Here is a 53,529-nt window from a genome sequence, read left to right as displayed (position 1 = left end):
CCAGATGATGTCGAACTGGTCCGAGCCCGAGGTGAGCGAGGCGGTCATCTTCTCGACATACACGCCATACGAATTCGGGATCTTGACGATCTTGACGCCGTTCTTGGCGCCCCATCGATCCATCATGTCGAGCGACGCGTTCTGCAGCGGATTGGGCTGGTAGCCCACCCGCAGTTCCTTCTGCTGTGCCTGCACGCCGCCGGCGAGCAGGAGCGCCCCGAGCCAGGCGGTGCCGACCACGGCCCATCGTTTCAGTTTGATCATGTCTGTCTCCATAGATAACGGGAACCCACTTGCACTTGCACTTGCTTCAACGCTGCCTTCAGCGAAGACCTTCAAATCCTCAATCCGCGGACGACGTACTTCTGCCCGAACAGGGTCAGCAGGAACGCCGGGACGAGCGCCAGTACCGCGGTCGCGCTCATCAGGTTCCATTCCAGCCCCATCTCGGAGACGAACTGGGCCATCACCACGGTGATCACCGGCGTGTTCTGGCCGGTCAGAATCAGGGCGAACAGGAACTCGTTCCACGTGAACAGCCAGCACAGCACCGCGAGCGCCGAGATGGCCGGCACCGCCGAGGGCAGCGCGACGCGGAAGAAGGCGCCCCAGCGCGTGCAGCCGTCGATCAGCGCGGCGTGCTCCATCGAGGCGTCGATGCCATCGAAGAAGCCCTTCATCAGCCACGAGAAGAAGCAGATGTGGACGGCGATGTGCGGCAGCAGCAGCCCGATGTAGGTGTCGTAGACGCCCCAGCTCTGCGTGACGAAATACAGCGGCAGCACCCAGGTGATGTAGGGCACGCAGCGCAGCACGTAGATGGTGCCGAACCAGGTGCTCGAGATCGGCCCCCGGAAGCGCGACAGCATGTAGCCGCTGGTCACGGTGACCAGGATCGAGAACACCGTGGCCAGCGTCGCGATCAGGCCGCTGTTGACGAACGCCTGCACCAGGCGTTCGTCGCGCAGCACGTGCAGGTAGCTGTCGAGCGTGAACTCCAGCCCCTTGTGCACGTAGTAGACGCCCGACTGCGGCCGCAGGGACGTGAGCACCAGCCAGAACACCGGGAAGGCGAACAGCACGCAGACGGCCGCCAGTGCCATCGCGAAGAACGCGCGCCGGGCGCGGGGGCCGAGGCCGCCGGAGCGGCGATGCTGCACGCCGGTCATCGCGACGCCCTCGCGACGCGGTCCAGGAGGCGGTACAGCCCCAGCCCCACCACGGTGATGATCAGGCCCCCGGTGATGGCCGCTGCCGAGCCCTTGCCGAAGTCCAGGAAGACGAACGCCTGCTCGTACGCGTAGAGGCTGAACAGCTGCGTCTGGCGGGACGGACCGCCGCCGGTCAGCGCCCACACGATGTCGAAGGTGCGGAACGCGTCGATGGACCGGATCACGATGCACACGATGATCACCGGCGCCAGCATCGGCACCGTGAGATGCCGGAACACGCGCCAGCTCGAGGCGCCGTCGATGGCCGCCGCCTCGAACGGCGCCTTCGGCAGGCTTTGCAGGCCGGCCAGCAGCAGCAGGGCGAACCACGGCGTCCAGAGCCAGACGTCGGTCAGCACGATGATCGCGAAGGCGCTCCAGCGCTGCGTCAGCCACGGCTGGCCTTGCGCGCCAAGCGCTTCCATCACGACGTTCACGATGCCGAACTGGTCGTTGAACATCCAGCGCACCATGATGGCGGCGATGACCGGCGCGACCATCAGCGGCAGCAGCAGGAGCGACTGCACCAGGTGCTGCCCGCGGAACGGCCGGTTCAGGGCCAGCGCCAGGGCCAGCCCGGCGGCCAGGGACAGGCTGACGCTGGCGAACATGAAGAAGAACGTGTTGGGCAGCACGACCTGCAGGAACGCCGGATCGGTCAGGACGTTCAGGTACTGCGCCAGGCCGACCCAGGTCTTCTTCGGGTTGTTGAGCGCCCAGTCGCGAAAGCTGGCGTTCGCGCCGATCACGATGGGCAGCACCTGGAACAGCAGCAGCAGGCTCGCCGCCGGCGCGACGAGCAGCAGCATGAACCGCTGCCGCTCGCCGAGCCAGGGGCGCCGGCTGCGCGGCGGCTTCATTTCCAGTACCTGTGTGTGTTCCATCCCGGGTGCCCTCAATGCATCAGCAGGCCGCCGGTGACGTTGATGGACTGGCCGGTCATGTAATCGGCATCCTCCGATGCGAGGAAGGCCACCACGCGCGAAATGTCCTGCGGCAGGCCGACTCTCCCGAGCGGGATGCCGGATTCGCGTTGCCTGGCGGTGAGGCGCCCCAGCCGGACGGCCTCCCGGTCCGCCTGCTCGCGCATGCCGGTGTTCACGATGGTGCCGGGGCACACGGCGTTGACATTGACGCCGTGTGCCGCCATTTCCATCGCCATCGACTGGGTCAGGCCGATCACGGCGAACTTGCTCGCGCAGTACGGCCCGTAACTGTGCTTGCCGACCTTGCCGAACCAGGAGGAGATGTTGATGATCTTGCCGGACTTGCGCTCCATCATGTGCGGCGCCACGGCCTTGCAACCGTGGAACACGCCGTCGACATTGACTCGGAACACGTTGCGGAAATCCTCCAGGCTGGTGTCCGCGATCGTCCCCATGGGGCTGATGCCGGCGTTGTTCACCATGATGTCGATCGACCCGAGCACCTGCACGCAGCTGTCCACCGCGATCTTGACCTGGACGTAGTCGCCGACGTCCCCCCGGATGACGACGCAGCGCCGGCCGGCAGCGCGCACCAGGTGTGCCGTCTCCTCGGCTTCGGCCTGGTTGATGTCGAACAGCATCAGGTCGGCGCCCTCCTGCGCCAGGCGGGTGGCGATGGCACGGCCGATGCCGATCGCGGCGCCGGTCACGAACGCCGTCCGGCCGTCGAGCCGGTTCGGCGGCCGATCCGCACCGCCGTTCATCGCAGCAGCCCCGAGGCGAGAAGCGCCGCCCGGATGCGCTGCTTCTCGTGATCGCCGAGCGGCATCAGCGGCGGCCTGACGACGCTGCGCGGCAGCTTGCCGAGCATGACGAGCGCCTCCTTCATCCGGTTGTGCATGTCGACCCAGGGCGCGCTGTAGAACACCGAGGCCAGCGGGTAGATGCGGTCGTTCACCGCGCGCGCACGCGCAAGGTCGTCCTGCTGGAACGCATCGAGCAGTTCGGCATGCAGCCCGGCGATGACGCTGCCGGCGCCGGAGAGCAGCCCCTTGCAGCCCAGCGCGAGCGAGCAGTACAGCCAGGCGCTGTGGGTGGACAGCACGTTGACGGGGCGCGCGCGGCCCTGGAGCGTGCGGATGTGGTGTTCGTGCAACTGCGGGTCGGCGCACCAGTCCTTGATCGCCACGATCGAGGGCACCTGGTCGCACAGCTTCGACAGCAGCTCCAGGCGATAGCCCTCGCCGCGGGCCAGCGGGTACTGGAACAGGACGATCGGCAGCGGCGAGGCGTCCGCGATCTGCTTGAAGTGGCCGATGACCATCTCGTCGCGCTGGCCCAGCACGAACAGCGCCGGCGGAAAGACCAGCAGCGCCGAAGCGCCTTCCCGCTCCGACATCCGGGCGATGCGCCTGGCCTCGAGCGTGCTCTCGGTGTAGACGCCCGCCACCAGCGGCGTCGTCCCGCCGACCGCCTCGGCGGAAAGGGCCATCACGCGCGCCTGCTCGTCGAAGGTGCAGGAGGCGACTTCGGAGGCATGGCCGTTGACCGTGATGGCGGTGACGCCGGGGGTCGACGCCAGGTCCCGCAGGTGTGCACGGAACGCGGCCTCGTCGATCGCGAAATCAGCCGTGAACGGAAGCAGGGCGGCCGGGATGGTGCCGGTGGGTCTGAAAGGGATGGCCATGAACTTTCTCTTGCGTGAACAGGTTCAGGTGACGGCGCCCGCTACAGCCGCGCGAGCTGCAGGCCGCCGTCGACCTGGAAGGCGTGGCCGGTGGTGAACGGCAGCGCGCCTTGCGCCAGCGCCGCGACGGTGCGGCCGATGTCGGCGGGAGCGCCCCACCGCTGGATCGGTGTCAGCCCCTCCCGGATGCGCTCGCTGTAGGCCGCGTGGGCCGGGGCGATCATGTCGGTGTCGATGAGGCCGGGCTGGATCTCGTGGCAGGCGATCCCATGGCGCGCGAGCCGCAGGGCGAACAGCTTGTTCATCATCGAGAGGCCGGTCTTGGCGATGCAGTACTCGGCTTTTTCCACCGACGCCATCGCGGCGTTGGCCGAGGAGATCGTCACGATGCAGCGCCCTTCGCGATGGTCGGCGTCCTCGATCATCCGGGCGGCCACCGCCTGGGTCAGGAAGAAGGTGCCGCGCAGGTTCACGTGCATGAGGCGATCGAAGCTCTCCGGCGTCACGCGCATGAGGTCCTCGCGGCGGCTGACCTGGATGCCGGCGTTGTTGACGAGGCAGTCGATGCGGCCCAGCTCGCGGGTGGCCGCGTCGCAGATCGCCCGGTGGGTCGACGGTTCGGCGATGTCGCCGATGACGGCGACGGCCGTGGCGCCGCGCTCGTGCAGGCTCCGGCTCGTCTCTTCGAATGCGGCGTCGCGCTCCAGATCGTTCAGCACCAGGTCGAAGCCGGCGTCCGCCAGGCAGCCGGCAATGGCGCGCCCGATGCCGCGCCGCGCGCCGGTGACGATGGCGACTTTCCGCTTGTCGGTGGAACTGTTCATGTCCGCTGTGCCGCCGGTTTCGGGGGTTGTTGCGCGAGCTGCAACCCCATGCGGGCCGCTGCGAAGATGCGCGCATCCATGGTCTTGAGCCGGTCGGACACGCGCGGGCGGAAGCCCATCTGCCGCAGCACGTCGCGCTCCAGGTCGAGCCCGGGAGCCAGCTCGGTGAGCACCAGGCCGCCGTCTTCGAGCTGGAAAACGGCCCGCTCGGTGACGTAGGTCACGGGGACACCCCACAGCCTGGCATAGTCGCCGCTGAAGGAGATCTGCTCCAGCTGCGGGACGAACTTGGCCGACTTGCCTTCCTGTTCGATCCGGATGCCGTCCGCGGTGAACTGCAGTTGCTGGCGGCCGGCGCGCAGCGTGCCGACGAACACGACACGCCGGGCGCCCTGCGAGATGTTGACGAAGCCGCCGATGCCGGCGATGCGCCCACCGAACTTGCTGACGTTCACGTTGCCGCGCGGGTCGACTTCGGCGAACGACAGGATCGCCACGTCGAGGCCGCCGCCGTTGTACCAGTCGAACTGGTAGCCGGCGTCGACCATTGCCATCTGGTTGCGCGCCATGCCGAAGTCGCTGCCGGTCGCGGGGACGCCGCCGATGTGGCCCTGCTCCACGGTGAAGGTGACCTGGTCGCTCAGGTGCTCCTCGGCCAGCACGGCGGCTGCACCGTCGGGCATGCCGTAGCCCAGGTTGACGATGTCGCCGCGGCGCAGCTCGGCGGCGGCGCGGCGCGCGATCACCTTGCGCTCGCTCAGGGGCAAGGGCGCCATGTCCGTCTCCGACACGCGCTGGGCGCCCGTCAGGCTGGCGTCCTCGGCGGTGGCCACCGACAGGCGCTGCTCGGGGTAGGCCACCACGGCATCGACCAGCACCCCCGGCACCTTGACGACGCGCGGGTCGAGGCTGCCGGACCTCACCACCTGCCTGACCTGCGCAATGACGATGCCGCCGCTGTTCCTGGCGGCCTGCGCGGCGGAGAGCGTCTCCGCATAGAGGCCTTCGCCCTCCATCGTGACGTTCCCCATCTCGTCGGCGGTGGTGCCGCGCACGATGGCCACGTCGATCCTGAACGCCGGATAGAAAAGGTACTCGCGCCCGTCGATCGGCATCAGCCTGACCATTTCATCCCTGGACCTGGCATTCAAGCGTCCGCCGTCGAGGCGCGGGTCGACGAAGGTTCCCAGCCCGATGTGCGTGATCACGCCGGGCGCGTGGCCGGCAATGGCCCGGAACAGGTGCGACAACACGCCTTGCGGCAGGCAGTACGCCTCGATCTCCCCGGCCAGCGCCATGCGCTGCATGCGCGGCGCCCAGTTCCAGTGCCCGCCGATGGCCTTGCTGACCATGCCGGAGTGCGCGAAGCGGTCGATGCCGCCGCCCTGTCCATCGCCGACCCCGCTGGGGTGGACCACGGTCAGCCCGGCGGGGTGCTGCTCGCGGGAAAAGCGGGCTTCGAGGGCGGCCAGCACCAGGCCGGGCTCGTTGACGCCGCCGCCGGAGCCGTCGACCAGGACCGTGGCACCGTCGGGCACGAGCGCCGCCGCCGCCTCGGCGGACATCACCTTGCTGGTTTCGCCGGACTTCATGCCGCCACCCATTTCAGGAGGTGCTCGCCCACGCACACCAGTGCGTCCCTCTGGTTGGTCACCCGGATCTCCGAACGCGCGCGCCGTCGTTCGGCATCGACTTCGCGGACGACGTAGCGCAGCTTCAGGCGGTCCCCGATGAAGACGGGCTCGAGGAAGCGGATGCGGTCGTAGCCCAGCGACACCGGGGTCTCGGTCGCACGCACCTGCGGAATGCCTTCGACCAGCGCGGTTGAGCAGGCCGACATGTAGGCCACGACCAGCGCGCCATGGGCGATGCGACCCTGGTACGCCGACGTCGACATCACCTCCTCGTCGACATGGTTGGGCGAATGGTCCCCGCTGAGGTCGGCGAAGGCCATCACCGCGTGCTCGGTGACGTCCCGTTCGAGCTCGACGGCATCGCTGACCTGGACATAAAAGGGCGCCATTGACCTGCCTCTCCGCGGAAAAACTGACTTATGCGTAAGTCAGTGTATGAGAGTGATCAGGGCGAGGGATCGGTGTTTACCCGCAGTGGATCGGATGCGAAGGCGGCGAAGGGGCCGGCCGGGCGCGACCGTGAAGCGGCGGGACGGTCCTCAGCCGGGACGGGAAGCGGACTTCGGCCTTCCGGCGGTTCTCGGCGTGGGCATGTCCCGTCCGGACCGGCCCGGCGCCGTCGCTGCGGCGCGGTACTCGCCCTGCCCGTAGGCGGCGAGCGCGGTCCGCAGGAAGGCGCGATAGATCCGCTCGAGATTGCCGAAACTGGCCGCGTCCTGCGTGATCGGGCCGGCGCTGTTGATGAAGCCGACCAGCTGCAGGACGAGGTCTTCCACCGGCGTGGATGCGGACAGTTCGCCGCGCCCCACCGCGTTGGCGATGCCGATCGTCACCGCGCCGTTCAACTCGGCGGCGAAACGGCGCACCGAGGCGTTGGCCCGGGGGCTCAGCGCATCGCTGTCGGCGCGCATCCGGGCGATCAGGCTCCACGACAGGCCGTAGTCGCCGTCGACGTTGAAGAGGTCGTAGCGGCGGCGATTGAAAGCGATCGTGCCGTCCACCTTGTCGGCCAGCGAGGTGTCCGGGTTCGTCCAGATCGCCCGGAAGCCGTCGAGCGTCGCGGTCACGTACTCGTCCGTGACCTCTTCGACCAGGGCATTCTTGTTGCCGAAGTGGTAGTGGATGTTGGCACGCGTCGTCGACAGCCCCTCGGCGATGTGGCCGAAGCTCACCCCCCGGTAGCCATGCTTGATCAGCAGCATCGCGGCCAGCGACTTGATGCGCTGGCGCATGCCTGGCTCGACCCGGTGGCCCTCCGTGCTGCCGGCAGGGGAAGGCCTCAGGAGTGTGGAAACCATCGTGTGCTCCGCGCCGACGCGCGGCTATTGACTGACTTATAGGTAAGCGCAAGTGTAACTGCAATCGGCTACGGCAAGGCATGGCTCGCCCGGTGCGCCCGGCGCGCCAAGCCCTGCGATTCAGCGCGTTGAACGTCGCGATCCCGGCAGCGCTGGGTCCTTCGTAGCCAGCTCCTCCGGGATGGCCACGAGCGCCGTGCTGCCGGCCAGCATCGTCTCCGCGTATCCGCCGAACGAGAACGCATCCTCCATGGCGAAGTCAAGAACACAGATGTGGTGCTGGGACAAGGCGGCCCCTGGCAGGGCCTGCTGCTGGCGCTTGTCCCGGCAACTGCACCGGTCGCCAGGCACACCGGGTGTGTCGCCAGGAGGTTGCGCGCAGCACCGCCTCGGCGCACGGGAGAGTCGTACCGGAAACCGGGTCGAAATGTCCTGAGTCCGCGGCGCGCTGGCGGCCTGCCCGGCTCATCAGTCGAGCCACGGCTGGGCGTCGGCCCGGCAAAGCGATGCGAGTGGGCTCGACTGCTTCGAAGGACCGGAGCGACCTACCAGACGCCTGACGTCCGGCATTCGATCAGGTCCATCAGGTGGACAAAGGCAGCATTGCACTCGGCACGCGCGGCTTTCACGTCGCTGAACACCTGGTGCGGAAAGGGCGTGCCATCGCGCGTGTGTTTGCCCACCTCGGACACCAGCAACCGTTCGCGAGCGCGCAGCACGTCTGCCAGGCGCTCCCAGTTGCGCTGGGCCGCAGCAATTTCGGGATCCAGGGACTGGTGCTGGGCGTCGTCGTGCACGTCGGGCCTTTCCTCCGGCGCATAGCGTGCCGATGGACCATTGTGCACGTTGCCTTGTGGAAGAGCCCTGGAAAAGAAACTTGGCGATGCAGCACCAGGCACCAGTCCCGCGCGCGGCGAGCGGGCCTGCACCCGGGCGGTTCCGGTCATGGCTCAAGCCGACTTCGCTACCATCGGCCGCAGGAGGTCCCGCATGAAACCCACGCTTCGCCCCGGCATCCGCCACCAGCATGTCTTCAGGGTACCGGTATCGAAGACGGTGCCGGCCTTGTACCCGGAGTCCGACGATTTCGCGGCCATGCCCGAAGTCTTTGCAACAGGGTTCCTGGTGGGCTTCCTCGAGTGGGCCTGCATACTGGCCATCAAGCCGCACCTGGATGGGCCGCAGGAGCTGACGTTGGGCACGCACATCGATGTGAGCCACGAGGCCGCCACGCCGCCCGGGCTCGAAGTGACGGCCACCGTCGAGCTGCTGGCGGTGGACGGCAGGAAGCTCACGTTCGCGGTGGAAGCCCACGACGGCTTGGACGTCATCGCACGGGGGCGCCACGAGCGCTTCGTCGTGAATCGCGACAAGTTCGACCAGAAACTGACGGCCAAGAGGACGGCACGAATGGCGTGAGGGCAGCCGTCGACCGGAAACCGCCGTCTCGTCCGTGGACCTCGTGACCCGGGCCGGTTGCACCACGCGACGGCCCTGATCCACTTCGGCCGTCCGGCCTCCTCGCCCGCGGGCCGTCAGGTGATTTCCACGCAATCGGAACCGCAGGCGCCCGGCGCGGCAGGTGGGCTGGCGGGCGTGGGCCGGTGCAGCACTGCGCGCGTAGGCACGACGCGCAAGCCGCTGTCGGCCACGACGGCCCGCCCATCGACGATCAGGGAGTAATCCGACTCCAGGTGCGGCGGCCACACCAGGGCCACCTCGGGCTGCCGCAAGACATTGTCCCGCGTGCGGCGCCCCGCTTCGTCCACGACCAGTTCGCCACCTTGCAGCGCGGCGTTCACTGCAACCGCGTGCGGTGCGCCACGTTCGCTCGATGTCAGCACGTAGGCAAACCGGTAACGCGCCATGGCTTGCGCCAGTTTGTCCAGATCGACAGGGATGCTCATGGCGATGTCCTCGTGGGCCGGAGGTGGAGACCACAGCGTACCCGACTCCCGCACGCCCCTGCTTTCCGCGGCCCGGGTCTGTGCCGATCCCTGACGCGCAGCATGACGGGCGTCATTGGTCCACCCAGGCGCCCAGGGCCATGACGGACTCCTCGAGCGATCCCGGCACCTGCACGCCTTCGGGCGGCGCGAGGCGGCGAACCCCCGCCCCGCCGACCCACAGCTGAACTGCGTCCGGGAGGGACGACCGCAACTGCTCGATCAGTTCAGGAATGCGGCGGGCGCTGAAACTGGAAGCGAAGGACAGCGCCACCACCTCGGCGCGGTAGGCCTGCGCCGCCCGCACGATGTCCAGAACGGGCACCTGGGTGCCCAGGTTGATGCAGCGCCCACCGTGCAGGGTCAGCAGGCACTCGAGCATCAGGAGCCCCAGCCCGTGTGCCTCCTCGGGCACGGTGGTGAGCAGCACGACCGGCCCACGGCCCCGTGGCACGGTCGCAAGCGCTTGCCGCAGCAGGCGGCTGGCCACCTCGGTGAACAGGTGCTCCTCGTAGACCTCCATCGCGCCCCGGGCCCATTCGTCGCCGACGCGGGCCGCCAAGGGTGCAATTGTGTCCAGGACAAATGATGCCAACCCGGCTTCGGCAATCCGCTGCTGCAAGGCCCGCTGCAGGCCCTCCGCGTCATGGACCCGCAGGCAAGCCAGCAGTGCGCCGAGGTCATCCACCACTCGACCGTCGGGCGACTCCGCCGGCGCCGGCTGCGGCGGGCTGGCCTGAGCCGCCAGCGCTTCCAGCTGCCCAAGCGAACCCGTCAGCAGGCGGCCGGGGCGAAGGCCCTGGTCCATCAGCCGCTTGACCAGGCGCAACTGCCGGACCTGCTCGGCCGGGTACAGCCGCTCCCCGTGCGCATCACGCGTGGGCGAGGGAAAACCGTAGCGGCGCTCCCACACGCGCAGCACGTCCTTGGAGATGCCGACCTCGCGCTCGACGGCGGCGATGCTCAGTTGAGACACCATTTCTTTCATCTTTGTCCAGGACAAACTTGACGAAGATCGTCCGCACCCGTATTCTGCACACCATTCTACTTGTCCTGGACAAACACGGACGAAAGGAGCGCATCATGTTGACCGGATTCCGGCGGCTCGCCGCCATCGGCACCCTCGCCTTGCTGGCTGGCTGTGGCGGCGGCGGCAGCGGCGACGGCGAAGTCCGCAACGTGGTCGAGAAGGCCCAGGCGGATGCCCGCTTCTCGACACTGGCCGGCGCCGTCGTCGCCGCCGACCTCGCGAGCACGCTGTCGGGCGACGGCCCCTTCACGGTGTTCGCACCGACCGACGACGCGTTTGCCGCCTTGCTCGACGAACTGGGCGTCACCCGGGAGCAGCTCCTGGCCGACAAGGCCCTGCTCACGCAGGTGCTGACCTACCACGTGGTGCCCGGCCAGGTGCTGCGTGCGCAGGTGCCCTTGGGTGCGCCGATCACCACGGTGCAGGGGCAGACCTTCACCGTCGATGGCGGCCTGGCCATCACCGACCAGCGAGGCCGCGTCGCCAACATCGTGGAGACCGACGTGCTGGCCAGCAACGGCGTGATCCATGCGCTCGACCGCGTGATCCTGCCGCGGCCGTGAGATCTCCCGACTTCATTTCCCCACCCACCGACCCTCGAAAGGAGTCATCATGAAGCGAGCCATGCTCATCACCGCCTTCGCCTTCGCTGCCGCCAGCGCACAGGCCAAGGACATCGTCGACACCGCCGTCTCCGCCGGCGACTTCCAGACGCTGGCGACGGCGTTGCAGAAGGCCGGCCTGGTCGACACGCTCAAGGGCCAGGGCCCGTTCACCGTGTTCGCACCTACCGACGCCGCTTTCGCCAAGGTGCCCAAGGACCAGCTCGACGCGCTGCTGGCCGACAAGGACAGGCTCACCGCGGTGCTGACCTACCACGTGGTGCCCGGGAAGGTCATGGCCGCCGACGTCAAGGATGGCCGCGTCCGCACGGTGCAGGGCAGCGAACTGACCCTGAGCACGTCCGGCGGGGTCAAGGTCGACGATGCCAACGTCGTGGCGGCGGACATCGTGGCCGACAACGGCGTGATCCACGTGATCGACAACGTGATCCTGCCCAAGTAAGCCTGCCGCCGTTCCCGATGCCGCCCTGCGCGGATCGCAGGAGTCAGTACGGGAGATGGGCAGTGAAGCGAGGAGCGGAACGGCGAAAAAAGCCGGGTCAGCTGTCGGCGCCGGTCCGCGCCTGAAGGCGCCCCCGTGCGGCGCGCGCCAGCGCACCGCACCCCGCGCCTCAGATGCCGTCCCAGCGGCGCAGCACCAGGCTGGCGTTGGTGCCGCCGAAACCGAAGCTGTTGGACAGAGCCGTGCGGATCGGCGCGTCCACCGTGGTGCGCACCAGCGGCATGCCTTCGGCGGCCGGGTCCAGCGTTTCGATGTTGGCCGAGCCGGCGATGAAGCCCTGCCGCAGCATGAGCAGGCAATAGATCGCTTCCTGCACGCCGGTGGCCCCCAGCGAGTGGCCGGTGAGCGATTTGGTGGACGAGAACCGCGGAATCGCATCACCGAACACGGCCTGGATGGCGCGCAGTTCCGGAATGTCGCCTACCGGCGTCGAAGTGCCGTGGGTGTTGATGTAGTCGATCGGCTGGTCCAGGCCGGCGATCGCCTGGCGCATGCAGGCCATCGCGCCGTCGCCCGAGGGCGCGACCATGTCCGCACCGTCGGATGTCGCGCCGAAGCCGACGACCTCGCCCAGGATGGTGGCGCCGCGCGCCTGCGCGTGCTCCAGGCTCTCCAGGACGACGGCGCCGCCGCCGCCCGAGAGCACGAAGCCGTCGCGGTTGGCGTCGTAGGCGCGCGAGGCCTTCTCCGGCGTCGCGTTGTAGGCGCTCGACATCGCGCCCATGGCATCGAACAGCATGCCCATGCCCCAGCTGACTTCCTCGCCGCCGCCGGCGAACATCACGTCCTGCATGCCCCACGCGATCTGCTGCGCGGCCGCACCGATGCAGTGCGCCGACGTGCTGCAGGCCGAGGTGATGGAGTAGTTGATGCCCTTGATGGCGAAGTTGGTCGAGAGGCAGGCCGACACCGTGGAGCTCATGCAGCGCGTCACCTGGTAGGGCCCGACGCGGCGAATGCCCTTGCTGCGCAGGATGTCGGCCGATTCGATCTGGTTGGCCGGCGAGCCGCCGCCCGAACCCATGATGAGGCCGGTGCGCGGGTGCGACACCTGCGCGGGCGCAAGGCCCGATTGCGCAATGGCGTTTTGCAGCGACACATGCGCATACGCCGCGGCGTCACCCATGAAGCGCAGCTGCTTGCGGTCGATGAGCGCTTCCAGGTCGATCTGCGGCACCCCTGCCACCTGGCTGCGCAGGCCCATTTCGGCAAACTGGGGCATGGCACGGATGCCCGACCGGCTGTCTCGCAGCGATGCGGTCACCGCCGCCTCGTCGTTGCCGATGCACGAGACAATGCCCGTGCCCGTGATCACCACGCGTCTCATCGAGTCTCTCCTGCTGCCGCCGGGGCAGCCACGGGGGCGTCGTCCTTCTTGAACAGGCCCACGCGCAGGTCGTTCGCCACGTAGATCTCCTGGCCGTCGACCCGCAGGCGGGCATCGCCGATGGCCATGACGAGCTTGCGCCTGATGACGCGCTTGATGTCGATCTCGTAGCTGACCAGCCGGGCGTCCGGCCCCACTTCGCCAGTGAATTTGACCTCGCCTGCCCCCAGCGCGCGCCCGCGGCCGGGCAGGCGCAGCCAGGTGAGATAGAAGCCGATCAACTGCCACATCGCATCCAGCCCGAGGCAGCCCGGCATCACCGGGTCGCCCTGGAAATGGCAGGCAAAGAACCACAGGTCCGGCCGCACGTCGAGCTCGGCGCGAATCTGCCCCAGTCCGTGCGCGCCGCCGTCGCTGTCGATGTGCGTGATGCGATCGAACATCAGCATCGGTGGCAGCGGCAGGCGGCCACTGTCGGGCGAGAAGAGCCGGCCCTCGCCGGACGCGATCAATTGTTCGTATGAAAAGGAATCTGCCATGTGAATCGTGCTCAGGCGTGCGCGTCAGGCGCCTTCGTCCGGCCTGGTGGATTGTCCATTCTGAAGCGTGGCCGCTCCAGTCTCCCAGACTCTTGCGGGTGAGCTACCTGCTGGGCATCAGGGCTGGAGCTTTCAATTGCGGAACCTCAATTCTCGCCCGACTCGGACGTGGCATCCGAACCACATGCCTGCGGCCCAGTGCCGGACGACCCGCATCCCCCTGCGGCGGGCCGGGCGCGTCGCCCACCGGCCGGCTGGCGCCAACCCCTGGGCGGCACAGGGGCTTGTCACCTTCCCGGGCTCGCAACCGTCCAACGCTCAGGGAGCCGCTCGCCGGGACGGCCCGCTTCCCCGGCACTCCCAGGGCCAGGAGCCGACCATGACCTCGATGACAGTCCGCCTGCAGCGCCGCCAGGAGCTTGCCCCCGGCACGATGGCCTTCCATTTCGACAGGCCTGCCGGCTTCGGTTTCAGGCCGGGCCAGGCGATCGACCTGGTCCTGCCGGATCCGGCCGTTGCCAGCACGGACAGTGCGCGCCATGCCTTCTCGATCGTCAGCGCGCCCCACGAGGGCGAACTGGTGGTGGCCACGCGCATGCGGGACAGCGCCTTCAAGCAGGCACTGGCGCGGTTGCCCATCGGGGCCGCCGCCGGGATCGAAGGTCCGTTCGGCTCACTGACCCTGCACAACAAGCTGGCCCGGGCGGCCGTGTTCATTGCGGGCGGCATCGGGATCACGCCCTTCGTGAGCATGCTGCGGCACGCCACGGCCGGCGGCCGTCAGCAGCGGCTGGTGCTGCTGTATTCCAACCGGCGGCCCGAGGACAGCGCGTTCCTGTCCGAGTTGCAGCGGCTGGAAGGCGAGAACCGGCATTTCCGGCTGGTCGCCACCATGACGCGGATGCAGGACTCCCGCCTGCCGTGGATGGGTGAGACCGGCAGGATCGACGAAGCGCTCCTGAAGCGGGTCACCGCGCAGCTGCCCGACCCCCTCTATTACGTGGCCGGTCCGCCGGCCATGGTGGGCGCCCTGCGGGACACGCTGGAGCGCGCGGGCGTCGACGGCGACGACATCCGCAGCGAGGAGTTCCACGGCTACTGAAAGAGGCGAGCCATGAGCGGCAGCACCCGCGAGAAGACCGCCTTCGTGCTGGCCGGAGGCGGCAGCTTCGGAGCCATCCAGGTCGGCATGCTGCGCGAGCTCGTGGCGCACGGCGTGGTGCCGGACCTGGTCATCGGGGCTTCGGTCGGCGCGCTGAACGGCATTCATTTCTGCTGCGATCCCACACCCGCCGGCGTGGCGCGCCTGGAGGCGGTCTGGTGCGGGCTGCGGCGCAGCGACGTGTTCCCCCTGTCGCCGCGGCAGCTGCTCGGCCTGTTCAGGGGCGCGGCGTCGCTGGTCGACCCGAGCGGCCTGCGCGGCCTCATCGCACGCCACCTCCCGAGTCCGCTGCTGGAGGACACGGCGATCCCGATGCACGTCGCCGCAACCGACCTGCTCACGGGAGCCTCGGTGCTGCTCTCGTCCGGTCCCGCCGCCGACGCCGTTCTCGCGAGCTGTGCCATCCCGGGCGCGTTTCCGCCGGTGCGCATCGGCGGCCGATACCTGATCGACGGTGCCGTCGCCAGCAACACGCCGGTGATGGCGGCGCCGGCGCTGGGATGCACGCGCCTGGTGGTCCTGCCCACCGGATTCGCCTGTGCGCTGAGCACGCCACCCACGGGAGCACTCGCGAGCGCCTTCCATGCGCTGAACCTGCTGGTCGCCCGGCAGCTGGTACGCGACCTGGAGCAGCTGGCCGGCGAAATCGAGGTGGCGACGGTGCCGCCTCTTTGCCCCCTGGCGGTATCGCCCTACGACTTCTCGCGCGCGCACGAGCTGATCGAACGCGCCGCGCAGGGCACGCGGCGCTGGCTGGAGAGCGGCGGGCTGGCGCAGCAGCGCATTCCGGGCGCGCTGCGTCCGCACGTGGACGAGTCGCCGGTTGCCGGCGGCTGCGACGCTCCGGCGCAACCGGCCGTCCTGAACTCCTGAAATCAACCGCTGGGGGTCACCCCCGATTGCGGGTCACGCTGGCAAGGCAGGCCGTGGCGGGACGCGCAGCGCCCGCATCAGCGCCGCGGCAGCGGCGCCGGCACCGTAGGCGCCCACCCTGCCGTGAGCGGCATGGGTTCGGTCGGCGCCCAATCGGGGGGCAGCGGCATCGGCTCGGTGGGCTCATAGCCGCGCCTGTGCGCGTCGAACTGCGGCTGGCCCTCGGCCAACGGATGGCGGTGCTCGTCGTGCTTGGCGGACATCTGGGGCTCTCCTGCGATCGAGCGCAAAGATTAGGAGCCCGGTTTTGCGGATGAGTAGGGGATTGACTGAAGGGGCGCAGGGAGATACCCCATCCTCCTCGGGCCGATCAGCCAATCCTCAGCCCGTTGCCAGCCCGAACCGCTGCGCGACCACCTCGGTCGGCGCGGAGCCTTCCAGGGTGACCAGCTCGCCCGTGACCGCGTGCTTGCCCACGGCGGTCGGCACGCTGGCGAACCCGAAGCTGTCCATCAGCCGGGTGTTGCGCTGGATGGCCGCTTTCAGCTCGTCGGTGACGCCGCTGGCCGTGATGCCGCCTTGCTGCGACCGCAGCGAAGCCTCGTGCCGGTCCATCGCTTCCACCGGGTCGGCGGCGGCCAGGAGGGTCGCGCCCTGCGGCGCGCTCTTGTCGTTGAGCAGCGCCACCGGGATCCAGACGAAGCGGGCGCGCGCCCTGAGCGGCTGCACGGCTTCCCACAGCGCGGCGCAGTGCGGGCACTGCGGATCGAAGAAGACGTAGACCACCCGCGCCGCCATGGCCGATCCCAGGCTGAAGCCCCTGGCCTGCTGGTCGATGGCCTCGACCGAAACCGGAACCGACGCGGCCCGGGAGTCGCCCTGGCTGGACGATTCACGGCCGCAACCCAGCAGGGCCAGCGCCGCCAAGCTGGAGCCGGCCAGCAGCGCGCGCCGGCGCGGGACGTTGACGTTCATGCGGCGAGTATGCATCGCGCCCGAAGCTGAGTGCCGCCCCGGCACTGTCGCTCACGCACGCAGGGCACGCGCATCGACGCGTGCGGGGGCAGCCGAGCAGCACCGGGCCGGGCTTGTCGAAGCCGGCTGCGGAGCACCCACTGGCACTGGCCCCCATGGGAGCCCTCGCGGACCGGGCCCTACTTCTTCCGGCGCAGGTTCGGCAGCCGCTGGCGCTCGGGGAACGAGCCGACCGAGGGCGGCGCGAAGGACAGGGTGCTCGACTCGGGGCCGTGATACAGCTCGGGGCGGCTGCCACGCTCGGCCAGCAGCGCCCGCGTCATGCCGATCGCTCCCAGCAACAGGCCTGCAACCACCGCCACGCCGGACAGCAGCAGGGCATCGTCATGGAACGGCTGCCGCGAGGCGGCCATGGCCGCAACGGTCAGGGCTCCTGCGGCTATGCCCAGCAGGCACAAGGCCATGCCGAGGCGCACGAGCACGGAACGGGTACTTCGGGGATCCATTTGCTGCCGAGTCTAGTGCAGCGGAGGCGACCCCGCCGGAAAGAGGCCCGGGCGGCGGCGCCGACCCCGGGTTTATCCCGTGCCGCCGGGCGAAATCGGTCGCGGATACGCGACGTCGCACCGGCTCGCCATCAGCGCGCCCCGGCCGCCGGTGCGGCGGACGACCGGGCGCCGCGCCACAGCCGCCAGGCGCACACCGCGACGGCGGCGGCCAGCACGGCGAAGCCGGCGCGCTCGCTGGCGAACAGCGCCGACACCGCGCTGAACAGCAGGGGGCCCAGCACCACGCCGAAGAAAGTGATGGCCAGCGAGCCACCGGTGGCCGTGCCGGCCATGCCGGCGGGGGCGCGGCGCGCCACTTCGGCCAGGTAGACGCCGTTCCAGCCGGTGGCCGAGGCACCGAACGCCGCCAGCAGCGCCAGCACCAGGGTCCGGGGCACGCCCACCTGCAGCGCGGCCGTCGCCGCCGCGCACACGCCCATCAGCGCAGCCAGCGCGGCCAGCATGCGGCCGGTACCCAGCCAGCGATCGGCGACGTAGCCCCACAGCACCCGGCCCACCACGCCGCCGGCCTGCGCCACCGACAGGGCCGCGCCGGCGGCCACCAGGCTGTATCCCAGTTGCGTGTGCAGGTAGGTGACCAGGAACGCCGCCAGGCACATCTGCATGGCCGAGAACACGAACGAGTAGGCCGCCAGCGGCGCCAGTTGCGGATGGCCGAGCACCAGCCCGATCGGCCGCAGGAAGCTCGCCGGGCTCACCGCCCGCGTCGGGTCCCGGTCGGCATCGAGCTCGGCACGCGGCGGCTGCGCCAGCAGCGCGCACAGCACGCAGCCGGCCGCCACGCTCCACAGCGCCAGCCCGACGCCTCCGGCCAGCACCAGCGGCGGCACGATCGCCCCGGCCATCACCCCGCCCAGGGGCACGCCGGTCTGCTTGATCGAGAACACCAGCGCGGCCCTGTGGGCGGGCGTGGATTTCGCCAGCAGGTGCGAGCTGGCCGGTGTGATCGGACCGTAGCCCAGGCCCACCAGCAGCGCGCCGGCAACGATGCCGGCGAGGGAAGGCGCCAGCGCGGTGACCGCCATCCCGGCGGCGCACGCCAGCAGGCCCCATTGGCTGATGCGAAGCGCGCCGTAGCGCAGCACCAGCGGCCCCGCGACCGAACTGGCCACGGTGGCACCGATGTACACCAGGCCGATGTACGCGCCGACCAGCGAGGCCGGCACCTGCAGGCCCTGTGCCACCGCAGGCGCCATCGCCGGCACCGTGATCACGGTCATGGAGACCAGCGCCTGGATGGCCAGCGTGACCGCCAGCACGCCCCAGGGGCCGGACAGCGTCAGCCGCATCGCCATCGGTCCGGAAGCGATCGCGCCGCCACTCAGCGGGCCAGGTCGCGCATCTCGGCGATCAGGTCGGCCTTGCCTTCGAAACCGATGCCGGGCAGCGGCGGCAGCTCGACGTAGCCGTCGCGCACCGCGACGCCGTCCGGGAATCCGCCGTAGGGCTGGAACAGGTCGGGGTAGCTCTCGTTGCCACCCAGCCCCAGGCCGGCCGCGATGGCCAGCGACATCTGGTGGCCGCCGTGCGGGATGCAGCGGCTGGCCGACCAGCCGTAGTCGTCCAGCATGCGCAGCGTGCGCAGGTACTCCACCAGCCCGTAGCTGAGGGCGCAATCGAACTGCAGCCAGTCGCGGTCGCGGCGCATGCCACCGTGCCGGATCAGGTTGCGCGCGTCCTGCATGGAGAACAGGTTCTCGCCGGTGGCCATCGGCCCCGGGTAGACCTCGCCCAGCTTCGCCTGCAGCTCGTAGTCGAGCGGATCGCCGGCCTCCTCGTACCAGAACAGCGGGTACTGCGACAGCGCGCGGCCGTAGTCGATCGCCGTCGCCAGGTCGAACCGCCCGTTGGCGTCCACCGCCAGCTGCTGGCCGGGGCCCAGGATCTTCAGCACCGACTCGATGCGCCGGCAGTCCTCGGCCAGCGGCGCGCCGCCGATCTTCATCTTCACCACCGAATAGCCGCGCTCCAGGTAGCCGGCCATCTCGCGCTGCAGCCCCCCGATGTCCTTGCCGGGGTAGTAGTAGCCACCGGCGGCATAGACGAACACGCGCGGGTTCGGGGTGCCGGTGCCATAGCGCTCGGCCAGCAGCTGGAACAGCGGCTGGCCGGCGATCTTGGCCACCGCATCCCAGATCGCCATGTCGATGGTGCCCACCGCCACCGAGCGCTCGCCGTGCCCGCCCGGCTTCTCGTTGAGCATCATCCGGGCCCAGCACTTGTGCGGGTCGAGGTTGTCGCCGCGCTCGTCCAGCAGCGTGGCGGGGTCGGCCTCCAGCAGGCGCGGCGCGAAGCGCTCGCGGATCAGGCCGCCCTGGCCGTAGCGGCCGTTGGAGTTGAAGCCGTAGCCAATCACCGGCCGGCCGTCGCGCAGGACGTCGGTGACCACGGCCACCAGGCTCAGGGTCATCTTCGAGAAATCGATGAAGGCGTTGCGGATGTCGGACCGGATCGGCCGCGTGGATTCGAGGATGTCGACGATCTTCATGGCAACCCCGAGTGTGGCGCAAACCGCGCGGGCCCCGCCGCGGAGAAATGCGTAGCCAGGTGCTCCACGAAGGCACGTACGCGCGCCGACTGCTGGTGCCGCTCGGGCCAGACCGCATGGATGTCGGCCGGCGGCGACTGCCAGCCCTCCAGCACCTGGCGCAGCCTTCCGCTGCGCAGGTAGCGGGCCACGTCCCACTCGGCGCGCAACACGATCCCGTGCCCGGCCAGCGCCCAGTTCACCGCGATCTCGCCATCGTTGGTGCTCAGCGGGCCGCGCACCTTGACCGTCTCCTGCCGCTTGCCGGCGCGCAGCCGCCAGACGCCGTAGGCTTCGTCGCCCTGGCGGATGCCGATGATGCTGTGCTGCGCCAGCTCCGCGGGCTGGCGCGGCACGCCGCGGCGCGCCAGGTAGCCCGGCGAGGCGCACAGCAGGCGCCGGTTGGGCGCCAGCCGGCGGGCGAGCACCCGCGCATCGGGCGGTTCGCCGAAGCGCACGCACACGTCGAAGGCGTCCTCGGCCAGCGGCGGCGGATTCACCGACAACTGCAGCTGCGCCTCGACGCCGGGGTAGCGCTGCGCGAAGCTGGCGATCAGCGGCGCCACGTGGCTGCGGCCGAAGCCGAGGGTGGCGTTCACCCGCAGCAGCCCCTTGGGCTCGGCCCGCATGCCGCGCACCTCGCCTTCGGCGGCTTCGATCTCGGCCAGGATGCGGCGGGCGTGCTGCAGCCAGGCCTCGCCCTCGACCGTCAGCGCGATGCGGCGCGTGGTCCGGTGCAGCAGCGGCGCGCCCAGCCGCGCCTCCAGCTGCGCCAGCCGCTTGCTCACCGCCGGCGTGCTCACCTGCAGTTCGCGCGCAGCCGCCGACAGGCTGCCGCTGCGCACCAGCAGCTGGAAGAACTGCATGTCGGAAGACGTGCTGGAGGTTCCGGCCATTGTTGAATCCCCGGTTAACAATGGATTGAATTCTGCCCGGTTCGGCCCACCGCCGCCGCCCCTACATTGCGCCTCGAAGGAGCACTTTTTCAGGCATGAGCAAGACCTACAGGATCGCCTGCATCCCGGGCGACGGGATCGGCAAGGAAGTGGTGCCCGCGGGGCAGCGGGTGCTGCAGGCGCTGGCCGCCGGCCAGGATGCGTTCCGCTTCGAGTTCAGCAGCTTCGGCTGGGGCGGCGACTGGTACCGCGCGCACGGCGAGATGATGCCGGCCGACGGGCTGGACGCCCTGCGCGGCATGGACGCCATCCTGTTCGGCTCGGCCGGCGACCCCGACATCCCCGACCACGTCACGCTCTGGGGCCTGCGCCTGAAGATCTGCCAGGGCTTCGACCAGTACGCCAACGTGCGGCCCACGCGCATCCTGCCGGGCATCGACGCGCCGCTCAAGCGCTGCACCCCCGCGGACCTGGACTGGGTGATCGTGCGCGAGAACTCCGAGGGCGAGTACGCCGGCGTCGGCGGCCGCGCCCACCAGGGCCATCCGATCGAGGTGGCCACCGACGTCAGCATGATGACCCGCGCCGGCGTCGAGCGGATCATGCGCTTCGCCTTCCGGCTGGCGCAGTCACGCCCGCGCAAGCGGCTGACGGTGGTGACCAAGTCCAACGCCCAGCGCCACGCGATGGTGATGTGGGACGAGATCGCGCTGCAGGTCGGCCGCGAGTTCCCCGAGGTGACGTGGGACAAGGAGCTGGTCGACGCCTGCACCGCGCGCATGGTCAACCGGCCGGCCTCGCTGGACACGCTGGTGGCGACCAACCTGCACGCCGACATCCTGAGCGACCTGGCCGCGGCGCTGGCCGGCAGCCTGGGCATCGCGCCCACCGGCAACATCGACCCGGAGCGGCGCTACCCCAGCATGTTCGAGCCGATCCACGGTTCCGCCTTCGACATCATGGGCCAGGGCCTGGCCAACCCGGTGGGCACCTTCTGGAGCGGCGTGATGCTGCTGGAACACCTGGGCGAGCGCGAGGCCGCCGCGCGCCTGATGCGGGCCATCGAGGCCGTCACGGCCGATGCGCGCCTGCACACCCGCGACCTGGGCGGCACGGCCCGCACCGACGAGGTGACGGCCGCGGTCTGCCGCCGGCTGGCGGCCTGAGCGCGCGACCCGAGAACATTCCCACGACGACCTGAAGGAGACAAAGCCATGAACCGTCTGATTGCCGCGCTGCTGCTGGGACTGGCGGCGCCCCTCGTTTCGGCCCAGGGCCTGCCCTGCCCCGACCGCAACCTGCAGTACTGGCAGGCCTTCCCGCCGGGCGGCGAGTCGGACCTCTCGGCGCGCCACCAGCAGGCGGTGCTGAAGAAGAAGTGCCCGGCCATCGAGACCATCGTCCAGTACAAGGCCGGCGCCGGCGGCGCGCTGATGTGGACGCAGATGAACCAGTTGCCCGCCGACGGTGCCAACGTGGTGGGCGTGAACCTGCCGCACATCGTCTTCCAGCCGCTGGAAGGCCAGGTGCAGTACAAGACGCAGGACGTCACGCCGGTCTTCTGGTTCCACTACACGCCCGACATCCTGGTGGTCCACGAGAAGAGCCCGATCAGGACCTTCGAGGACTTCCTCAAGGCCGCCAAGGCCGAGCCGGGCAAGCTGAGCCTGGGCGGCTCCGGCTCCAACTCCGCCAACCACGCCGCGCACGAGCGCATGAACGCCGCCTTCGGCGTCAAGACCATCTACGTGCCGTTCAAGGGCACCGGCGACATGTCGACCTCGGTGCTGGGCGGCCAGGTGGATGGCGCGATGACCTACGTGCCCTTCGCCATCGCCAACAAGGGCCGCGTGCGCCCGCTGGCCGTGGCCATGGACAAGCGCCACCCCCTGATGCCGGACGTGCCCACATTCAAGGAGCTGGGCGTGGACTGGGTCGACGGGGCCTGGCGCGGCATCGGCGTGCCCAAGTCCACCCCGCCGGAGCAGCGCAAGCGCATCTCCGACCTCTGGCGCGCGCTGAACAGCGACCCCGAGATGAAGGAGCTGGCGGCCAGGAGCGGCTTCGAGCTGGTCAACGTGGGCGTGGAAGAGATGGGCCCCTTCATGCAGGAGAAGGTCAAGCTGTACACCGAAGGCGCGGGCCGGCTGGGACTGGGAAAGAAATAGCCGCCGGCGCGGCGCGCGCCAGGCCCGCAGCCATCGGGGCCAGGCGCGCGACCGGCGGGCAGGAGTTGCCCGCTTCATGGTATTCCCGGGGCCGGCGCGCAGACCGCGCCGCCTAACATAGGTTGGTACAAAAGCAACTGATGGGGTGACCCGCCGCATTCCGCGGCGCGCCCGCCAACCGGAGACACCACCATGAAGCACCGCACCACCTTGCGGGTCCTCGCCGGCCTGCTCACCGCCGCCTTCGCCGCCACGCCGTCGCTGGCCGAAGAGATCACGCTCAAGGCCTCGCACCAGTTCCCTGGCGGCAAGGGCGACGTGCGCGACGAGATGGTGCAGATGATCGCGCGCGAAGTGGCCAAGGCGAACGTCGGGCTGGAGATCAAGGTGTTCCCCGGCTCCAGCCTGGTCAAGGCCAAGGAGCAATGGAAGGCCATGCAGTCGGGACAGATCGACATGACGTCGTTCCCGCTCGACTACGCCTCCGGCTACCACCCGCAGTTCGGCGCCACCCTGATGCCGGGGCTGGTGAAGAGCCATGCGCACGCCCGGCGAATCAACGATTCGCCCTTCATGCAGGACATCAAGTCCATCATCGAAAAGGACGGGGTCAAGGTGCTGGCCGACGCCTGGCTGGCCGGCGCCTTCGGCGGCAAGGACAAGTGCATCCGCAAGCCCGATGACGCCGCCGGCATGAAGGTGCGTTCGGCCGGCGCCACCTTCTCGCAGATGTGGGCCGGGGCCGGCGCCTCGATCGTGTCCATCCCCTCCAACGAGGTCTACAACGCCCTGCAGCAGGGCGTGGCCCAGGGCACCGACACCTCCTCGGGCAGCTTCGTCTCGTTCCGCCTGTACGAGCAGCTCAAGTGCCTGACGGCACCGGGCGACAACGCCCTGTGGTTCATGTACGAGCCGGTGCTGATCTCCAAGCGCAGCTGGGACAAGCTCGACGACAGGCAGAAGGCCGCGCTGACCGCCGCCTCGAAGAAGGCCGAGGCCTATTTCGAAGCCGAATCCAAGAAGCTCGACGACAAGATGGTCGACACCTTCAGGAAGAACAAGGTGGAGGTGGTCACGCTCACCGACGCCGAGGCCGACGCCTGGCGCGCCGTCGCGCAGAAGACCTCGTACAAGGAATTCGCCGACAAGGTGCCGGGCGGCAAGGAGCTGATCGAGAAGGCGCTGAGTGTCAAGTAGCGCGCTGCCGCTGCGGGCCCGGCCGCTGCCGCTGCCGGCCTGGGTGGCGGCGGTCCGGTCCGTCTCGCTCGCCTTCGGTGTCTTCTCCGCCGGCCTGATCCTGCTGGCGGTCGGCATCGTCTGCCACATGGTGTTCGTGCGCGCCGTGCTCGGCGAGTCCTCGATCTGGCAGACCGAGTTCGTCACCTTCTCGCTGATCGCCGCCACCTTCCTGGGCGCCCCCTACATCCTGCTCACCCGCGGCCACGTCGCCGTCGACGTGGTGCCGCTGATGGTGGGCGTGCCGGCCCGGCGCGCCCTGCACCTGGCCGGTTCGGTGGCGGCGGTGGCGTTCTGCGCGCTGTTCCTGTATGCCGCCATCCCCTGGTGGTACGAAGCCTGGGAGAGCGGGGCCACGACCCCCAGCATCTGGCGGGCGCGGCTGTGGATCCCCTACCTGTCGGTGCCGGTCGGGCTGGCGCTGCTGTGCCTGCAGTACGCCGCCGAAGTGTTCCTCGTCCTCACCGGCCGCGAGCTGCCCTTCGGGCTGGCCGCCGAGGACCGTCTCTAGCCGTTCTTTCCTGTCGAGGAGGTATTCCATGGGCCCGATGGCGATCGGTTTGCTGGTCTTCGTCGCCACCTGCGCGCTGCTGGCCACCGGCCTGCCGATCGCCTTCGGCCTGGGCGCCGTGGCGCTGGCCTTCATGATCGCCTTCGACGGCTGGAGCAGCATCCATTTCCTGCCGGAGACCGTGTTCGCCGGGCTGGAGGACTTCACGCTGGTGTCGCTGCCCATGTTCATCATCATGGGCGCGGCGGTGGCGTCCTCGCGCGCCGGCTCCGACCTGTACGAGGCACTCGCGCGCTGGCTGCACCGGGTGCCGGGCTCGCTGGTGATCTCCAACATCGGCGCCTGCGCCCTGTTCGCCGCGCTGAGCGGCTCCTCGCCGGCGACCTGCGCCGCCATCGGCAAGATGGGCATCCCCGAGATGCGCCGCCGCGGCTACGACGCCGACCTGGCCACCGGCGCCATCGCGGCCGGCGGCACGCTGGGCATCCTGATCCCGCCCAGCATCACCATGATCCTGTATGGCATCGCCTCCGAGACCTCGATCGGCCGGCTGTTCATCGCCGGCGTCCTGCCGGGGCTGCTGCTCACCGGCCTGTTCATGGCCTGGGCCCTGTTCCTCAGCTGGAAGCGCGGCACCCGCCTGGTGGACGCCGACCGCGTGTATTCGATGCGGCAGAAGCTGGAACTGATGCCGCGGCTGCTGCCCTTCCTGGCGGTCATCGTCGGCGTGGTCTATGCCCTGTACGGGGGCATCGCCACGCCGTCGGAGGCCGCCGGCGTGGGCGCCGCGCTGTGCCTGGTGATGGTGGTGATGATCTACCGCGTCTGGCGGCCGGCCGACCTGTGGGTGATCCTGCGCGACGGCATGCGCGAGTCCGGCATGCTGATGCTGATCATCGGCACCTCCATCCTGTTCGGCTACATGATGTCCTCGCTGCAGGTCACCCAGTCGATCGCCCAGAGCATCGCCGACATGGAGGTCAACCGCTGGCTGATCTTCGCCGCCATCAACCTGCTGCTGCTGGTGGCGGGCTGCTTCCTGCCGCCGGCGGCGATCATCCTGATGACCACGCCGATCCTGATGCCGGTGATCACCGCCGCCGGCTTCGACCCGATCTGGTTCGGCGTGGTGCTGACCATCAACATGGAGCTCGGCCTGATCACCCCGCCGGTCGGGCTGAACCTGTTCGTCATCAACGGCATCACGCCGGACGTGAAGCTGCCCACCATCCTCAAGGGCGCGCTGCCCTTCATGGCCTGCATGGTGCTGGCGATCGTGATCCTCTGCGTGTTCCCCGAGCTGGCCACCTGGCTGCCGTCGAAAGTGATGGGCTAGCGGAGCCGGGGCGGCAGCCGATGCCGTCCGTGCGGCAGTCGCGCCTGCTGCGACGGCGTCACCTTTCGCTGCGTCGGCCTGTCTAACAGGCATCCCAAACGAACGAAAGCGAGTCCGCCATGAACAAGTCCCTCATCGCCGTCCTGCTGCTGGCTTCCACTGCGGCCTTCGCCAACGAGGCGGCCGACGAGCTGGCCAACCGCACGCCCTTCGACGGCGAGCGCGCGCGCGCCGATGTCCAGGCGGAGATCGTGGATGCGCGCGCCACCGGCACGCTGAACGTGGACCTGTACGTCGCCAACCGGAACAGCCAGCCGGTGCAGAGCCGTCGCAGCCGCAGCGACGTTCGGGCCGAAGCCGTCAAGGCCAGCCACAACCACGTCGTGCAGGAGTTCATCTGACGCAGGCCGGCCCCCGGGCACCGGCCTCCCCCGACAATACGGGGCCATGGACATCCTCGACGATCCGCGGCGCGACCGCGAGGCCGGCAGCCGGCGTGGCACCCGGGACACCACCCGCATCGACGACACCCGCATCGAGGCGGTGCGGCCGCTGATCACGCCCGCGCTGCTGCAGGAGAGGCTGCCGGTGTCGGACGCCACGCTGGCGCTGGTGGAGCGCAGCCGCAAGCGCATCGCCGACGTGCTGCACGGCCGCGACGACCGGCTGCTGGCGCTCGTCGGCCCCTGCTCCATCCACGACCACGCGCAGGCGATCGAGTATGCGCAGCGGCTGAAGGCGCTGGCCGATGAACTCGAAGGCGAGCTGCTGGTCGTGATGCGCGTGTACTTCGAGAAGCCGCGCACCACGGTCGGCTGGAAGGGCTACATCAACGACCCGCACCTGGACGGCAGCTTCGACATCAACGAGGGGCTGGAGCGCGCCCGCCGGCTGCTGCTGGAGATCATCGAGCTGGGCCTGCCGGCCGGCACCGAATTCCTGGACCTGCTGTCGCCGCAGTACATCGCCGAGCTGATCGCCTGGGGCGCGATCGGCGCTCGCACCACGGAAAGCCCGAGCCACCGGCAACTGGCCTCCGGCCTGTCGTGCCCGATCGGCTTCAAGAACGGCACCGACGGCGGCGTGAAGGTCGCGGCCGACGCCATCGTCGCCGCGCGCGCGCCGCACGCCTTCATGGGCATGACCAAGATGGGCGTGGCGGCCGTGTTCGAGACGCGCGGCAACGCCGACTGCCACGTCATCCTGCGCGGCGGCAAAGGCCCCAACTACTCGGCCGCCGATGTCGATGCGGCCTGCGAGGTGCTGCGCGCCGCGGGCCTGGCCGAAACGGTGATGATCGACTGCTCCCACGCCAACAGCAGCAAGCAGCACCGGCGGCAGGTCGAGGTGGCGGCCGACATCGGCCGCCGCGTCGCCGCCGGCTCGCGACGGATCAGCGGCGTGATGATCGAGAGCCACCTGGAGGAAGGCCGGCAGGACCTGAAGCCGGGCGTGCCGCTCAAGCGCGGCGTGTCCATCACCGATGCGTGCCTGGGCTGGGAGCAGACCGAGGCCGCGCTCCGGCAGCTGGCCGGCGACGTGCGCACGCGCCGCGCCAAGGCCGGCTAGCAGCCTCTGCTGCGGAGGCGGTGCCTGCCCATCCGCCCGCTGGCCTCCTGCTCATCGGGCCGCACACACAGTTTCGAAATACACGCTTTGCGAGCTCGGCGCGCGGAGCACCATGGGTGCAGGAGTCTCCCCATGAAACCGACACCTGTGCCTTCCCCGGGCAAACACGCATACGCCCAACCTGCCGCCCGCCAGGGTCGAGGGTCATCATGAACGCGACCGAGCTGCGGGCCGTGCACAAGCTCACCAAGGCCGATGTGCTGCAGTCGTCCATCGACCGCCGGCTGTTCCGCGTGACGGGCATCGAGCGGGCATCGGATGAGGCCGACGCGCGCTGCAAGGTGTTCCTGCGCTCACTCGACGAGACCGTGACCATGATGATGGTCAGGGCGGGCCGGGAGCTGATCCGGACGGTGCCCAGGGCGCAACTGCTGCCGACCGCTGGCATCGCCTTGGTCACGCAGGTCTAGTCGGATGAAGGCGGCAGCGGGGATTGGCTTCGTCCTCCTGCCAGTGCGTAATCTTGATCAGCAGCCGGGCAGCCTCTCGCGCGCATCGACGGCGTCGCGCCACGGCTCCCCGGCCTCGGCCGGGAAGTCGGCTTCCCCTGCAGGGGTGTTCGGGAGGACGAACTCGGCGTCGGCCGGCGGTACGCCGCTCAGGTCCATGGCCCGGGCTGCCGCAACCAGCGCGCCGCACCCAGGCCCGCCATGCGCCCGGTGGCCAGGCAGGCGGTGAGCAGGTAACCGCCGGTGGGTGCCTCCCAGTCCAGCATCTCGCCGGCGCAGAACACGCCGGGCCACTCGCGCAGCATCGCGTTGGCGTCCAGCGCCTCCAGGCGCACGCCGCCGGCCGTGCTGATCGCCTCTTCCACCGGCCGCGGGCGCGCCAGCGTGATCGGCAGCGCCTTGAGGGCGGCGGCGAGGTCGGCTGGATCCGCCAGTCGTTCCGCTGGCAGCACCTCGTGCAGGAGCGCCGACTTCGCACCGGAAATGCCGAGCCGGCTCTTCAGGTGGGTGGACAGGCTGCGCGGTCCGCGCGGGCGGGTGACCTCGGGCAGCACCTGCGCCGCACTGTGCTGCGGCAGCAGGTCGACCAGCCAGGTCGCCTGCCCATGGGCGGCGATCTCGTCGCGCAGCCGCGCGGAGAACGCATACACCAGGCTGCCCTCGATGCCGCTGTCCGTCAGGACGAACTCGCCCTGCACCTCCTCCTGCAGCGGCTGCGTGGGCATGCGCGCGGCCACCGGCTTGACCGGCTGGCCGGCGAAGCGCTGGCGCAGGACATCGCTCCAGCCGACCGCCCCGGGCCGCATCGGCACCACGTCGAAGCCGCAGTTGGCGGGCTGCAGCGGCGCGAGGTCCACGCCGCGGGCAGCCAGCAGCGCAACCCAGGCGCCGTCGGAGCCCAGGCGCGGCCAGCTGGCGCCGCCCAGCGCCAGCACCGTGGCGTCGGCCGCATGGGTGATCCGCCCGGCCGGCGTCGCGAAGGCCAGTGCGCCGGTCGCCTCGTCGCAGCCCGTCCAGCGATGCCGGGTGTGCAGCCGCACGCCCGCCGCACGCAGCCGGTGCAGCCAGGCGCGCAGCAGCGGCGCGGCCTTCAGGTCGGTCGGGAACACGCGTCCGGAGGTGCCGACGAAGGTGTCTATGCCCAGGCCGGCGGCCCAGCGCCGGACGGCATCGCCGCCGAAGCCGCGAAGCGCCTCGCGCAGATCGCTGCGGCGGGCGCCATAGCGCGCGAGGAAGGGCCCGGCCGCTTCGGAATGGGTCAGGTTCAGCCCGCCGCGGCCGGCCAGCAGGAACTTGCGGCCGACCGAGGGCATGGCGTCGAACAGGTCGACTGCGATGCCCTGTTCGGCCAGCATCTCGGCGGCCATCAGGCCGGCCGGGCCACCGCCGACGACAGCGGCGCGCAATGGAGGAAGGGTCACCTGCCGATTGTCCGCCCGGAGAGCGCCACGCCCGGCCGGCGGAGGCCTTCAGAACGTGATCTGCACTGACGCCGCGCTGCGCTGCGCTTCACCGTGGTAGACGGCTTCGACGTTGTTGCCGTCCGGGTCCAGCACGAACGCCGCGTAGTAGCCCGGGTGGTACCGGCGCTCGCCGGGCGCGCCGTTGTCCCGGCCGCCGTGGGCCAGCGCCGCGCGGTAGAACGCGTCCACCATCGCCCGGTCCTTCGCCTGGAAGGCCAGGTGGTGGCGACCGGTCAGAACGCCCTGCGCCTCCGGGCTGTCGGGCGTCGAGACGAACAGTTCGTCGGCCCAGAAATGGGTGTCGGCACTGCCGGCGATGGGAATGCCAAGCACCTCGAAGACCGCCGAGTAGAAGCTGCGTGCGGCCGCAAGGTCGCGCACGACCAGCTGGACATGGTCGATCAGCCGTCCCCGGTGCAGTTCCTGCGTTGCCATGGGTGCTCCTTCACGAAGTGCAGGCGGCCGGCGGCACCCGCCGGGAGAAAGATCCCTTTCTAGCAGCTTGCGCACCGGGTGTGGTGTGATGCAGGCTCGCACCGTTCCCGCCTCAGCCGCGCCGGGACGCCTCGGGGTGAACATGACACTGGCAACCCGCTTTCCCTGCGATGACGCGCCGCGCACGGCCTGCGAGCCGGACGCGCGCGCGCTCAGCCCCGCGCGCAAGCGCTGGGTGCTGGCAGCCTGCATCCTCGGATCCAGCCTGGCGTTCATCGACGGCACCGTGGTCAACGTTGCGCTGCCGGCGATCCAGCGCGAACTCGGCGCGTCGGTCTACCAGGCGCAGTGGGTGGTGGAGTCCTACGCCTTGCTGCTGGCCGCCTTGCTGCTGGTGGGCGGCGCGCTCGGCGACCGGCTCGGCCGCCGGCGCATGTTCCTGCTGGGCGTCGCGCTATTCGCCGCGGCATCGCTCGCATGCGCCCTGTCACGCACCGTGCAGCAACTGATCTCCGCCCGCGCACTGCAGGGGGTGGGCGCGGCGTTGCTGGTGCCCGGCAGCCTGGCGCTGATCAGCGCCCATTTCCCGGAGGACGAACGCGGGCGCGCGTTCGGCACCTGGGCCGGATTCAGCGGCATCACCTCGGCGGTCGGGCCGCTGCTGGGCGGCTACCTGATCGACCGGCTGTCCTGGGCCTGGGCGTTCGCGGTCAACCTGCCGCTGGCCGCCCTGGTGGTCGCCATCACCTGGTTCAAGGTCGGCGAGAGCCGGCAAGCGGGTCCTGCCGTCCGGCTCGACCTCGCCGGCGCCGTGCTCGCCACCATCGGGCTGGGCGCCCTCGTGTTCTTCTTCATCGAGGCGCCCGCCCGCGGCTGGCGTGCCCCGGAAGTGCTGGTGGCCCTGGGCCTTGCAGGGGTCGCCCTGCCCTGCTTCCTGCTGGTCGAGCGCAGGCACCCGGCCCCCATGCTGCCGCTGGCGCTGCTGCGCAACCGCCCCTTCGCGGGCGCCAACCTGATCACGCTGCTGCTCTACGCGGGGCTCGGCGGCGGCCTGTTCTTCCTGCCCTTGAACCTGATCCAGGTGCAGGGCCTGTCGGCCACCGCCGCCGGCGCCGCCTTGCTGCCCTTCATCCTCATCATGTTCCTGCTGTCGCGCTGGGCCGGCGGGCTGGTGGACCGCCACGGCGCGCGCAAGCCGCTGATCGCCGGGCCGCTGATCGCGGCCGCGGGCTTCGGCCTGCTGGCGCTGTCGGGCACCTCCTCCAGCTACTGGACCGGCTTCCTGCCCGGGATCGCGGTGCTGGGTGTGGGGATGGGGATCGCGGTCGCGCCGCTGACCACCACGGTCATGAACTCGGTGGGCACGGACGCCGCCGGGACCGCATCCGGCGTCAACAACGCCGTCTCGCGGGTCGCCGGCGTGCTGGCCATCGCAGTGTTCGGTGCCTTGATGGCGACCCTGTTCGAGCCGCGCCTGCGCGCCGCGCTCGCGACCTTGCCGCAGGAGGTCGCCGACGCCGTCTGGAGCCAGCGTGACCGGCTCGCCGCGATCGAGGTGCCGCGGCAAGCGTCGGGGGAGGCCGCCCGGCAGGCGCGCGCGGCCGTCCAGGAGGCCTTCGTCGCGGGCCATCGCTGGATCATGGTGGTGAGCGCGGCCATGGCAGTGGCCGCAACGGCCGTGGCTGCGGCGTGGCTGGACAACCGCCGCCCGGCGTCCGCAGGCCGGGACCCGCAGGCGACTCGTTAGCCCCACTCTCCCGTCAGGCGGCCGTGCCCACCCGCTGCTGCCAGTACGCCGTCAGCGGCGTGAGCGCTTTGCCCGGCCGGCGCTCGTTGAGCACGTGGTTGGCCAGCCGGCGGTTGCCGGCGCGCACGGCGGCATCCAGCAGCGTCAGGCTGATGATGTCGCGCTGCGCGTGGCTGCCGCCGAATCCGTGCGCGCGGTCGCGCACCGCCAGCAGGCCCTCGGCCGCGCTGCCCCATTCGCCGTGCGCGTAGGCCAGGAACGCGCGCGCCAGGGGCAGGCCGACATCGGACGCCATCCGCCGGTTGCTCGCGCCGGCGCTGGCGCCGCTCGCCATCGCGGCCATCAACGCCTCGCCTGCGCCGGCCAGGCCAGCCGTGTCGCCGGCCCCGATGCGGGCGATCAGCGCATGCACGTCGTTGAAGGCGTAGAAACCGGCGGCCGGCTCCTCCACTGGCCAGCAGCGGCTCAGCGCATCGAAGCGGCTGGCCACGTCCACGCCCAGAAGGCCGAGCCGCCAGAGCACGGCCGTTCCGTCGACGCGCTGCAGGGCCGTCTCGGTCGCGGACGCGAGCTGGGCGTCGTAGATGGCCAGGGCCGCCGCGGTGTCCATGGCTTCCATCCGGAACAGCGCGGCGTGGAACCAGTTGTGGAAGGCGAAGCCGTTGTCCACGGCCCAGTCCGGCTGGCGCAAGGCGAGCCAGCGGGCGCCATCATGGTGGCGCCCCTGCATCTCGAACACGTGCGTCACCGCATGCACCGCCCACGGATCGCGGCGGTTGATCTCCAGCGCGGCGCGGCCCGCATCCTCGGCTTCGTCGTACTGGCCGCTCTCCTCCAGCCCGAAGGCCTGCATGCCCAGCACGTAGCCGTACAGCGGCAGCTCGGGTGACCAGGACGGCAGCACCCGCTGGGGCCTGCGCTTGAGGTTCAACGCGTCGCCGCGGTAGAAGTCGAACAGGTGGGCGAACAGCAGTGCAGCGACGTCGCGCGGCCAGCCCACCAGGACGGCCTCCCAGGCACGGCAGGCCGCTTCCCAATCGCCGGCCGCGGCGAGCCGGGCCGCCGCGAGGTGGGCGCGCTCCCGCTCGTTGCCGCCGTCCTCCACACGCGCCAGGATCTCCTGTGCCTGCCGGGCCGGCTCGTGCTCGCCCAGCGTGAGCAGCAGCGCCGCCTTCAGTACCTGCGGATGAGCCCAGCCGGGGTCGGCCGCTGCCACCTGGTCGAGTGCGGCCAGCGGATCGCCGAAGTACGACAGCATGGATTCCAGCGCCGCCTCGAGCGCGTCGACCGCCCCCGCCGCGTCGGTGCTGCAGGCCAGCCCGCGGCCATCACTGCGGCCCAGCCGGGACGAGGTGCCGGTCTGTTCGATGAAGTAGCCCATGGTGATTCTCCTTGCGGTGGATGCTCGACGGTGGAGCCGAACCGGCGGCGCCTGCGCGGCTGCACGCAAACGTCGCTGCGGGTGAGGAGCCTGCAGTCTGGTGGGTGGTGGCCCGAATCGTTAAAGTCATTCGTGCAAGAAAGCGGACGGACATGCCACCCACGCGTCGCCCACTGATCACCGTTGCGCTGCTGGGTACGCCTTCGGCCTCGGCGGCGACGCTGTACGGCTTCTTCGACCTGCTGTCGGGCACGCGCCGCGACTGGCAGATGCTGCACGGCGGGGCCGACACCGAATCGCCCTTCCGGCCGCTGGTGGTCAGCCGCGACGGCCGGCCCTTTGCCGCCGGCAACGGCGTGCGCATCACCCCCGATGCCGCTTTCGGCGACTGCCCGCACCCCGACATCGCCTGCGTGACCGACCTGATGGTGCCGCCCGGCGAGGAGCTGGGCACCCTGTTCGAGCCGGAGGTCCAGTGGCTGCTCGGCGCGTGGCACGCCGGTGCGACGCTGTGCTCGTCCTGCTCGGGCGCCCTGCTGCTGGCCAGGACCGGCCTGCTGGATGGCGAGGAAGCGACCTCGCACTGGGCCTACTGCGACCTGCTCGCGAGGCGCTATCCGGGCACGCGCTGGAATGCCGAGCGCACCCTGGTGGTGGCGGGCAAGGACCAGCGCCTGATGATGGCCGGCAGCGGCGCCGCCTGGCACATGCTGGCCCTGGCGCTGATCGCCCGCTTCGCTTCGCCGGAAGAAGCGATGCAGGTCGCGCGCGTGAACCTGCTCGGGGGCACCGGCGAGGTCAGCGCCATCGCCTATTCGTCGCTGACGCGCGGGCGCCGGGCCGAGGATCCCATCGTCGCCCAGTGCCAGGTCTGGGCCGCCTCCAACTACCGGGTCGAGGCGCCCGTCAGCCACCTGGTGACCCTGTCGGGGCTGGCCGAGCGCACCTTCAAGCGGCGGTTCACGCAGGCCACCGGCATGAGCCCGCTCGAATACGTGCACACCTTGCGGCTGGAGGAAGCCAAGCAGCTGCTGGAATCGACCGGGCTGCCGGTGGAGGCGATCGCGCTGGAAGTGGGCTACCAGGACGCGAGCTTCTTCAACCGGCTGTTCCGCCGCAAGGTCGCGCTCACGCCCGCAGGCTACCGGCGGCGCTTCGGCACCCTGCGCAGCCAACTGCGGCAGGTGGCGGGCGGGTAGCGCCGCGGCGATACAAGCGCTCCCACGACGGGCCGCCTTTGCCATCCCGGCGAACCGTCCGATGCCATCCCGGCGAACGCCGGGAACCATCACCCGCGCGCCGGACACGCGCACGCGTGTGCGGCGCCGGGAGATGGATTGCGGCTCGAGGCCGCAATGACATCGGCCAGGGCCGCACCGACAGGCGCGCAGCAACAGAATGTTTAGGTTTTGCCCGCTGAGCCACGCTAAGATGCGCGCGCAGTTGCAGTACCCATCGATGTCCGTTGCCCTCGCAGGCCGCACCCCTGCCACCTTCGAGATCAAGAGCGCCAACCTTCCGCTGGTTGCCCTGCTGCTCAAGTCGGCCGACCTTTCCGCCCTGGCGGGCGAGTTGCGGGGCCGCTTCGGCGACATTCCCGACTTCTTCGACCACGACCCGCTGGTGATCGACCTGGCGCCGCTGCCGGGCGATGCCGCGGTGGACTTCGCTGCGCTGGTGCAACTGCTGCGCGGCTACCGCGTGCTGCCGGTGGCGGTGCGCGGCGGCAGCCCGGCGCAGCAGGCGGCCGCCCGCACGGCCGGGCTGGCGCAGGCCGAGGCGGAGCTGGCCCGGCCTGCGGCGGCGCGAGCCGGCGAGCCGCCAGCCGGCGTCGACGCCAACGCCGCAGGCGCCCGCACCGGCATCGCGCCGGCTCCTCCCGAAACCGTCGCGGAGCCTTCCCCCGCTGCGGTGGGCGCACTCGTCGTCGACAAGCCCCTGCGCTCCGGCCAGCAGGTCTATGCCCGCGGTCGCGACCTGGTGGTGATGTCGATGGTGAACCCCGGCGCCGAGGTCATCGCCGACGGCAGCATCCACGTCTACGCACCGCTGCGCGGCAAGGCCATCGCCGGCGCGCGCGGCAACACCGGGGCGCGCATCGTCACCCTGTGCCTCGAACCCGAGCTGGTCTCCATTGCCGGCGTCTACCGCACCAGCGACGTGCCCCTGCCCCCCGAGCTGCTCGGCCAGCCCACCCAGGTGCGGCTGGAGGGAGGCACCGAAGGCCGGCTGGTGATGCAGGCACTCGATTTCACTCCCTCCTCAGTCCAGGAATCCCATGGCAAGAATCATCGTCGTCACCTCCGGTAAGGGCGGGGTCGGCAAGACCACCACCAGCGCCAGCTTCGCCTCCGGCCTGGCGCTGGCCGGCCACAAGACCGCCGTCATCGACTTCGACGTCGGCCTGCGCAACCTGGACCTGATCATGGGTTGCGAGCGCCGCGTGGTCTACGACTTCGTCAACGTCGTGCAGGGCGAGGCCACGCTGAACCAGGCGCTGATCAAGGACAAGAACTGCGACAACCTGTCGGTGCTGGCGGCCTCGCAGACGCGCGACAAGGAGGCCCTGACCCGGGAGGGCGTCGAGCGCGTGCTGCGCGAACTGGCCGGCATGGGCTTCGAATACATCGTGTGCGACTCGCCGGCCGGCATCGAGACCGGTGCGCTGATGGCCATGCACTTCGCCGACGACGCGCTGGTGGTGACCAATCCCGAGGTCTCGTCGGTGCGCGACTCGGATCGCATCCTGGGCATGCTGGCGTCGAAGACCCAGCGCGCCATCGAAGGCAAGGAGCCGGTCGAGGAACACCTGCTCATCACCCGCTACAACCCCAACCGGGTCGACCAGGGCCAGATGCTGTCGCTGGAGGACATCCAGGACATCCTTCGCATCCCGCTGATCGGGGTGATTCCCGAGAGCGAGACGGTGCTGCAGGCCAGCAACCAGGGCCTGCCGGCGGTGCACCTGAAGGGCAGCGACGTGAGCGAGGCCTACCGGGACGTGGTGGACCGCTTCCTCGGCAAGGACGTGCCCATGCGCTTCGTCGATGCGCAGAAGCAGGGCTTCCTCAAGCGCCTGTTCGGAGGCCGCTGAGCCATGGCGTCGTTGCTCTCCTTCCTGCTCGGCGAAAAGAAGAAGACCGCCTCGGTCGCCAAGGAGCGGCTGCAGATCATCCTGGCCCACGAGCGCTCCGGCCGCAGCGCCCGCGAGCCCGACTACCTGCCCGCGCTGCAGCGCGACCTGGTGGCGGTGATCGGCAAGTACATCAAGATCGACCCGCAAGACATCAAGGTCCAGCTCGAGCGCCAGGACAACCTGGAGGTGCTGGAGGTGAAGATCGAGCTGCCGGACGCGCGCTAGGCAGCCGCACGCGCCGGCCGGAACGGGCTAGAGTGCCGCATGGCCGGCGACCCGTTCGACCTGCAGCGCTTCGTGGCGGCACAGGATCCCGTCTGGGAGACCGTGCTCGCCGAGCTGCGCGCCGGCCGCAAGCAGACCCACTGGATGTGGTTCGTGTTTCCCCAGCTCGCCGGCCTGGGGCGCAGCAGCATGGCCCGGCACTACGGCTTGTCCGGCCTGGACGAGGCCAGGGCTTATCGGGCCCATCCCGTCCTCGGGCCCCGACTGCGGGAGGCCTGCGCGCTGCTGCTCGATGCGCCGGAGGGCAGGCAGGCCGGCGAGATCCTCGGCGGCATCGACGCGGTGAAGCTGCGGTCCTGCCTGACGCTGTTCGCACGGGCGGCGCCCGGCGACGAGGTCTTCGGGCGCTGCCTGCAGCGCTACTTCGGTGGTCAGGCGGACCCGCTGACGATCGCCGAGCTCGGTTGAGCCGGGTCGCCCGGATGAACGGGATGCCGGTTCACGCCCGCAGCCCGCAACGCGGCGCATCCATCCTGCGCCGGCCTCATCCGGCCTTGAAATGGCAGGCGACGTAGTGGTCGTTGCCGACCGCCTCCAGCTTCGGCGCGCTTTCCGAACAGGCCGGCCGCGCCACCGGGCAGCGGGTCCGGAAGGTGCATCCGGACGGCGGGTTGGCCGGACTGGGGATGTCCCCCTTGAGCACGATCTTGGCCGCCCGGGTTCCGGGCCTGACCTTCGGCACCGCCGACAGCAAGGCCTGGGTGTAGGGGTGGGACGGGTTGCCGTAGAGCCGCTCGACCGGGCCGATCTCGACGATGCGGCCCAGGTACATCACGGCGACGCGCTGGCTGATGTGCCTGACCACCGCCAGGTCGTGGGCGACGAACAGGTAGGAGATCCCGAGGTCCTGCTGCAGGTCGCCGAGCAGGTTGATGACTTGGGCCTGGATGGAGACGTCCAGCGCCGACACCGGCTCGTCGCACACGATCAGTTTCGGATTCAGCGCCAGCGCCCGCGCAATGCCCAGCCGCTGGCGCTGGCCGCCGGAGAATTCGCCCGGGTACTTGTTCATCGCAGCCCTGTCCAGCCCCACCCGGGCAAAGAGCTCGGCCACGCGGCCGCCGGCGATCTCGGCATGCCGGCCGAAGTTGCGCAGGGGTTCCGCGACGATGTCGCCGGCTTTCATGCGCGGATTCAAGGACGCGTAGGGGTCCTGGAAGACGATCTGGAGGTCGCAGCGGTGGCGGCGGAACGAAGACGCCGACAGCGGCGCGATGTCCTGCCCTTCGAGCAGGATCTGGCCGGAGGTCGGCTCCAGCAGCCGCAGGATGGTCTTGGCCGCGGTGGATTTCCCGCAGCCCGACTCCCCGACCAGGCCCAGGGTCTCGCCGTGGCCGACCGTGAACGAGACGCCGTCCACCGCCTTGACGGGCAGCGGCTTCAGCCATCGCCCGGCGGCGTAGTGCTTGACCAGGTCACGGACCTCGAGCAGGGGTGGGCGGGCCGCTTGCCGCGGCGCGAGGTCGACCACGGTGGCGTTCATGCGAGCCTCTTTTCTGCAGCGGCGGGGACTTGCCAGCAGGCTGCCTTGTGGGACATCCGGTCGGGTCCGACCGGTTCGAGGGCCGGCACCGTCCGGCGGCACAGCTCGATGGCGGAGGGGCACCGGTCGGCGAAGCGGCAACCCCTGGCCGCGGTGCGCAGCGACGGGACCATGCCGGGGATCTCGGCCAGCCGGCCACGCGGCTGGGTCAGCGGCGAGTCGAGATGGGGAATCGCTCCGAGCAGCCCGCGCGTGTAGGGGTGCGCCGGGTTTTCGAAGAGGTCCTGCGCGGATGCCTCTTCGACCTTGCGCCCGGCGTACATGACGACGACCCGGTCGCAGCTTTCCGCCACCACGCCCAGGTCATGGGTGATCAGCACGATGGCCGTTCCGGTGTCGCGGCGCAGGCGGTCCAGCAGTTCCATGATCTGCGCCTGGATGGTCACGTCGAGCGCCGTGGTCGGCTCGTCGGCGATCAGCACGGCGGGATTGCACGCCAGCGCGAGGGCGATCATGGCGCGCTGCCGCATGCCGCCCGAAAACTGGTGGGGGTACTCCTTCACGCGCCGGTGCGGGTCCGGGATGTTCACCAGGGCCAGCAGCTCGACCGTCCTCTTCCAGGCCGCCGCCTTGCCGATGCGTTCATGCAGGATCAGCACTTCGGCAATCTGCTCGCCGATCGTGAGCACCGGATTCAGCGACGTCATCGGATCCTGGAAGATCATCGAGATCTCGTTGCCCCGGATGGCCTGCATCCTCTGCTCGGAGGCGGCCAGGAGATCTTCCCCGCGGAAGCGGATCGCGCCGGCGATGTGCGTGGCCGGCGCGCCCGGCAGCAGGCGCAGCACCGACATCGCGGTGACGCTCTTGCCGCAGCCGGACTCGCCGACCACGCCGAGCATCTCCGCCGGGTGCACCTGGTACGAAACGCCCTCGACGGCCCGCGTGACACCGTTCACGCTCGCGAACGAGATGTGCAGGTCGTCGATTTCGAGGATCGGCTGCGTCATGGTCAGAGCTTCCTGGCGATGCGCGGATCCAGCAGGTCGCGGACCCCGTCACCGATCATGTTCACGGCAAGAACCGTCATCCCGAGGAACAGGCCCGGATACAGGATGACGCCGAAGGCCAGCTGAACGACCGATCGGCCTTCCGCCATGATGTTGCCCCAGCTGGGCACTTCGGGCGGCGTTCCCGCCCCCAGGAAGCTGAGGTAGGCCTCGAAGATCATCGCCGAGGCGCAGATGAAGCTCGCCTGCACGATCAATGGCGTCAGCAGGTTCGGAATCACGTGCCGCAGCAGGATCAGGTGGAACCGCGTGCCCATCGCCTCGGCCGCCTGGATATAGGGCTGCTCGCGGATGGTCAGCACCATCGACCGGACCAGCCGCACGACCCGGGGGATTTCCGGCAGCGCGATGGCGATCACCACCGTCTGCACGCTGGCCTGGATCAACGTCATGAGGGCCACGGCCAGCAGGATGCCCGGGATGGCCATCATCCCGTCCATGATGCGCATGATGACGGCGTCGGCCACGCGGCTGAAGCCCGCGACGGTCCCGATCAGCACGCCCATCGACACGCTCGCGAGGGCCACCGCGAATCCCACGAACAGGGAGACGCGGGCGCCGAAGAGGGTGCGGGCGAAGATGTCCCGGCCGAGCGCGTCGGTGCCGAACAGGTACACGGCGGACGGCGGCTTCAGGCGCTGCGCCACGTTCATGTCGGTCGGGTCATGGCTGGCGATCCAGGGGGCCAGGATGGCCAGGCCGACCGCCAGCGCCACCAGCAGCAAGCCGGTGGCCAGGGTCGGGTTGCGCAGAGCGAACTGCAGCAGCTTCGGCCTGCTGGCGTTGCGGGCCAGCCGCGCCTCCAGCTGTTCGACTGTCGTATGCATGGGACTAGGGCTTCTGCGGATGGGGGCGGGTCAGTACCGGATTCGCGGGTCGAACAGGCCATAGAGCAGGTCTATGACAAGGTTGATCAGCACGTAGGCGATCGAGGTGACCAGCACGATGCCCTGGATCACCGGGTAGTCGCGCCGCAGGATCGAGTCCACGGTCAGCCGGCCGATGCCGGGAATCGCAAAGACGCTTTCCGTCACGATCACGCCGCCGAGCAGCATGGCGATGCCCAGTCCGACCGTCGTGATGACCGGAACGGCCGCATTCTTCAGCGCGTGGCGCAGCAGCAGCCGGGTGCGCAGCACGCCCTTGGCGCGGGCGGTGCGGATGTAGTCCTCCCCCAGGATGTCCAGCATGGTCGCGCGCGTCATGCGCGCCAGCAGCGCCATGTAGATCACGCCGCCGCTGACGACCGGCAGGATCAGGTGGCGGGCGAAGGGCCCCAGCCCCTCGGACAGGCTCTTGAAGCCCTGCACCGGAAACCAGCCGAGCTGGGTCGAAAACCCATACACCAGCGCATAGCCGATCAGGAACACGGGCAGCGAGAAGGCCACGACCGACAGCGCCGACAGGGACCGGTCGATCCAGGTGCCGCACTTCCAGGCGGCCCAGATCCCCATCGGGACGGCGAGCACGACCGCGAACAGCATGGTCAGCGCCGCCAGCCACAGGGTCGGTTCGGCGCGCTGCAGGATCAGCTCGGAAACCGGCAGGCCGGTGAACACCGAGGTCCCGAAGTCCCCGTGCAGCATCCGCCACATCCAGTGGATGAACTGGTGCGCCATCGGCTGGTCCAGCCCCAGCGACTTGCGGATCCGCTCGATGTCCTCGTCGGTCGCCGTATCGCCGCCGATGATGACGGCCGGGTCGCCCGGCGCGAGGCGCAGCAACAGGAAGACGATGACCGCCACGATGCCCAGGACCGGGATCACCGCTGCGACACGCTTGATGAGGAAAAGCATGGGATGGAAGTCCTGCAGGTCGATCGGGGCATGGCGCCCGGGCCGCCGGGCCGCGCAACCGCGGCCCGGCAGGGCGCCATGGAAGGCTCAGCTCACTTCTTCTCCACGTTCCACATCACCGGAATGCCCACGTCGAGCACCCCGCTCAGGTTCGAGCGGTAGACCATCGGCTGGAAGAACTGGCCGAAGTTGACGTACGGAACCACCTCGTACATGCGCGCCTGGATCGCATCGGTGATCTGTTTGCGTTTGGTGCCGTCGCTTTCCGCCACCCAGTCGGCCCGCAGCTTTTCCAGTTCGGCGTCGCAGGGCCAGCCCGAGGGTGCGGCGTCGCAGTTGGCCTGGGCATAGGCATTGACGGCGGGCGAGAAGACGTCGGCGCCGACCGAGTAGGTATGGAAGATGTGCCAGCCGTCCTTCTTGGAGCGGCGCGCCTGCAGGGTCCCCCAGTCCATCGCCTGCGCCTCGACGTTGACGCCGATCTTCTTGAGGTTCTGGATGGTCACCAGGGCCGCGGCCGCCTGGATCGGCGGCTCGGAGGGTGCCAGCACGACGATCTTCTCGCCCTTGTAGCCCGCCTCCTTGAGCAGCTGTTTGGCCTTCTCCAGGTCCTGTCCCTTCTGGTACGGCTGGGCCCCGGCCCTGGACTCGTTGATGCTGCCGCACATGAAGTAGGCGGTGCAGGTGGGATGGCGGTACTTGGGCCCGAACCCGGCCGCGGCCAGGTACTCGTCCTGGTTGACCAGGTAGGTCAGCGCCTGCCGGGCCTTCGGGTTGTTGAACGGGGCCTGCAGGTGGTTGGGCCGCAGCCAGCCCTGGTTGCCCAGCGGGTCCAGCGACAGCTTGACGCCCGGTTCCTTGGCCAGCGGCTCCAGGAAGTCGGCGGGCGGCAGCTCGTACACATCCATCTCCCCGCTCTTGAAGGCCGACAGGGCGGTGTTCGGGTCGGGGATCACGTTCCAGACCACGCGGTCGATCTTGACGACCTTGCCGCCGGCCAGCCCGTCCGCCGGCTCCTTGCGGGGCACGTAGTGGGGGTTCTTGACGTAGACGATCTTGTTGCCCGGCACCCATTCGTCGCGCTTGAAGACGAACGGGCCGGAACCGGTCGTGTCCTTGATCTGCTCGGCCGCCGGGGTCTTGGCGATGCGCTCGGGCATCATGAAGGGCACGTTGGACGAGGGCTTGCCCAGCATTTCGATCACCGGTCCGAACGGCTTGGCCAGCGTCAGGGTGAACGTCGAGGCATCGACCGCCTTGAGCTCGCCGATCGCAGCCCCCAGCAGGCGGCCGGACACGTCGCGGGCACTCCAGCGCCGGAGGGACTCCACGCAGTCCGCCGCAGTCACCGGCGTGCCGTCGCTCCACTTGAGCCCCGGCCGCAAGGTGAAGGTCCAGACCTTCTTGTCCGGCGACACCTTGAAGGTCTCGACCATCTGGGGCTTGATCTCGCCCTTGCTGTTCTGCGAGAACAGCGTGTCGTAGATCATGTAGCCGTGGTTGCGGGTGATGTACGAAGGGTTCTGGATCGGATCCAGGATCTTCAGGTCCCCCTGCGAAATCATGTTGACCGTCCGCGAGTCCGCGGCAGCCGAGGCGGCCGGCGACACCCCGGCCGAAATGGCGGCAGCAAGTGCCAACGCCGAAAAGCTGAAGCCTGATTTGACGAACATGCTGTTTCCTCTGAGTTTGAGTGGAAGGGTTCCCTGCCAGTGATCGCGAGAAACGTGTCAGGCGTCCTCCCCGGCCGGTGGCCAGGGAGAGCCGTCCGCGGCAAGCTTCTCGCCCTTGCGCTCCACGATCATTCCGTACGCTGCGGGCTGACGGTGCAAGTCGAAATTGAAGGTCGTGCGCTTGTAGACCGCGCAGAAGTCCAGGTCGCAGCGGGCGATCGCCACCTCGTCGCCCTTGGTCAGGCAGGCGGTCACCACCTCGCCCGAGGGCGCCACCAGGCAACTGCCGCCGATGCTGTCCACGCCCTCCTCGACGCCTGCCTTGGCGACGCCCGCCACCCAGGTGCCGTTCTGGTAGGCGCCCGCCTGCATCGACAGGCGGTTGTGGAACAGCGACAGGTCGTCGTGCGCCGGCGCCGGCGCGTTATGGACCGGCGTGTTGTAGCCGATGAGCACCAGTTCGGCCCCCTGCAGGCCCAGCACGCGGTAGGTCTCGGCCCAGCGCCGGTCGTTGCACAGCGCCATGCCGACGATGCCGCCGAAGGCCCGGGTCACGCCGAAGCGCTTGCCGGGGCGGAAGTAGCGCTTTTCCAGGTGCTGGAAACGCCGCCAGGGCTCGTGCTCGAAATGCCCGGGCACATGCACCTTGCGGTACTTGTCGATGATCCTGCCACTCTTGTCCACCAGGATCGAGGTGTTGTAGCGGACCCGCCCTCCGGCTTCCTCGGCCAGCTCCGCATAGCCCAGGTAGAAGCCCACGCCCAGCCGGGCGGCCAGCGAGAAGAGCGGCTGCGTGGCCGGGCTGGGCATCTCCGTTTCGAAGTACCGGTCGATCTCGTCCTCGTCCTCGATGAACCAGCGCGGGAAGAAGGTGGTGAGGGCCAGCTCCGGATAGACGATCAGGTCGGCGCCCAGTGCATGCGCCTCCTTCATCAGCTCGCACAGCCGCTGCACGACCTGGATGCGCGTATCGCTGCGCTGGATGGGGCCTAGCTGGCCCAGGGCTACCTTGACGATGCGGGTCACGAATTCCTCCGGCGACTCGGGGGGTTGGAAAAGGGAAAAGGGAGCGCCGTCAGGGACGGTTCGCGAGATCCGTCAGCGCCTGCAGCAGGACCTCGGCGCCGGCCACCAGGTCCTCGGGCTCGGTTCGTTCCCTGACGTTGTGCGACAGGCCGTCGATGCTGGGCACGAAGATCATTCCGGTGGGGCACATGGGGGCCAGCATCTGGGCATCGTGGCCGGCGCCGCTGGGCATGCGCCGGTGGCTCAGATTGCGGCCGGCCGCGATGGACTCGATGCGCCGGACCACCGCCGGATCGAAGGCCACCGGATCGAAGCGGGCCAGCATGCGGCGCTCGCAGCGCACGCCCTCCTCGCTGGCGATGCGCTCGGCCTGGGCCCACAACTGCGCCTCGGCCGCCTTGAGGGCCTCGCCGTCGGTGTTGCGCAGGTCGACCGTGAACACCGCCTTGTTGGGGATCACGTTCACCAGGTTCGGCGCCAGCGTCACGGCGCCCACGGTGGCGATCTGGTTGCCGCCCAGGCGGCGGGTGAGGTCGCGCGCGAAGGTGGCCACGCAGGCCGCCACGTAGCCGGCGTCGTTGCGCATGTTCATCGGCGTCGTGCCGGCGTGGTTGGACACCCCGTGCACGGTGAACTCGGTCCAGGAGATGCCCTGGACGCCTTCGACGACGCCGATGCGCACGCCCTCCCGGTGCAGCACCGGGCCCTGCTCGATGTGCAGCTCGATGAAGCTGTCGACCCGGTTGGCGCCCACCGGCGCCGGGCCCGCGTAACCGATGCGCCGCAGCTCATCCCCGACCGTCTTGCCATCGATGCCCGTGGTCGACAGGGCCGCCTCCAGTGCGAGGCCGCCCTGGTAGACCAGGCTGCCCATCATGTCCGGGGCGAAGCGTGCGCCTTCCTCGTTGGTGAAGAAGGCCACCGCGATGGGCCGCCGCGTCCTCACGCCGGCATCGCGCAGCGCGGCCACCACCTCCAGGCCGGCCAGGACGCCATAGTTGCCGTCGTACAGGCCGCCGGTGCGGACCGTGTCGATGTGCGAGCCCGTCATCACCGCCGGCCCGTCTTGCTGCCCGGCATGGGTGGCGACGACGTTGCCGATCGCGTCGATCGAGACGGACATGCCGAGCGCGCGCATGCGGGCCACCGTCCAGTCGCGGCCCGCCTTGTCGGCATCCGTCAGGGCGAGCCGGCAGACTCCGCCGCCCTCGAGCGCGCCCACCTGGCCGAGCTCGGCCAGCGACGCGAGCAGCCGGGGCCCGTTGATCGACGGCGTGGCCATCAGGCGGCGCTCCCTGCCGTCGCGACTTCGGCGCCCGAGCGGCCCACGATCCGCGTATACAGGTCGGGATCGGTATCCCGCTCGCTGCCGTAGAACAGCAGGCGGCTGCGTCCGTCGATGCCCAGCGACTGGCGCTGGGCCTCGTCCTGCGCAATGCCGATCGCCGCCGCCAGCCCCGCCACCGCCGACTCGCCGGCCACGATGGCGGGATCGCCCGGCAGCGGATCGGCCATCAGGCGCATGGTGGCGATCGCCGCGGTATCGGGCACCACCGCGAAGGCGTCGGCACCCGCCTCCAGGATCTCCCAGGCGAGCAGGGACACCTCGCCGCAGGCCAGGCCTGCCATCACGGTATCGAGGTCGCCGTGGACGGCCGTCACCTTGCCGTTGCGCGCGCTGCGCATCAGGCAGTCCGCCCGGTCCGGCTCGACCACGACGAACGTCGGCCGCTGCGCGCCCAGGCGCTCCCAGAAGTACCCGCACACGGCGGCGGCCAGGCCGCCGACGCCCCCCTGGACGAAGACGTGGGTGGGCAGCTGCTCCAGTTGCCGCACCGACTCTTCCACCATGAGCTGGTAGCCCTGCATCACGTCGCGCGGGACATCCATGTAGCCCTCGTAGGAGGTGTCGGAGATCACGTGCCAGCCGTTCTCGCGGGCATCCGCATCGGCCTGCCGCACGGAATCGTCGTAGTTGCCCGGGGTGCGGACGACGCGGGCGCCGTAACGCTCGATCGCCTGGCGCCGACCTTCGCTCACGGTGGCGTGGATGTAGATCACGCACCGGCACCCGAACAGCTGGGCGCCCCAGGCCACCGAACGGCCATGGTTTCCGTCGGTGGCGCAGGTGACCGTGATTTGCGCTGCCAGCTCGCGGCAGGGCGAGGCCAGCAGGTCGGCCGTCGTGACGCTCTTGCCGATCCGCTGCCCGACCAGCCGGCGCAGCAGCCTCGAGACCGCGTAGGCACCGCCCAGTGCCTTGAAGCTGCCCAGGCCGAAGCGCCCGCCCTCGTCCTTGTAGTCGATGGCGCCGACCCCCAGCCGGGCGGCCAGGCCCTTCAGGGCGTGGACGGGCGTGACCGAATAGCCGGGCCAGCTGCCGATCTCGCTGCTCGCGTCGGCCAGGGCGGCCGCGCCGAGGATGGACCCGCGGCGGTCTCCATAGGGCTCGTCGCGCCGGCAGGCCGGATTGACGAACAGGTCGACGGGCACGGATGGCGGTGATGAAGTCATTTCTTCCTGCAGGTTGGTTCTCTATTCGGCAAGGTCGCCCAGCAACTCGTGGATGCGCTCCATGCGCTCCATGCGTTCCCTCGCTTTCCTGGGAGCCGTCGTCACCAGCTCGGTGCCCAGGTAATTGACCAGGCTCATGGCGGCGACGTACGAGTCGAAGATCGACGTTCCCTTGGTGGCGCAGTGCAAGACCACGCTGGAGCGGGCCGCCACCTGCGACAGGGGGGAATAGGTGAGCAGGACGACTTCGGCCCCCGCTTCGCGCGCCACCTCCACGACCCGGGGAAGGAGGCGGGTTCGCCGGCGGAAATCGACGGCGAACAGCACATCGCCCCTGGCGATCTCGGACAAGGTGTCGGCGACCTTGCCCGCCGCTTCGTTGACCAGCGTCACGTCGGCGATGGCGTGCGAGAACAGGGCATGCGCATAGAACGCCGTGGCGAAGCCATTGCGGTAGCCCACGACCCAGATCTTCCGGGCCGCGCGCAGCACGGCCACGGCCCGCTGCAGCTCCTTCGGGCCGACGCGCTCGAAGGTCTCCGCGAGGTTGTTGGCGTCGGCTTCGAAGTGACTGGCCAGCCCGCGGTGATTGCCGGCTGCCTTGGTGGCGCGGTCCAGATGGAACAGCGGGGACTCGGCGGAGACCCGGGCCCTGACGTCGGCGCGGAACTTGCTGAAGTCCTCGTAGCCCAGCCGCTTGAAGAAGCGGGCCGCGGTGGCCTTCGACACCCCGGCGAGCTGCGACAACTCCGTGGCGGAGTAGGACGCCAGGTCCTTTCCCCGCTGCACGATCACATCGGCCAGCCGCCGCTCGGAAGGCGAGAGCGCTTCATAGTGATTGCGCACCAGTTGCTCTACCGACGAGCCCATGCCGTCCGCGTCGGCCGGATGCCGGTCGGTATTCATCGTTCCAGGTTCGATCGCACGCATTGAAACAATGATTTCATGCGACCGTGATATCTGGAACTGGTGTTTCTACCTAGTGACGCCCCGCCGCAGGCCGGCCTACGCTCGGCGGGGCACCAAGCCGGCCGAGAGAGAGATCGGCTTCAGGCCGCCGAAACGATCCCGGCCGCACCGGCCAGGACGAGGCTGGCCGCCCAGGCCGCGTCCAGGTTCAGCCACGTCCGCGCCAGGAATTTCAGCCCCAGGTACCGGTAGACGGCCCATGCGATGGACAGGCCGGCCAGCAGCATCGCCGCGGTGTGCACGGCCGCGACGGACAGGGCGGTGGCGACGTTGGACGCCGCCATGGCGCCCATCACCGTCGCATGGGCCGCCGCCCCGCCCCCGGCCGCGGCCGGCTGGCACAGCCCGAGCGCGAACGGCAGCAGCATGAGCCCGGCGCCGTGGGCCGTGGCCATCCAGAAGGACCACCACGCCAATTGCGTGGGCGGGATGCGCGCCAGCGCGCGGGGGTGCCGTGGCCGCACCAGGCGGTAGGCCCCGAAGAGCAGGACCAGGCCGCCCGCCGCCAGCTGGATCGGGCGGCTCCACGCCACGTAGCCTGCCAGCCAGGCGAATGGCAACAGCGCGACCGACATGGCGGCCAGGTGGCCGCCGCCCAGCGGCAGCAAAGTCGCGAAGACGGCGCCATCACGCTTCTGCGCGAGTCCGTTCGCGACGGCCAGGGGCCAGCCCATCGCCGGGTTGAGCCCGTGGTAGAGGCCGAGCGCGACGACGGCGAGCCAGAGCGCCGAGGTGCTGCTCAAGCCGAGGGGTAGCAGAAGGAATCGGTCGAGCAGTCGCCGCCCTGCAGGCGGACCTGGTGCGCGCCATAGCCGTCACCGAACGCCACGTAGAACGCCGGATCGAGTTCGAGCCCGCCCTGCGGCCCGGTCCTGCACATGACCTGCGCGCCCGGGATGCCTTCCGGGTAGAACTGGCGATCCCAGCTGCTGTACAGCGAGTTGGTGAAGAACACGCGGCGGCCGTCCCGGCTGATCTCGGTCATCTGCGGGCCGCCGCCGAAGGCACGGCCGCTGGGGTGCGGCGCGTGCGCCGCGATGCCGCCCAGGCGCACGCTGCCGGCCAAGGCCGGCTTCAGCGGGTCGGTGACGTCGTACTGCCGCAGCTCGCCCGTGCCCCAGCAGGCCACGTACAGGAAGCGGTCGTCCAGGGACAGGTCGATGTCGCTGATCAGCGGCGGCACGGCGCCGAAGCCCTTGAGCAGGTCCGGCAGCCCTGCGGGGTCGGACGGTTCCGGCGGCACGGTCGCCGTCTTGCGCGCGTGGAAGGTCCCGCCTTCGCGCCACCAGGTCCAGATCGACGCCTCCAGGTTGGTGGTGTCCACGACCACGCCGACGAAGCCGTAGTCGCGGCTGGGATCGTGCGCCGGCCGGATCTCCAGCGCCATCTGGTGGTTGGCGCCCAGGTCGATCGTCTGCACGTGCCGGCGCTCGCGCAGCGCCCAGAAGTGCAGCTGGTGGCCGTACTTGTTGCCGAGCAGGTCCTCGGGCACGAGGCCGTTCTCGAACTGCGGCGGCAAGCCCCACTCGCTCGACACCATGTAGTCGCGCGGCAGGTTCCACCAGAAATCGTAGTGCAGCTTCTGCGGCCCGCGGTCGATCTCCCAGCGGCCCAGCACCTCGAAGGTCTGGCAGTCCATCAGGAAGATGCCCGGCGGGCCGAGCGTGCCGTCGGTGCCGCCGCCGCCGAGCGTGCTGACGTAGATGCCTTCGGGGCCGCAGTGCACCGTATGCGGACGCGAGTAGCCGGTCTTGCTCAGGATCTCATCCGGCTCGATGGTCTTGACCAGCCTGGGCTGGCGCGGGTCCGGCTGGGTGTCGAACACGTACATCCGCGAGGATCGCATGCCCGGCACGAGCAGGTAGCGCCGCTGGACGAACGCGCTGCACGACATCGGCGATAGCGCCGAGCTGCATGCGTTCCACCCGAAGTGGTGCAACTCGTCGCCGCGGTGGGGCAGCTCGACCCGGTTCAGCACGGTGCCGTAGCTGGCCGATTGCTCGTCCACGTCGACGACGGCGAGCGCGTCGGGTCGCGAACGGTCGGGCGACAGCAGGGCCGTGTAGGCGATGTGTTCCGGCTCCGCCTGCATCGCGAGGCGGGGCGATGGATGGAAGGTCGGATCGGGTCGCACGCTCTCCATGGCGCATCTCCTGCGGGGATCGGGGCACCAACCGTAGTTGGCGAACGCCAGAAGTCAAGGTACGGCCGGGCTCGCGTCGGGCGCGGTGCCGCCGGGGCGCGGGCCTCCCGAGCCAGGGCTACCGCAGCAAGAGGCTGGACGAGTTCGCGCGGCCGGGCGCCACCGGATCAGCCCCGGTCAGGGCCCGAAGGCTTCCGAGACCGGCACCCTGTGCATCGGCCGCATCGAGAATGCCTGTGAGGATGGGCGAAAAGCTGGCAAAGCAGCTCACGCCGTACTCATCGATGACTCGGGCTGCCGCCGACGCATCGAATCGGGACATGAGCACACTCGTCCCACCGACCACCTGAACCCCCAATGACAAGCCGAGCCCCGCCGTGTGGAACAGCGGCAGGATGCACAAGTGCCGATCCTTCGCGGCGAGCGACCAGACGCATGCGAGTTGCAGTGCCTGATGCATCAGAGCGGCGTGAGACAACAAGCGCGATGCGCGGCCGGCCGTCGACGGCAGCGGTGGGAAAGGTGTGACCCGCTCCTACGATTGCCCAACTTCTCTGAACTTCTCAAGCAATTCGCTGGGCCGAACCATGGCCCCGCCATGACCGCAAGCGTAATCGACGAAGCGCTGGAACCTGTCGCGCATCCCAGCCGAGCTCATCGAAATGGTGTGGTACAGGGTGTGAATGAACTGCGGTTGACCGGATTCCCGCGCGCGATCGACCACCGAATCCCAGATGGCTGCAAGCGAATCGATGTCTGCGCCCTCGAAGTCGAGGTACAACAGGTTCTCGTTGCTGCTACCTTTGCCGTCAGCACCTAGCGGAATCTCCAGTACCGGGCCATTCTTGACGGCGCGACATGGATCGTCGGCCGCAGGGTAGTAGGCACTGAACGGCGCTTCCTTCCATGCGGCCTCCCAGTCCGGCCGATCGAAACCAGGTGCAGCTGAAAAATCCATGGGCAGGCCCAACTCCGCCAGCAGACCAGTCATGAATGCCGCGTAGCCATAGTGCCCGCCGCGGTAGCCAACAGGCTCGATGCCAGCCTCGCGCAAGCGCGCTATGGCGTCGGTGGTCACTTGCCGCATGTGGACGATGTCGCCATAGCGCGTCCCCTTGCCCGCAATTTCTTCGTGCGGATGCACGACGAACTCCGCGCCCTTGCGCGCGGCTGCTTGCCAGACTGACATGAACGGCTCATCGTAGAAGCCGGTTCTGCAATAGGTGCCCGTATGCAACGCATACACAAAGCGGCCGCCCGTGGTTTCGTGCATGAACTCGGCGGATCGCTGCGCCTCTTGCAGGCACAGCTCCATCGAAAGCGGCCCTGTCGGAAAACCACGCGACTCATCCAGCGGCGCGAACGATGCCCAGGTGACATCTATCAGCGGTACGAAGTAAACAAGCTTGGTACTGTGCATATCGTTGAGACCTCCAAATGGGTGTGCCTCTCGACCTTTCTCAGGGTGCAAGGCTTACATGCCCAGCCATCGTGGCAGAGCGGTCGACAAGGCCGGGACGGCGGTGATCAGGCCGAGGACCAGCAGGTGGGCCGCCACGAAGGGCAGCACCCGCCAGCTCAGCTCCGAGATCGGGACACGCGCGGTGGCGCTGACCACGAACAGAAGCCCGCCCACCGGCGGTGTCAGCATGCCAAGCGTCAGGTTGATGATCACCACCATCGCAAAATGGATCGGGTCGATGCCCAGTGCGGCGGCGGCGGGCGCCAGGATCGGCACCAGCACGACGACGCCGGGCGTCGGCTCGATGAAGATGCCGAACAGCAGCAGCAGGACATTGACCGTGATGAGGAAAGTCCAGGCGCTCATGTCCTGGCCGATGATCCAGTTCGAGAGCTGCTGCGGCACGGCCTCGATGGTCAGGATCCAGGCGAATGCGGCCGAGGCGGAGATGACGGTGAGCACGGACACGGTCAGCAGTGCCGATCGCACCAGGATGCCTGGAATCTGGCCCGCGCGCAGGGTTCGATAGACGAAGGTGCCGCAAAACCAGGCATAGAACACCGCAACGACCGACGCTTCCGTGGGCGTGAAGATGCCGGCGCGCATTCCGCCGAGGATCAGCACGATCAGCGCGAGTGCAGGCACTGCCTTGATCGTGTTGGACAGGCCGTCGCGCCAACCGGCGCGCTGACCGTCATCTCCGACCTTTCGGTCTCGCGCATGCAACCAGTGAACCGCGCACATGGCGCCCGCGATCAGGATGCCCGGGACGAAGCCGGCGACGAACAGCGCTCCGACGGATACGCGCTCATCCTGCAGCGCATACAGGACCATGATGATCGACGGCGGGATGATCGGGCCGATCACCGCGATGGAGGCCGTTAGGGCACCCGCATAGGACTTCCGGTAGCCGGTCTGCTCCATCATGCGGATCATCACGCTGCCCGGCCCTGCCGCATCGGCCAGGGCCGACCCCGATATCCCGGAGAACAGCGTCAGGCCGAAGATGTTGGTGTAGCCGAGGCCGCCGCGTAGATGCGCGACGAACTGCGAGGCAAAGCGCAGCAGAACCTCGGTCAGAGCTCCGCCGGTCATCAGTTCCGCCGCGAGGATGAAGAACGGCACCGCCATCAGCGGGAAGCTGTCCAGGCCGGTGAACATCTCCTTGATCGGCACGAGCAGGGGGAACGCGCTGCCCAGGGCTACGGCGAGGAGCGAGCCAACCAGCAGTGAAAAGGCGACCGGTACGCCGAGGGCCAGCAGGACGATGGAGGCAATGGCCAGTATGGTGGTCATGACGTGAAACTCAGAGCGCGTTCGCATCCGAAGGCGCCACGTCCTCGGAAATATCGAAGGCGCCGCTGCCCACGTAGCGTGGGCTCATCGCCAGCAGGTGCAGCAGCATCAGCGCGAAGCCAACAGGCAACGCCGCATACACGTAGGAGAACGGGATCTGCGTGACCGGCGTGGTCTGCTGCCCCGCGCGGGCCATGTAGGCCCACCCCTGGTAGACCAGCACCGCGCAGGTCGCGGCCAGCAGGGCGATGATGCCCAGGCGGATCGCCCGGGCGAGCGCCAGCGGCACGGCGCGATGCAGGTTGTCGATGGCCATGTGCAGGCCGATACGCGACGCGCTGCCCAGGCCCAGGAACACCAGCCAGATCATGAGGTGGCGCGAGACCTCCTCCGCCCAGGCGACCGAGTCGTCGGTGAAGTACCGCACGACCACGTTGGTGAACTGCAGCGCCGCCATCACCGCAAGGATCGCGCCCAGCATCCATTCGTTGGCCCGGACGAACAGCGGCCGAGGCGCCACACCGCCGGTTGCCCGGCGCGTCGCCGCCACGGGCAATGGTGGGCTTTCAACCTCTTGTGCAGTGTCGTGCATGGGATCAGTGCACGTCCTTGATCTTCTGGATGTTGTCGCGACCGAACTGGGCCTCGAAAGTCGCGTACGCGGGCTTCAGCGCCGCTTCGAACGCCGCGCGGTCGACCTTCTCGACAACCGCCACGCCCTGCTCCTTGAGGTAGGCAATGCCGTTCTTCTCATCCAGGTCGACCTGGGCACGATTGGCCGCGATGCCGGCCTTGGCGGCTTCCATGAACAGTGCTTTGTCGGCGGCAGGAAGAGCATCGAAGAACTTCTGGCCGGCAACCAGGATGCCAGGGGCGTAAGCGTGGCCCGTCAAGCTCAGGTGCTTCTGGACCTGGTAGAACTTGGACGTGAGGATCAGCGAGATCGGGTTCTCCTGCCCATCGACGGTGCCCTGCTGCAGGGCCCCATAGAGCTCAGGGAATGCCATCGGGGTCGGATTCAATCCGAAGGCGCGGAAGGCCTGGATGTGCAACGGATTCTCCTGCGTGCGGATCTTCAGGCCCTTGGCGTCCTGCGGCGATGCCACGGGCCGCTTGCTATTGGTCAGATGGCGAAAGCCGTTGTCGCCCCAGGCCAGCCCGACCAGGCCGCGCGTACGGAACTTTTCCAGGTAGGACCGGCCGATCGGGCCATCCAGCACCGCGCGCGCATGCGAGTAGTCGCGAAACAGGTAGGGAATGTCGAAGATCCGGATCTCGGGCACGAAGTTGGTCGTGGCACCGGTCGAGGTGAAGGTCATCTCGATCGTGCCCAGCTGCAGGCCTTCGAGGATCTCGCGGTCACCGCCAAGCGCGCCGGAATAGAAGGTCTGACACTTGTAACGCTGCCCGGCCTTCTCCTCCAGGCTCTTGCAAAAGCCATCGATCGCCACGCCGAACGGCGAGGCCTTGGCCGGCGACACGGCGATCTTGATCACCTTCTGCGCGAAAGCGGTGGTGGGCATGGCGCCCAGAGCCAGCAGCGGCAGCAGGCCGACCGCTATCCGCGAGCGCAAGAGCGAAACCAGCGGCGCACTGCCCTCCTTCGGAAAGGACGAGGGGACGCTCCCGGCGCGCTGGACCGCCCGGCGCGCGCGGCGGACAACCCAGCGTGCAGCCTGGATCCAGGGGGAAAAATCAGCGGACTTGAACATCATGCAGAGCTCCGTATTCCATAGTTAGGTTGGGGATCGCGTTGCCATTTTTGAGACCCG

General features: G+C 69.4%; 60 protein-coding genes (1 of these 60 cut by a window edge). 19 read left to right on the top strand and 41 right to left on the bottom strand.

All coding sequences use genetic code 11. The features are described 5' to 3' along the window. The 11 genes from V6M57_RS16600 to V6M57_RS16550 form a co-directional block, all read right to left on the bottom strand. Positions 1-264, bottom strand: partial view of an extracellular solute-binding protein gene (locus V6M57_RS16600; RefSeq protein ID WP_332816108.1) — the start only. 1,029 nt of this gene lie to the left of the window's left edge; only the first 264 of its 1,293 coding nucleotides appear in the window; the start codon lies at positions 262-264; its stop codon lies off the left edge, out of view. Positions 265-335: 71 nt separating this feature from the next. Further along, positions 336-1,169 (bottom strand): carbohydrate ABC transporter permease, encoded by an 834-nt coding sequence (locus tag V6M57_RS16595; protein ID WP_332816107.1) that lies wholly within the window; start codon positions 1,167-1,169, stop codon positions 336-338. After that, positions 1,166-2,071, bottom strand: coding sequence for a carbohydrate ABC transporter permease (locus tag V6M57_RS16590; protein ID WP_332816106.1), 906 nt, complete (start codon positions 2,069-2,071; stop codon positions 1,166-1,168). The genes V6M57_RS16595 and V6M57_RS16590 overlap by 4 nt, the downstream gene beginning before the upstream one ends. Before the next feature lie 35 nt (positions 2,072-2,106). After that, positions 2,107-2,901: an SDR family NAD(P)-dependent oxidoreductase gene (locus tag V6M57_RS16585; protein ID WP_332816105.1), complete on the bottom strand. Its 795-nt coding sequence runs from the start codon at positions 2,899-2,901 to the stop codon at positions 2,107-2,109. Then, positions 2,898-3,824 carry a dihydrodipicolinate synthase family protein gene (locus V6M57_RS16580; protein ID WP_332816104.1) on the bottom strand — a complete coding sequence of 309 codons (927 nt, stop codon included), beginning with the start codon at positions 3,822-3,824 and terminating at the stop codon, positions 2,898-2,900. The genes V6M57_RS16585 and V6M57_RS16580 overlap by 4 nt, the downstream gene beginning before the upstream one ends. A 41-nt stretch (positions 3,825-3,865) precedes the next feature. After that, positions 3,866-4,648 (bottom strand): 3-ketoacyl-ACP reductase, encoded by a 783-nt coding sequence (locus tag V6M57_RS16575; RefSeq protein WP_332816103.1) that lies wholly within the window; start codon positions 4,646-4,648, stop codon positions 3,866-3,868. After that, positions 4,645-6,240: an acyl CoA:acetate/3-ketoacid CoA transferase gene (locus V6M57_RS16570; RefSeq protein ID WP_332816102.1), complete on the bottom strand. Its 1,596-nt coding sequence runs from the start codon at positions 6,238-6,240 to the stop codon at positions 4,645-4,647. The genes V6M57_RS16575 and V6M57_RS16570 overlap by 4 nt, the downstream gene beginning before the upstream one ends. Then, the gene (locus V6M57_RS16565) at positions 6,237-6,671 is read right to left on the bottom strand and encodes a MaoC family dehydratase (protein WP_332816101.1); all 435 of its coding nucleotides are present in this window, start codon (positions 6,669-6,671) and stop codon (positions 6,237-6,239) included. Before V6M57_RS16565 ends, V6M57_RS16570 begins: the two co-directional genes overlap by 4 nt. A gap of 150 nt (positions 6,672-6,821) precedes the next feature. Beyond that, complete coding sequence (locus V6M57_RS16560) at positions 6,822-7,514, bottom strand: TetR/AcrR family transcriptional regulator (RefSeq protein ID WP_332816100.1); 693 nt, start codon at positions 7,512-7,514, stop codon at positions 6,822-6,824. Positions 7,515-7,700: 186 nt separating this feature from the next. Further along, positions 7,701-7,868: a hypothetical protein gene (locus V6M57_RS16555; RefSeq protein ID WP_332816099.1), complete on the bottom strand. Its 168-nt coding sequence runs from the start codon at positions 7,866-7,868 to the stop codon at positions 7,701-7,703. Between the two features lie 257 nt (positions 7,869-8,125). Next, positions 8,126-8,527 carry a hypothetical protein gene (locus tag V6M57_RS16550; RefSeq protein WP_332816098.1) on the bottom strand — a complete coding sequence of 134 codons (402 nt, stop codon included), beginning with the start codon at positions 8,525-8,527 and terminating at the stop codon, positions 8,126-8,128. A 43-nt stretch (positions 8,528-8,570) separates the two neighbouring features. Between V6M57_RS16550 and V6M57_RS16545 the strand changes: the two genes are divergently transcribed. Further along, positions 8,571-8,999: a thioesterase family protein gene (locus V6M57_RS16545; protein ID WP_332816097.1), complete on the top strand. Its 429-nt coding sequence runs from the start codon at positions 8,571-8,573 to the stop codon at positions 8,997-8,999. Positions 9,000-9,115: 116 nt separating this feature from the next. On the opposite strand, the gene V6M57_RS16540 is transcribed toward V6M57_RS16545, so the two are convergent. Continuing rightward, entirely contained in the window at positions 9,116-9,487 is a 372-nt protein-coding gene (locus V6M57_RS16540; protein ID WP_332816096.1) for a hypothetical protein, read from the bottom strand. Between the two features lie 112 nt (positions 9,488-9,599). Continuing rightward, the gene (locus tag V6M57_RS16535) at positions 9,600-10,505 is read right to left on the bottom strand and encodes a MerR family transcriptional regulator (protein WP_332816095.1); all 906 of its coding nucleotides are present in this window, start codon (positions 10,503-10,505) and stop codon (positions 9,600-9,602) included. Positions 10,506-10,609: 104 nt separating this feature from the next. Between V6M57_RS16535 and V6M57_RS16530 the strand changes: the two genes are divergently transcribed. Both V6M57_RS16530 and V6M57_RS16525 read left to right on the top strand, forming a co-directional pair. Further along, positions 10,610-11,119 (top strand): fasciclin domain-containing protein, encoded by a 510-nt coding sequence (locus V6M57_RS16530; protein WP_332816094.1) that lies wholly within the window; start codon positions 10,610-10,612, stop codon positions 11,117-11,119. A gap of 49 nt (positions 11,120-11,168) precedes the next feature. Continuing rightward, positions 11,169-11,621 (top strand): fasciclin domain-containing protein, encoded by a 453-nt coding sequence (locus tag V6M57_RS16525; protein ID WP_332816093.1) that lies wholly within the window; start codon positions 11,169-11,171, stop codon positions 11,619-11,621. 169 nt (positions 11,622-11,790) lie between these two features. Here V6M57_RS16525 and fabB read toward each other — a convergent pair whose 3' ends face one another. Beyond that, positions 11,791-13,008: a beta-ketoacyl-ACP synthase I gene (gene fabB, locus V6M57_RS16520; RefSeq protein ID WP_332816092.1), complete on the bottom strand. Its 1,218-nt coding sequence runs from the start codon at positions 13,006-13,008 to the stop codon at positions 11,791-11,793. Beyond that, positions 13,005-13,547: a 3-hydroxyacyl-[acyl-carrier-protein] dehydratase FabA gene (gene fabA / locus V6M57_RS16515; RefSeq protein ID WP_332816091.1), complete on the bottom strand. Its 543-nt coding sequence runs from the start codon at positions 13,545-13,547 to the stop codon at positions 13,005-13,007. Before fabA ends, fabB begins: the two co-directional genes overlap by 4 nt. A 379-nt stretch (positions 13,548-13,926) precedes the next feature. Between fabA and V6M57_RS16510 the strand changes: the two genes are divergently transcribed. Next, positions 13,927-14,649, top strand: coding sequence for a ferredoxin--NADP reductase (locus V6M57_RS16510; RefSeq protein WP_332816090.1), 723 nt, complete (start codon positions 13,927-13,929; stop codon positions 14,647-14,649). A 12-nt stretch (positions 14,650-14,661) separates the two neighbouring features. Next, positions 14,662-15,582 (top strand): patatin-like phospholipase family protein, encoded by a 921-nt coding sequence (locus V6M57_RS16505; RefSeq protein ID WP_332816089.1) that lies wholly within the window; start codon positions 14,662-14,664, stop codon positions 15,580-15,582. Between the two features lie 77 nt (positions 15,583-15,659). Here the strand turns inward: V6M57_RS16505 and V6M57_RS16500 are convergent, their stop codons facing one another. The 6 genes from V6M57_RS16500 to V6M57_RS16475 all read right to left on the bottom strand — a co-directional run bounded on the left by V6M57_RS16500 (position 15,660) and on the right by V6M57_RS16475 (position 20,549). Next, positions 15,660-15,845 (bottom strand): hypothetical protein, encoded by a 186-nt coding sequence (locus tag V6M57_RS16500; RefSeq protein WP_332816088.1) that lies wholly within the window; start codon positions 15,843-15,845, stop codon positions 15,660-15,662. 118 nt (positions 15,846-15,963) lie between these two features. Then, positions 15,964-16,557 carry a thioredoxin fold domain-containing protein gene (locus tag V6M57_RS16495; protein ID WP_332816087.1) on the bottom strand — a complete coding sequence of 198 codons (594 nt, stop codon included), beginning with the start codon at positions 16,555-16,557 and terminating at the stop codon, positions 15,964-15,966. Between the two features lie 179 nt (positions 16,558-16,736). Then, entirely contained in the window at positions 16,737-17,039 is a 303-nt protein-coding gene (locus V6M57_RS16490; protein WP_332816086.1) for a hypothetical protein, read from the bottom strand. A gap of 155 nt (positions 17,040-17,194) precedes the next feature. Beyond that, positions 17,195-18,421, bottom strand: coding sequence for an MFS transporter (locus V6M57_RS16485; protein WP_332816085.1), 1,227 nt, complete (start codon positions 18,419-18,421; stop codon positions 17,195-17,197). Positions 18,422-18,447: 26 nt separating this feature from the next. Further along, positions 18,448-19,614, bottom strand: a complete 1,167-nt coding sequence (locus tag V6M57_RS16480; protein WP_332816084.1) for a mandelate racemase/muconate lactonizing enzyme family protein — start codon at positions 19,612-19,614, stop codon at positions 18,448-18,450. Beyond that, complete coding sequence (locus tag V6M57_RS16475) at positions 19,611-20,549, bottom strand: LysR family transcriptional regulator (protein ID WP_332816083.1); 939 nt, start codon at positions 20,547-20,549, stop codon at positions 19,611-19,613. The genes V6M57_RS16480 and V6M57_RS16475 overlap by 4 nt, the downstream gene beginning before the upstream one ends. Before the next feature lie 95 nt (positions 20,550-20,644). Here V6M57_RS16475 and V6M57_RS16470 point away from each other — a divergent pair, with 95 nt between their 5' ends. From V6M57_RS16470 to V6M57_RS16435, 8 genes are all read left to right on the top strand, one after another. Next, on the top strand, positions 20,645-21,715 hold the full coding sequence (locus tag V6M57_RS16470) for a tartrate dehydrogenase (RefSeq protein ID WP_332816082.1): 1,071 nt from the start codon (positions 20,645-20,647) through the stop codon (positions 21,713-21,715). 48 nt (positions 21,716-21,763) lie between these two features. Beyond that, positions 21,764-22,717, top strand: coding sequence for a tripartite tricarboxylate transporter substrate binding protein (locus tag V6M57_RS16465; protein ID WP_332816081.1), 954 nt, complete (start codon positions 21,764-21,766; stop codon positions 22,715-22,717). Between the two features lie 192 nt (positions 22,718-22,909). Next, positions 22,910-23,914 carry a TRAP transporter substrate-binding protein DctP gene (gene dctP, locus V6M57_RS16460; protein ID WP_332816080.1) on the top strand — a complete coding sequence of 335 codons (1,005 nt, stop codon included), beginning with the start codon at positions 22,910-22,912 and terminating at the stop codon, positions 23,912-23,914. Beyond that, positions 23,904-24,464 (top strand): TRAP transporter small permease subunit, encoded by a 561-nt coding sequence (locus tag V6M57_RS16455; RefSeq protein WP_332816079.1) that lies wholly within the window; start codon positions 23,904-23,906, stop codon positions 24,462-24,464. The genes dctP and V6M57_RS16455 overlap by 11 nt, the downstream gene beginning before the upstream one ends. Before the next feature lie 28 nt (positions 24,465-24,492). Beyond that, positions 24,493-25,800 carry a TRAP transporter large permease gene (locus tag V6M57_RS16450; RefSeq protein WP_332816078.1) on the top strand — a complete coding sequence of 436 codons (1,308 nt, stop codon included), beginning with the start codon at positions 24,493-24,495 and terminating at the stop codon, positions 25,798-25,800. Positions 25,801-25,919: 119 nt separating this feature from the next. Beyond that, positions 25,920-26,201, top strand: coding sequence for a DUF4148 domain-containing protein (locus tag V6M57_RS16445; RefSeq protein ID WP_332816077.1), 282 nt, complete (start codon positions 25,920-25,922; stop codon positions 26,199-26,201). Between the two features lie 46 nt (positions 26,202-26,247). Further along, positions 26,248-27,369: a 3-deoxy-7-phosphoheptulonate synthase gene (locus V6M57_RS16440; protein ID WP_332816076.1), complete on the top strand. Its 1,122-nt coding sequence runs from the start codon at positions 26,248-26,250 to the stop codon at positions 27,367-27,369. 209 nt (positions 27,370-27,578) lie between these two features. Next, positions 27,579-27,839 (top strand): hypothetical protein, encoded by a 261-nt coding sequence (locus V6M57_RS16435; RefSeq protein ID WP_332816075.1) that lies wholly within the window; start codon positions 27,579-27,581, stop codon positions 27,837-27,839. Between the two features lie 57 nt (positions 27,840-27,896). On the opposite strand, the gene V6M57_RS16430 is transcribed toward V6M57_RS16435, so the two are convergent. From V6M57_RS16430 to V6M57_RS16420, 3 genes are read right to left on the bottom strand one after another with little or no spacing between them, the layout of a single operon-like run. Then, the gene (locus V6M57_RS16430; RefSeq protein ID WP_332816074.1) at positions 27,897-28,037 is read right to left on the bottom strand and encodes a hypothetical protein; all 141 of its coding nucleotides are present in this window, start codon (positions 28,035-28,037) and stop codon (positions 27,897-27,899) included. Next, a complete protein-coding gene (locus V6M57_RS16425; protein ID WP_332816073.1) occupies positions 28,028-29,299 on the bottom strand; it encodes an NAD(P)/FAD-dependent oxidoreductase in 1,272 nt (423 codons plus the stop codon). Before V6M57_RS16425 ends, V6M57_RS16430 begins: the two co-directional genes overlap by 10 nt. A gap of 48 nt (positions 29,300-29,347) precedes the next feature. Continuing rightward, on the bottom strand, positions 29,348-29,776 hold the full coding sequence (locus V6M57_RS16420) for a VOC family protein (RefSeq protein WP_332816072.1): 429 nt from the start codon (positions 29,774-29,776) through the stop codon (positions 29,348-29,350). A 142-nt stretch (positions 29,777-29,918) separates the two neighbouring features. On the opposite strand from V6M57_RS16420, the gene V6M57_RS16415 reads away from it, so the two are divergent. Beyond that, entirely contained in the window at positions 29,919-31,523 is a 1,605-nt protein-coding gene (locus tag V6M57_RS16415; protein ID WP_332816071.1) for an MFS transporter, read from the top strand. A gap of 13 nt (positions 31,524-31,536) precedes the next feature. Here V6M57_RS16415 and V6M57_RS16410 read toward each other — a convergent pair whose 3' ends face one another. After that, entirely contained in the window at positions 31,537-32,904 is a 1,368-nt protein-coding gene (locus V6M57_RS16410; RefSeq protein ID WP_332816070.1) for a tetratricopeptide repeat protein, read from the bottom strand. A gap of 152 nt (positions 32,905-33,056) precedes the next feature. Between V6M57_RS16410 and V6M57_RS16405 the strand changes: the two genes are divergently transcribed. The 5 genes from V6M57_RS16405 (at position 33,057) to V6M57_RS16385 (ending at position 36,733) form a co-directional block, all read left to right on the top strand. Then, positions 33,057-34,103, top strand: a complete 1,047-nt coding sequence (locus V6M57_RS16405; RefSeq protein ID WP_332816069.1) for a GlxA family transcriptional regulator — start codon at positions 33,057-33,059, stop codon at positions 34,101-34,103. A 259-nt stretch (positions 34,104-34,362) separates the two neighbouring features. Continuing rightward, positions 34,363-35,214: a septum site-determining protein MinC gene (gene minC, locus V6M57_RS16400; RefSeq protein WP_332816068.1), complete on the top strand. Its 852-nt coding sequence runs from the start codon at positions 34,363-34,365 to the stop codon at positions 35,212-35,214. Next, on the top strand, positions 35,183-35,998 hold the full coding sequence (gene minD, locus V6M57_RS16395) for a septum site-determining protein MinD (RefSeq protein ID WP_332816067.1): 816 nt from the start codon (positions 35,183-35,185) through the stop codon (positions 35,996-35,998). Before minC ends, minD begins: the two co-directional genes overlap by 32 nt. A gap of 3 nt (positions 35,999-36,001) precedes the next feature. Continuing rightward, positions 36,002-36,265 (top strand): cell division topological specificity factor MinE, encoded by a 264-nt coding sequence (minE, locus tag V6M57_RS16390; protein WP_332816066.1) that lies wholly within the window; start codon positions 36,002-36,004, stop codon positions 36,263-36,265. Positions 36,266-36,304: 39 nt separating this feature from the next. Then, positions 36,305-36,733, top strand: coding sequence for a DUF1810 domain-containing protein (locus tag V6M57_RS16385; RefSeq protein WP_332816065.1), 429 nt, complete (start codon positions 36,305-36,307; stop codon positions 36,731-36,733). 76 nt (positions 36,734-36,809) lie between these two features. On the opposite strand, the gene V6M57_RS16380 is transcribed toward V6M57_RS16385, so the two are convergent. From V6M57_RS16380 to V6M57_RS16305, 16 genes are all read right to left on the bottom strand, one after another. Further along, complete coding sequence (locus tag V6M57_RS16380) at positions 36,810-37,808, bottom strand: ABC transporter ATP-binding protein (protein WP_332816064.1); 999 nt, start codon at positions 37,806-37,808, stop codon at positions 36,810-36,812. Further along, positions 37,805-38,818, bottom strand: a complete 1,014-nt coding sequence (locus V6M57_RS16375) for an ABC transporter ATP-binding protein (protein ID WP_332816063.1) — start codon at positions 38,816-38,818, stop codon at positions 37,805-37,807. The genes V6M57_RS16380 and V6M57_RS16375 overlap by 4 nt, the downstream gene beginning before the upstream one ends. A gap of 2 nt (positions 38,819-38,820) precedes the next feature. Beyond that, positions 38,821-39,705: an ABC transporter permease gene (locus V6M57_RS16370; protein WP_332816062.1), complete on the bottom strand. Its 885-nt coding sequence runs from the start codon at positions 39,703-39,705 to the stop codon at positions 38,821-38,823. Positions 39,706-39,735: 30 nt separating this feature from the next. After that, entirely contained in the window at positions 39,736-40,674 is a 939-nt protein-coding gene (locus V6M57_RS16365) for an ABC transporter permease (protein WP_332816061.1), read from the bottom strand. A 92-nt stretch (positions 40,675-40,766) separates the two neighbouring features. Then, entirely contained in the window at positions 40,767-42,347 is a 1,581-nt protein-coding gene (locus V6M57_RS16360; RefSeq protein WP_332816060.1) for an ABC transporter substrate-binding protein, read from the bottom strand. Between the two features lie 57 nt (positions 42,348-42,404). Next, complete coding sequence (locus V6M57_RS16355; protein ID WP_332816059.1) at positions 42,405-43,373, bottom strand: N-carbamoyl-D-amino-acid hydrolase; 969 nt, start codon at positions 43,371-43,373, stop codon at positions 42,405-42,407. Positions 43,374-43,422: 49 nt separating this feature from the next. After that, a complete protein-coding gene (locus V6M57_RS16350; RefSeq protein ID WP_332816058.1) occupies positions 43,423-44,655 on the bottom strand; it encodes a Zn-dependent hydrolase in 1,233 nt (410 codons plus the stop codon). Next, complete coding sequence (locus V6M57_RS16345) at positions 44,655-45,866, bottom strand: diaminopropionate ammonia-lyase (RefSeq protein ID WP_332816057.1); 1,212 nt, start codon at positions 45,864-45,866, stop codon at positions 44,655-44,657. Before V6M57_RS16345 ends, V6M57_RS16350 begins: the two co-directional genes overlap by 1 nt. Before the next feature lie 42 nt (positions 45,867-45,908). Beyond that, positions 45,909-46,793, bottom strand: coding sequence for a MurR/RpiR family transcriptional regulator (locus V6M57_RS16340; protein ID WP_332816056.1), 885 nt, complete (start codon positions 46,791-46,793; stop codon positions 45,909-45,911). A 143-nt stretch (positions 46,794-46,936) separates the two neighbouring features. Further along, positions 46,937-47,599: a hypothetical protein gene (locus V6M57_RS16335; RefSeq protein WP_332816055.1), complete on the bottom strand. Its 663-nt coding sequence runs from the start codon at positions 47,597-47,599 to the stop codon at positions 46,937-46,939. Beyond that, the gene (locus V6M57_RS16330) at positions 47,596-48,999 is read right to left on the bottom strand and encodes a selenium-binding protein SBP56-related protein (RefSeq protein ID WP_332816054.1); all 1,404 of its coding nucleotides are present in this window, start codon (positions 48,997-48,999) and stop codon (positions 47,596-47,598) included. The genes V6M57_RS16335 and V6M57_RS16330 overlap by 4 nt, the downstream gene beginning before the upstream one ends. 118 nt (positions 49,000-49,117) lie before the next feature. Further along, positions 49,118-49,477: an AMP-binding protein gene (locus V6M57_RS16325; RefSeq protein WP_332816134.1), complete on the bottom strand. Its 360-nt coding sequence runs from the start codon at positions 49,475-49,477 to the stop codon at positions 49,118-49,120. 57 nt (positions 49,478-49,534) lie between these two features. Then, positions 49,535-50,419 carry a hypothetical protein gene (locus V6M57_RS16320; RefSeq protein ID WP_332816053.1) on the bottom strand — a complete coding sequence of 295 codons (885 nt, stop codon included), beginning with the start codon at positions 50,417-50,419 and terminating at the stop codon, positions 49,535-49,537. A gap of 54 nt (positions 50,420-50,473) precedes the next feature. Continuing rightward, positions 50,474-51,757, bottom strand: coding sequence for a TRAP transporter large permease (locus tag V6M57_RS16315; RefSeq protein ID WP_332816052.1), 1,284 nt, complete (start codon positions 51,755-51,757; stop codon positions 50,474-50,476). Between the two features lie 10 nt (positions 51,758-51,767). Beyond that, positions 51,768-52,277, bottom strand: a complete 510-nt coding sequence (locus tag V6M57_RS16310; protein WP_332816051.1) for a TRAP transporter small permease — start codon at positions 52,275-52,277, stop codon at positions 51,768-51,770. Positions 52,278-52,353: 76 nt separating this feature from the next. Further along, positions 52,354-53,280 (bottom strand): TRAP transporter substrate-binding protein, encoded by a 927-nt coding sequence (locus V6M57_RS16305; RefSeq protein ID WP_332816133.1) that lies wholly within the window; start codon positions 53,278-53,280, stop codon positions 52,354-52,356. Positions 53,281-53,529 lie beyond the last annotated feature (249 nt).

This window comes from Ramlibacter sp., assembly GCF_036676645.1.
GTDB lineage: Bacteria > Pseudomonadota > Gammaproteobacteria > Burkholderiales > Burkholderiaceae_C > Ramlibacter.
The sequence above is the reverse complement of the archived record's forward strand: the minus strand, read 5'-3'. Positions and strand labels throughout refer to the sequence as shown.

What these genes read in the sequence shown, in the direction of transcription:
- V6M57_RS16595 (WP_332816107.1), bottom strand. Translation starts at nt 1,169, where the DNA reads ATGACCGGCGTGCAGCATCGCCGCTCCGGCGGCCTCGGCCCCCGCGCC.
- V6M57_RS16590 (WP_332816106.1), bottom strand. Translation starts at nt 2,071, where the DNA reads ATGAAGCCGCCGCGCAGCCGGCGCCCCTGGCTCGGCGAGCGGCAGCGG.
- V6M57_RS16585 (WP_332816105.1), bottom strand. Translation starts at nt 2,901, where the DNA reads ATGAACGGCGGTGCGGATCGGCCGCCGAACCGGCTCGACGGCCGGACG.
- V6M57_RS16580 (WP_332816104.1), bottom strand. Translation starts at nt 3,824, where the DNA reads ATGGCCATCCCTTTCAGACCCACCGGCACCATCCCGGCCGCCCTGCTT.
- V6M57_RS16575 (WP_332816103.1), bottom strand. Translation starts at nt 4,648, where the DNA reads ATGAACAGTTCCACCGACAAGCGGAAAGTCGCCATCGTCACCGGCGCG.
- V6M57_RS16570 (WP_332816102.1), bottom strand. Translation starts at nt 6,240, where the DNA reads ATGAAGTCCGGCGAAACCAGCAAGGTGATGTCCGCCGAGGCGGCGGCG.
- V6M57_RS16565 (WP_332816101.1), bottom strand. Translation starts at nt 6,671, where the DNA reads ATGGCGCCCTTTTATGTCCAGGTCAGCGATGCCGTCGAGCTCGAACGG.
- V6M57_RS16560 (WP_332816100.1), bottom strand. Translation starts at nt 7,514, where the DNA reads ATGCGCCAGCGCATCAAGTCGCTGGCCGCGATGCTGCTGATCAAGCAT.
- V6M57_RS16550 (WP_332816098.1), bottom strand. Translation starts at nt 8,527, where the DNA reads ATGACCGGAACCGCCCGGGTGCAGGCCCGCTCGCCGCGCGCGGGACTG.
- V6M57_RS16545 (WP_332816097.1), top strand. Translation starts at nt 8,571, where the DNA reads ATGAAACCCACGCTTCGCCCCGGCATCCGCCACCAGCATGTCTTCAGG.
- V6M57_RS16540 (WP_332816096.1), bottom strand. Translation starts at nt 9,487, where the DNA reads ATGAGCATCCCTGTCGATCTGGACAAACTGGCGCAAGCCATGGCGCGT.
- V6M57_RS16535 (WP_332816095.1), bottom strand. Translation starts at nt 10,505, where the DNA reads ATGGTGTCTCAACTGAGCATCGCCGCCGTCGAGCGCGAGGTCGGCATC.
- V6M57_RS16530 (WP_332816094.1), top strand. Translation starts at nt 10,610, where the DNA reads ATGTTGACCGGATTCCGGCGGCTCGCCGCCATCGGCACCCTCGCCTTG.
- V6M57_RS16525 (WP_332816093.1), top strand. Translation starts at nt 11,169, where the DNA reads ATGAAGCGAGCCATGCTCATCACCGCCTTCGCCTTCGCTGCCGCCAGC.
- fabB (WP_332816092.1), bottom strand. Translation starts at nt 13,008, where the DNA reads ATGAGACGCGTGGTGATCACGGGCACGGGCATTGTCTCGTGCATCGGC.
- fabA (WP_332816091.1), bottom strand. Translation starts at nt 13,547, where the DNA reads ATGGCAGATTCCTTTTCATACGAACAATTGATCGCGTCCGGCGAGGGC.
- V6M57_RS16510 (WP_332816090.1), top strand. Translation starts at nt 13,927, where the DNA reads ATGACCTCGATGACAGTCCGCCTGCAGCGCCGCCAGGAGCTTGCCCCC.
- V6M57_RS16505 (WP_332816089.1), top strand. Translation starts at nt 14,662, where the DNA reads ATGAGCGGCAGCACCCGCGAGAAGACCGCCTTCGTGCTGGCCGGAGGC.
- V6M57_RS16500 (WP_332816088.1), bottom strand. Translation starts at nt 15,845, where the DNA reads ATGTCCGCCAAGCACGACGAGCACCGCCATCCGTTGGCCGAGGGCCAG.
- V6M57_RS16495 (WP_332816087.1), bottom strand. Translation starts at nt 16,557, where the DNA reads ATGAACGTCAACGTCCCGCGCCGGCGCGCGCTGCTGGCCGGCTCCAGC.
- V6M57_RS16485 (WP_332816085.1), bottom strand. Translation starts at nt 18,421, where the DNA reads ATGGCGATGCGGCTGACGCTGTCCGGCCCCTGGGGCGTGCTGGCGGTC.
- V6M57_RS16480 (WP_332816084.1), bottom strand. Translation starts at nt 19,614, where the DNA reads ATGAAGATCGTCGACATCCTCGAATCCACGCGGCCGATCCGGTCCGAC.
- V6M57_RS16475 (WP_332816083.1), bottom strand. Translation starts at nt 20,549, where the DNA reads ATGGCCGGAACCTCCAGCACGTCTTCCGACATGCAGTTCTTCCAGCTG.
- V6M57_RS16470 (WP_332816082.1), top strand. Translation starts at nt 20,645, where the DNA reads ATGAGCAAGACCTACAGGATCGCCTGCATCCCGGGCGACGGGATCGGC.
- V6M57_RS16465 (WP_332816081.1), top strand. Translation starts at nt 21,764, where the DNA reads ATGAACCGTCTGATTGCCGCGCTGCTGCTGGGACTGGCGGCGCCCCTC.
- dctP (WP_332816080.1), top strand. Translation starts at nt 22,910, where the DNA reads ATGAAGCACCGCACCACCTTGCGGGTCCTCGCCGGCCTGCTCACCGCC.
- V6M57_RS16450 (WP_332816078.1), top strand. Translation starts at nt 24,493, where the DNA reads ATGGGCCCGATGGCGATCGGTTTGCTGGTCTTCGTCGCCACCTGCGCG.
- V6M57_RS16445 (WP_332816077.1), top strand. Translation starts at nt 25,920, where the DNA reads ATGAACAAGTCCCTCATCGCCGTCCTGCTGCTGGCTTCCACTGCGGCC.
- V6M57_RS16440 (WP_332816076.1), top strand. Translation starts at nt 26,248, where the DNA reads ATGGACATCCTCGACGATCCGCGGCGCGACCGCGAGGCCGGCAGCCGG.
- V6M57_RS16435 (WP_332816075.1), top strand. Translation starts at nt 27,579, where the DNA reads ATGAACGCGACCGAGCTGCGGGCCGTGCACAAGCTCACCAAGGCCGAT.
- V6M57_RS16430 (WP_332816074.1), bottom strand. Translation starts at nt 28,037, where the DNA reads ATGGACCTGAGCGGCGTACCGCCGGCCGACGCCGAGTTCGTCCTCCCG.
- V6M57_RS16420 (WP_332816072.1), bottom strand. Translation starts at nt 29,776, where the DNA reads ATGGCAACGCAGGAACTGCACCGGGGACGGCTGATCGACCATGTCCAG.
- V6M57_RS16415 (WP_332816071.1), top strand. Translation starts at nt 29,919, where the DNA reads ATGACACTGGCAACCCGCTTTCCCTGCGATGACGCGCCGCGCACGGCC.
- V6M57_RS16410 (WP_332816070.1), bottom strand. Translation starts at nt 32,904, where the DNA reads ATGGGCTACTTCATCGAACAGACCGGCACCTCGTCCCGGCTGGGCCGC.
- V6M57_RS16405 (WP_332816069.1), top strand. Translation starts at nt 33,057, where the DNA reads ATGCCACCCACGCGTCGCCCACTGATCACCGTTGCGCTGCTGGGTACG.
- minC (WP_332816068.1), top strand. Translation starts at nt 34,363, where the DNA reads ATGTCCGTTGCCCTCGCAGGCCGCACCCCTGCCACCTTCGAGATCAAG.
- minD (WP_332816067.1), top strand. Translation starts at nt 35,183, where the DNA reads ATGGCAAGAATCATCGTCGTCACCTCCGGTAAGGGCGGGGTCGGCAAG.
- minE (WP_332816066.1), top strand. Translation starts at nt 36,002, where the DNA reads ATGGCGTCGTTGCTCTCCTTCCTGCTCGGCGAAAAGAAGAAGACCGCC.
- V6M57_RS16385 (WP_332816065.1), top strand. Translation starts at nt 36,305, where the DNA reads ATGGCCGGCGACCCGTTCGACCTGCAGCGCTTCGTGGCGGCACAGGAT.
- V6M57_RS16380 (WP_332816064.1), bottom strand. Translation starts at nt 37,808, where the DNA reads ATGAACGCCACCGTGGTCGACCTCGCGCCGCGGCAAGCGGCCCGCCCA.
- V6M57_RS16375 (WP_332816063.1), bottom strand. Translation starts at nt 38,818, where the DNA reads ATGACGCAGCCGATCCTCGAAATCGACGACCTGCACATCTCGTTCGCG.
- V6M57_RS16370 (WP_332816062.1), bottom strand. Translation starts at nt 39,705, where the DNA reads ATGCATACGACAGTCGAACAGCTGGAGGCGCGGCTGGCCCGCAACGCC.
- V6M57_RS16365 (WP_332816061.1), bottom strand. Translation starts at nt 40,674, where the DNA reads ATGCTTTTCCTCATCAAGCGTGTCGCAGCGGTGATCCCGGTCCTGGGC.
- V6M57_RS16360 (WP_332816060.1), bottom strand. Translation starts at nt 42,347, where the DNA reads ATGTTCGTCAAATCAGGCTTCAGCTTTTCGGCGTTGGCACTTGCTGCC.
- V6M57_RS16350 (WP_332816058.1), bottom strand. Translation starts at nt 44,655, where the DNA reads ATGGCCACGCCGTCGATCAACGGGCCCCGGCTGCTCGCGTCGCTGGCC.
- V6M57_RS16340 (WP_332816056.1), bottom strand. Translation starts at nt 46,793, where the DNA reads ATGAATACCGACCGGCATCCGGCCGACGCGGACGGCATGGGCTCGTCG.
- V6M57_RS16330 (WP_332816054.1), bottom strand. Translation starts at nt 48,999, where the DNA reads ATGGAGAGCGTGCGACCCGATCCGACCTTCCATCCATCGCCCCGCCTC.
- V6M57_RS16320 (WP_332816053.1), bottom strand. Translation starts at nt 50,419, where the DNA reads ATGCACAGTACCAAGCTTGTTTACTTCGTACCGCTGATAGATGTCACC.
- V6M57_RS16315 (WP_332816052.1), bottom strand. Translation starts at nt 51,757, where the DNA reads ATGACCACCATACTGGCCATTGCCTCCATCGTCCTGCTGGCCCTCGGC.
- V6M57_RS16305 (WP_332816133.1), bottom strand. Translation starts at nt 53,280, where the DNA reads ATGCCCACCACCGCTTTCGCGCAGAAGGTGATCAAGATCGCCGTGTCG.